51 protein-coding genes, 3 tRNA genes and 1 rRNA gene are annotated in these 49,345 nt (G+C 72.0%); 10 read left to right on the forward strand and 45 right to left on the reverse strand.

The features are described 5' to 3' along the window. Positions 1 to 92 precede the first annotated feature (92 nt). Positions 93 to 944, forward strand: coding sequence for a murein hydrolase activator EnvC (locus DEI95_RS15165; RefSeq protein WP_258365871.1), 852 nt, complete (start codon positions 93 to 95; stop codon positions 942 to 944). On the opposite strand, the gene DEI95_RS15170 is transcribed toward DEI95_RS15165, so the two are convergent. The 9 genes from DEI95_RS15170 to rplS form a co-directional block, all read right to left on the reverse strand. Then, positions 881 to 1,858, reverse strand: a complete 978-nt coding sequence (locus DEI95_RS15170; RefSeq protein ID WP_111060771.1) for a tyrosine recombinase XerC — start codon at positions 1,856 to 1,858, stop codon at positions 881 to 883. The genes DEI95_RS15165 and DEI95_RS15170 overlap by 64 nt on opposite strands. 164 nt (positions 1,859 to 2,022) lie before the next feature. Further along, on the reverse strand, positions 2,023 to 3,303 hold the full coding sequence (gene dprA / locus DEI95_RS15175; protein WP_146232845.1) for a DNA-processing protein DprA: 1,281 nt from the start codon (positions 3,301 to 3,303) through the stop codon (positions 2,023 to 2,025). Continuing rightward, positions 3,300 to 4,823 carry a YifB family Mg chelatase-like AAA ATPase gene (locus DEI95_RS15180; protein WP_110826153.1) on the reverse strand — a complete coding sequence of 508 codons (1,524 nt, stop codon included), beginning with the start codon at positions 4,821 to 4,823 and terminating at the stop codon, positions 3,300 to 3,302. The genes dprA and DEI95_RS15180 overlap by 4 nt, the downstream gene beginning before the upstream one ends. Continuing rightward, positions 4,820 to 5,206, reverse strand: coding sequence for a YraN family protein (locus DEI95_RS15185; RefSeq protein WP_110826152.1), 387 nt, complete (start codon positions 5,204 to 5,206; stop codon positions 4,820 to 4,822). The genes DEI95_RS15180 and DEI95_RS15185 overlap by 4 nt, the downstream gene beginning before the upstream one ends. Positions 5,207 to 5,393: 187 nt before the next feature. Then, positions 5,394 to 5,744, reverse strand: coding sequence for an Lsr2 family protein (locus DEI95_RS15190; RefSeq protein ID WP_110826151.1), 351 nt, complete (start codon positions 5,742 to 5,744; stop codon positions 5,394 to 5,396). A 79-nt stretch (positions 5,745 to 5,823) separates the two neighbouring features. After that, complete coding sequence (locus DEI95_RS15195; RefSeq protein WP_110826150.1) at positions 5,824 to 6,147, reverse strand: DUF2469 family protein; 324 nt, start codon at positions 6,145 to 6,147, stop codon at positions 5,824 to 5,826. Positions 6,148 to 6,154: 7 nt separating this feature from the next. Next, entirely contained in the window at positions 6,155 to 6,853 is a 699-nt protein-coding gene (locus tag DEI95_RS15200; RefSeq protein WP_110826149.1) for a ribonuclease HII, read from the reverse strand. Further along, on the reverse strand, positions 6,850 to 7,599 hold the full coding sequence (lepB, locus tag DEI95_RS15205; RefSeq protein ID WP_110826148.1) for a signal peptidase I: 750 nt from the start codon (positions 7,597 to 7,599) through the stop codon (positions 6,850 to 6,852). The genes DEI95_RS15200 and lepB overlap by 4 nt, the downstream gene beginning before the upstream one ends. A gap of 156 nt (positions 7,600 to 7,755) precedes the next feature. Further along, positions 7,756 to 8,109: a 50S ribosomal protein L19 gene (gene rplS / locus DEI95_RS15210; RefSeq protein WP_110826147.1), complete on the reverse strand. Its 354-nt coding sequence runs from the start codon at positions 8,107 to 8,109 to the stop codon at positions 7,756 to 7,758. A 166-nt stretch (positions 8,110 to 8,275) separates the two neighbouring features. Between rplS and map the strand changes: the two genes are divergently transcribed. Continuing rightward, positions 8,276 to 9,058, forward strand: coding sequence for a type I methionyl aminopeptidase (map, locus tag DEI95_RS15215; protein WP_110826146.1), 783 nt, complete (start codon positions 8,276 to 8,278; stop codon positions 9,056 to 9,058). A gap of 84 nt (positions 9,059 to 9,142) precedes the next feature. Here the strand turns inward: map and trmD are convergent, their stop codons facing one another. The 5 genes from trmD to DEI95_RS15240 form a co-directional block, all read right to left on the reverse strand. Beyond that, positions 9,143 to 9,829, reverse strand: coding sequence for a tRNA (guanosine(37)-N1)-methyltransferase TrmD (gene trmD / locus DEI95_RS15220; protein ID WP_110826145.1), 687 nt, complete (start codon positions 9,827 to 9,829; stop codon positions 9,143 to 9,145). Positions 9,830 to 9,831: 2 nt separating this feature from the next. Further along, positions 9,832 to 10,410, reverse strand: coding sequence for a ribosome maturation factor RimM (gene rimM, locus DEI95_RS15225; protein ID WP_181419522.1), 579 nt, complete (start codon positions 10,408 to 10,410; stop codon positions 9,832 to 9,834). Between the two features lie 19 nt (positions 10,411 to 10,429). After that, a complete protein-coding gene (locus DEI95_RS15230; RefSeq protein ID WP_110826143.1) occupies positions 10,430 to 10,666 on the reverse strand; it encodes an RNA-binding protein in 237 nt (78 codons plus the stop codon). 3 nt (positions 10,667 to 10,669) lie between these two features. Then, entirely contained in the window at positions 10,670 to 11,080 is a 411-nt protein-coding gene (gene rpsP, locus DEI95_RS15235) for a 30S ribosomal protein S16 (protein WP_110826142.1), read from the reverse strand. A 197-nt stretch (positions 11,081 to 11,277) separates the two neighbouring features. Beyond that, complete coding sequence (locus tag DEI95_RS15240) at positions 11,278 to 13,422, reverse strand: FAD-dependent oxidoreductase (protein ID WP_258365870.1); 2,145 nt, start codon at positions 13,420 to 13,422, stop codon at positions 11,278 to 11,280. Between the two features lie 93 nt (positions 13,423 to 13,515). Here DEI95_RS15240 and DEI95_RS15245 point away from each other — a divergent pair, with 93 nt between their 5' ends. Next, positions 13,516 to 14,646 (forward strand): glutamate--cysteine ligase, encoded by a 1,131-nt coding sequence (locus DEI95_RS15245; RefSeq protein ID WP_110826141.1) that lies wholly within the window; start codon positions 13,516 to 13,518, stop codon positions 14,644 to 14,646. Positions 14,647 to 14,737: 91 nt separating this feature from the next. Here DEI95_RS15245 and ffh read toward each other — a convergent pair whose 3' ends face one another. The 3 genes from ffh to DEI95_RS15260 form a co-directional block, all read right to left on the reverse strand. Next, positions 14,738 to 16,285 (reverse strand): signal recognition particle protein, encoded by a 1,548-nt coding sequence (gene ffh, locus DEI95_RS15250; protein ID WP_110826140.1) that lies wholly within the window; start codon positions 16,283 to 16,285, stop codon positions 14,738 to 14,740. 71 nt (positions 16,286 to 16,356) lie between these two features. Continuing rightward, a complete protein-coding gene (locus tag DEI95_RS15255; protein WP_146234153.1) occupies positions 16,357 to 17,337 on the reverse strand; it encodes a hypothetical protein in 981 nt (326 codons plus the stop codon). Then, entirely contained in the window at positions 17,334 to 17,705 is a 372-nt protein-coding gene (locus DEI95_RS15260) for a PadR family transcriptional regulator (RefSeq protein WP_220036664.1), read from the reverse strand. Before DEI95_RS15260 ends, DEI95_RS15255 begins: the two co-directional genes overlap by 4 nt. Before the next feature lie 84 nt (positions 17,706 to 17,789). On the opposite strand from DEI95_RS15260, the gene DEI95_RS15265 reads away from it, so the two are divergent. Continuing rightward, positions 17,790 to 18,584 carry a nucleotidyltransferase domain-containing protein gene (locus tag DEI95_RS15265; RefSeq protein WP_111060773.1) on the forward strand — a complete coding sequence of 265 codons (795 nt, stop codon included), beginning with the start codon at positions 17,790 to 17,792 and terminating at the stop codon, positions 18,582 to 18,584. Positions 18,585 to 18,833: 249 nt separating this feature from the next. Here DEI95_RS15265 and DEI95_RS16790 read toward each other — a convergent pair whose 3' ends face one another. Genes DEI95_RS16790 through ftsY form a run of 3 tightly spaced genes read right to left on the reverse strand, consistent with a single transcriptional unit; the run spans position 18,834 to position 21,247 of the window. After that, complete coding sequence (locus DEI95_RS16790) at positions 18,834 to 19,001, reverse strand: hypothetical protein (protein WP_181419521.1); 168 nt, start codon at positions 18,999 to 19,001, stop codon at positions 18,834 to 18,836. A 21-nt stretch (positions 19,002 to 19,022) separates the two neighbouring features. Next, on the reverse strand, positions 19,023 to 20,381 hold the full coding sequence (locus DEI95_RS15270) for a hypothetical protein (protein WP_110826138.1): 1,359 nt from the start codon (positions 20,379 to 20,381) through the stop codon (positions 19,023 to 19,025). After that, positions 20,378 to 21,247, reverse strand: coding sequence for a signal recognition particle-docking protein FtsY (gene ftsY / locus DEI95_RS15275; RefSeq protein ID WP_110826137.1), 870 nt, complete (start codon positions 21,245 to 21,247; stop codon positions 20,378 to 20,380). The genes DEI95_RS15270 and ftsY overlap by 4 nt, the downstream gene beginning before the upstream one ends. Before the next feature lie 228 nt (positions 21,248 to 21,475). Here ftsY and DEI95_RS15280 point away from each other — a divergent pair, with 228 nt between their 5' ends. Continuing rightward, complete coding sequence (locus DEI95_RS15280) at positions 21,476 to 22,504, forward strand: TerC family protein (protein ID WP_110826136.1); 1,029 nt, start codon at positions 21,476 to 21,478, stop codon at positions 22,502 to 22,504. Between the two features lie 115 nt (positions 22,505 to 22,619). On the opposite strand, the gene DEI95_RS15285 is transcribed toward DEI95_RS15280, so the two are convergent. The 7 genes from DEI95_RS15285 to DEI95_RS15315 form a co-directional block, all read right to left on the reverse strand. Continuing rightward, positions 22,620 to 26,360 carry a chromosome segregation SMC family protein gene (locus DEI95_RS15285; protein ID WP_111060774.1) on the reverse strand — a complete coding sequence of 1,247 codons (3,741 nt, stop codon included), beginning with the start codon at positions 26,358 to 26,360 and terminating at the stop codon, positions 22,620 to 22,622. A 31-nt stretch (positions 26,361 to 26,391) separates the two neighbouring features. Further along, positions 26,392 to 27,357, reverse strand: coding sequence for a bifunctional DNA-formamidopyrimidine glycosylase/DNA-(apurinic or apyrimidinic site) lyase (mutM, locus tag DEI95_RS15290; RefSeq protein WP_111060775.1), 966 nt, complete (start codon positions 27,355 to 27,357; stop codon positions 26,392 to 26,394). 4 nt (positions 27,358 to 27,361) lie between these two features. Then, on the reverse strand, positions 27,362 to 28,093 hold the full coding sequence (gene rnc / locus DEI95_RS15295) for a ribonuclease III (protein WP_111060776.1): 732 nt from the start codon (positions 28,091 to 28,093) through the stop codon (positions 27,362 to 27,364). A gap of 13 nt (positions 28,094 to 28,106) precedes the next feature. Continuing rightward, a complete protein-coding gene (gene rpmF / locus DEI95_RS15300) occupies positions 28,107 to 28,310 on the reverse strand; it encodes a 50S ribosomal protein L32 (protein ID WP_022905230.1) in 204 nt (67 codons plus the stop codon). Positions 28,311 to 28,357: 47 nt separating this feature from the next. After that, positions 28,358 to 28,936 carry a DUF177 domain-containing protein gene (locus DEI95_RS15305; RefSeq protein WP_258367624.1) on the reverse strand — a complete coding sequence of 193 codons (579 nt, stop codon included), beginning with the start codon at positions 28,934 to 28,936 and terminating at the stop codon, positions 28,358 to 28,360. An 80-nt stretch (positions 28,937 to 29,016) separates the two neighbouring features. Then, a complete protein-coding gene (gene coaD / locus DEI95_RS15310; RefSeq protein WP_111060778.1) occupies positions 29,017 to 29,505 on the reverse strand; it encodes a pantetheine-phosphate adenylyltransferase in 489 nt (162 codons plus the stop codon). A 27-nt stretch (positions 29,506 to 29,532) separates the two neighbouring features. After that, entirely contained in the window at positions 29,533 to 31,761 is a 2,229-nt protein-coding gene (locus tag DEI95_RS15315; protein ID WP_111060788.1) for an ATP-dependent DNA helicase RecG, read from the reverse strand. 212 nt (positions 31,762 to 31,973) lie between these two features. On the opposite strand from DEI95_RS15315, the gene DEI95_RS15320 reads away from it, so the two are divergent. Continuing rightward, positions 31,974 to 32,537, forward strand: a complete 564-nt coding sequence (locus tag DEI95_RS15320; RefSeq protein ID WP_110826160.1) for an RsmD family RNA methyltransferase — start codon at positions 31,974 to 31,976, stop codon at positions 32,535 to 32,537. 173 nt (positions 32,538 to 32,710) lie between these two features. Here the strand turns inward: DEI95_RS15320 and thiL are convergent, their stop codons facing one another. Further along, positions 32,711 to 33,694, reverse strand: coding sequence for a thiamine-phosphate kinase (thiL, locus tag DEI95_RS15330; RefSeq protein ID WP_111060789.1), 984 nt, complete (start codon positions 33,692 to 33,694; stop codon positions 32,711 to 32,713). Positions 33,695 to 33,838: 144 nt separating this feature from the next. Here thiL and DEI95_RS15335 point away from each other — a divergent pair, with 144 nt between their 5' ends. Next, positions 33,839 to 34,321 (forward strand): DUF3515 family protein, encoded by a 483-nt coding sequence (locus DEI95_RS15335; RefSeq protein WP_110890943.1) that lies wholly within the window; start codon positions 33,839 to 33,841, stop codon positions 34,319 to 34,321. A 12-nt stretch (positions 34,322 to 34,333) separates the two neighbouring features. Here the strand turns inward: DEI95_RS15335 and DEI95_RS15340 are convergent, their stop codons facing one another. The 6 genes from DEI95_RS15340 to leuC form a co-directional block, all read right to left on the reverse strand. After that, positions 34,334 to 35,479, reverse strand: coding sequence for a D-alanine--D-alanine ligase family protein (locus tag DEI95_RS15340; protein WP_111060779.1), 1,146 nt, complete (start codon positions 35,477 to 35,479; stop codon positions 34,334 to 34,336). A 31-nt stretch (positions 35,480 to 35,510) separates the two neighbouring features. Next, complete coding sequence (locus DEI95_RS15345) at positions 35,511 to 36,524, reverse strand: NAD(P)H-dependent glycerol-3-phosphate dehydrogenase (RefSeq protein ID WP_110890960.1); 1,014 nt, start codon at positions 36,522 to 36,524, stop codon at positions 35,511 to 35,513. A 106-nt stretch (positions 36,525 to 36,630) separates the two neighbouring features. Then, positions 36,631 to 37,461, reverse strand: coding sequence for a 1-acyl-sn-glycerol-3-phosphate acyltransferase (locus DEI95_RS15350; RefSeq protein ID WP_258367625.1), 831 nt, complete (start codon positions 37,459 to 37,461; stop codon positions 36,631 to 36,633). A gap of 46 nt (positions 37,462 to 37,507) precedes the next feature. Next, positions 37,508 to 38,875 carry a UDP-N-acetylglucosamine 1-carboxyvinyltransferase gene (murA, locus tag DEI95_RS15355; RefSeq protein WP_110826129.1) on the reverse strand — a complete coding sequence of 456 codons (1,368 nt, stop codon included), beginning with the start codon at positions 38,873 to 38,875 and terminating at the stop codon, positions 37,508 to 37,510. Beyond that, positions 38,875 to 39,471, reverse strand: a complete 597-nt coding sequence (gene leuD, locus DEI95_RS15360) for a 3-isopropylmalate dehydratase small subunit (RefSeq protein ID WP_110826128.1) — start codon at positions 39,469 to 39,471, stop codon at positions 38,875 to 38,877. The genes murA and leuD overlap by 1 nt, the downstream gene beginning before the upstream one ends. After that, positions 39,471 to 40,922, reverse strand: coding sequence for a 3-isopropylmalate dehydratase large subunit (gene leuC / locus DEI95_RS15365; RefSeq protein WP_110826127.1), 1,452 nt, complete (start codon positions 40,920 to 40,922; stop codon positions 39,471 to 39,473). Before leuC ends, leuD begins: the two co-directional genes overlap by 1 nt. Before the next feature lie 145 nt (positions 40,923 to 41,067). Between leuC and DEI95_RS15370 the strand changes: the two genes are divergently transcribed. Further along, positions 41,068 to 42,135 carry an FUSC family protein gene (locus DEI95_RS15370; protein ID WP_111060780.1) on the forward strand — a complete coding sequence of 356 codons (1,068 nt, stop codon included), beginning with the start codon at positions 41,068 to 41,070 and terminating at the stop codon, positions 42,133 to 42,135. A gap of 92 nt (positions 42,136 to 42,227) precedes the next feature. Next, positions 42,228 to 42,665, forward strand: coding sequence for a GNAT family N-acetyltransferase (locus DEI95_RS15375; protein ID WP_111060781.1), 438 nt, complete (start codon positions 42,228 to 42,230; stop codon positions 42,663 to 42,665). Between the two features lie 44 nt (positions 42,666 to 42,709). On the opposite strand, the gene DEI95_RS15380 is transcribed toward DEI95_RS15375, so the two are convergent. The 5 genes from DEI95_RS15380 to DEI95_RS15400 form a co-directional block, all read right to left on the reverse strand. Then, entirely contained in the window at positions 42,710 to 43,312 is a 603-nt protein-coding gene (locus tag DEI95_RS15380) for a histidine phosphatase family protein (protein ID WP_111060782.1), read from the reverse strand. Continuing rightward, positions 43,309 to 43,683, reverse strand: coding sequence for a fluoride efflux transporter CrcB (gene crcB / locus DEI95_RS15385; protein WP_111060783.1), 375 nt, complete (start codon positions 43,681 to 43,683; stop codon positions 43,309 to 43,311). Before crcB ends, DEI95_RS15380 begins: the two co-directional genes overlap by 4 nt. Continuing rightward, complete coding sequence (locus DEI95_RS15390; protein WP_111060784.1) at positions 43,680 to 44,144, reverse strand: CrcB family protein; 465 nt, start codon at positions 44,142 to 44,144, stop codon at positions 43,680 to 43,682. Before DEI95_RS15390 ends, crcB begins: the two co-directional genes overlap by 4 nt. 91 nt (positions 44,145 to 44,235) lie before the next feature. Next, positions 44,236 to 44,311 (reverse strand) — tRNA-Glu (locus tag DEI95_RS15395). A gap of 33 nt (positions 44,312 to 44,344) precedes the next feature. Continuing rightward, positions 44,345 to 44,420: transfer RNA gene (locus tag DEI95_RS15400), tRNA-Glu, on the reverse strand. Positions 44,421 to 44,523: 103 nt separating this feature from the next. Here DEI95_RS15400 and DEI95_RS15405 point away from each other — a divergent pair. Continuing rightward, entirely contained in the window at positions 44,524 to 45,399 is an 876-nt protein-coding gene (locus DEI95_RS15405) for a DUF72 domain-containing protein (protein WP_111060785.1), read from the forward strand. On the opposite strand, the gene DEI95_RS15410 is transcribed toward DEI95_RS15405, so the two are convergent. From DEI95_RS15410 to rrf, 6 genes are all read right to left on the reverse strand, one after another. Beyond that, positions 45,336 to 45,968: an MBL fold metallo-hydrolase gene (locus DEI95_RS15410; protein WP_111060786.1), complete on the reverse strand. Its 633-nt coding sequence runs from the start codon at positions 45,966 to 45,968 to the stop codon at positions 45,336 to 45,338. The genes DEI95_RS15405 and DEI95_RS15410 overlap by 64 nt on opposite strands. Positions 45,969 to 46,077: 109 nt before the next feature. Then, on the reverse strand, positions 46,078 to 46,368 hold the full coding sequence (locus tag DEI95_RS15415; RefSeq protein ID WP_110826119.1) for a zinc ribbon domain-containing protein: 291 nt from the start codon (positions 46,366 to 46,368) through the stop codon (positions 46,078 to 46,080). Positions 46,369 to 46,549: 181 nt separating this feature from the next. Further along, a tRNA-Gln gene (locus tag DEI95_RS15420) sits at positions 46,550 to 46,624 on the reverse strand. A 44-nt stretch (positions 46,625 to 46,668) separates the two neighbouring features. Next, on the reverse strand, positions 46,669 to 47,592 hold the full coding sequence (locus DEI95_RS15425; protein ID WP_375342357.1) for an NAD(P)/FAD-dependent oxidoreductase: 924 nt from the start codon (positions 47,590 to 47,592) through the stop codon (positions 46,669 to 46,671). 5 nt (positions 47,593 to 47,597) lie between these two features. Continuing rightward, positions 47,598 to 49,085 (reverse strand): glutamate--tRNA ligase, encoded by a 1,488-nt coding sequence (gene gltX / locus DEI95_RS15430; protein WP_110890953.1) that lies wholly within the window; start codon positions 49,083 to 49,085, stop codon positions 47,598 to 47,600. A gap of 154 nt (positions 49,086 to 49,239) precedes the next feature. Next, positions 49,240 to 49,345, reverse strand: a 5S ribosomal RNA gene (rrf, locus tag DEI95_RS15435); the annotation flags it as partial.

The following is a 49,345-nucleotide window of genomic DNA, read 5'->3' on the forward strand; positions in this document are numbered from 1 at the left end:
GTCCGTGGCGGGGTGCGTGGCGGTGTCCGTGGCGGGCTGAGTGGCGGGCTGGGTGGCCACGGGTCCCGGCGTCCGCGGCGACTGCGACCGCGATGAGGACTCGGAGGGCGCTGCCGGGCGTCCTGCGGGTGGGGCTGGCTGCATCCGTGGCCGTGGCCGTGGTCGGCCTGGTCGGACCGGTGGGTCGGGTCGGTGTGGCCGACCTCGCCGCCCCGGGTCGTGCCGCCGGGATGGTCGACCGGCCCGGGGAGCGGGGGTGGGCGGCGGCATTCCACGGCGTCGGCGCGGGCGGCCAGATCGGCGCGGGTGGCTCGGGTGGCGCGGTCGGCGCGGTCGGCGCGGTCGGCGCGGTCGGCCAGGACGGCCAGATGAGCCGGACCGGCCTCGTCGAGCCAGCACCTGCCTCCGCCCCGTCCGGCGCGGCCCGGTCCACGGTGGGACGGCCCCGGTGGTCCTGGCCGACGGCACGTCACGTCGTCCAGCGGCCGTGGGAACCCCCGGCGACCGAGTACGGGCCCGGGCACCGTGGTCTGGACGTCGCCGCGGACCCTGGCACCACCGTGACGGCCCCCGACGCGGGGACCGTCACGTTCGCCGGCCCGGTCGGAGGTCGACCGGTCGTGACCATCGACCACGGAGACGGGCTCGTGAGCACCCTCGACCCCGTGCGACCGGTCGTCCGGAAGGGCGACCGTGTCGACCGTGGGGCGCCGGTCGGGGTCGTCGCGTCCGGGCACTGCCCTGCCGTGACGCCGTGCCTGCACCTCGGCGCTCGGGACGACGGCAGCTACGTCGATCCGCTCCCGTTGCTGCCGGCACCGGCCTGGCCGGTCCTGCTGCCGGAGAACGCGCTGGCCGCCGGCGTCGGAGCGGGCACCGGTCAGGCGCGGGGGTGCGCCGTCCGGTACACCTCGCGCAACCGAGCGGACGAGACGTGCGTGTAGATCTGCGTGGTGCCGAGGCTGGCGTGCCCGAGCATCTCCTGCACGGCACGGAGGTCCGCTCCCCCGTCCAACAGGTGCGTCGCCGCCGTGTGCCGGAAGGTGTGCGGGCCACTCGGCCCGTCCCCCGGTAGCGCTTCGAGCAGTCTCGCCACGATGCGGTAGGCGCTCCTGGTGCCGAGTCGCGCTCCGCGGTCGCCGAGGAACAGGGCGGTGCCCGCCGCGGACGTCCGAGCGGGCGGTGCGCCGGTCGACGGAGTACCGGCGGCGGCGAGCGCCGGTCGGCCGCGCTCGAGCCAGTCCTCGAGGGCGTCCCGTGCCGGCACCCCGAACGGCACGACGCGTTCCTTCCCGCCCTTGCCGAGCACCCGGACCGTCAGGCGCTCCCGGTCGAGGTCCGTCAGGTCCAGTCCGACGAGTTCGCTCACCCGGATGCCGGCGGCGTAGAGCAGCTCGACCACGGCGAGGTCGCGCAGGGCGGCGGGGTCGTCACCGACCGCGCGGGCGCTCAATCCGTCGAGCATCTCCCGCACCTGGTCCTGTGCGACCACGCGCGGCAGGTGCGCGGCACCCTTCGGCGCGCGGAGCCGCACGCCGGGGTCGACCGGCAGCACGCCGGACTCGCTCGCCCACCGGGTGAAGGCGCGCACCGACGCGCTCCGACGGGCGATCGTCGAGCGGGCGAGACCGCGCTCGTTCGCCGTCCACAACCAGTCGCGCAGGAGCTCGAGCGTGATGCCGTCGGTCCGGTCGATCCCCCGCCCGGACGCGAACGCCGTGAGGTCGTCGAGGTCCGCGCGGTACGCCCGCACGGTCTGCTCACTGAGGCCGCGCCCGTGTCGGCCGTGCTCCAGGAACGCCGACACGGCCCGGTCGAGCCAGTCACTCCCGCGGTGGTGTCCCTCGTCGTCGTGCACCTCGTCAGGGTACGGCCGGCATCGAGCACGCTCCCGTCACCCCGCCGGGTGCGCGGCCCGTCCCCCACCCGAGACTGCGGAGGACGACGGCGGTCCCGGTCCCGCTCCGGACGTCGCGCTGGTCGTCCTCCCGCTCCGCCGCCGGCTCCCCCCGTCGTCTGGTGTCACGCGGCCGTCCACCCGCCAGGCCCCCGCGTCACCAGCCCTTGCAGCTCGGCGAGCGCGAGAGCGTCGGTCGCGTCCGCCGGTGACAGCCCGGACCGGACGGCGACCTCGTCGAGCGGGATCGGTCTCCGGCGGCTCAGGGCATCGACGGCACGGAGCACCTCGGGATCGACGCGCGCGGCGGCGATCGGCACCGCAGGGTCCGTCGTCGGGTCCCCGGACCGGGTGCGGAGGGCCGCGTCGACGGGATCCGCCGGGTGCACGACGATCTCGGCACGGCGATCGGCGATCAGCCGGTGGCAGCCGGCCGACGCCGAGGACGAGTACGGCCCCGGCACGGCGAAGACCGGTCGCCCGAGTTGCCCGGCATGGTGGGCCGTGTTGAGTGCGCCCGACCGCGCACCCGCCTCCACGATGACCGACACCGACCCCAGGGCAGCGATGAGCCGGTTGCGGGCGAGGAACCGCCACCGAGACGGTCTGGTGCCGGGCGGGCACTCCGCGAGCAGGGCTCCGTGGTCGGCGACGCTCCGGAGCATGGTGCTGTTCCCCGCCGGGTAGAGCTGGTCGACACCGCCGGCGAGCACCGCGACCGTGGGTGTACCTGCTGCGAGGGCCACCCGGTGCGCGACCGCGTCGATGCCGTACGCGCCCCCGGAGACGACGAGGCACCCGGCGTCCGCCGCGGCCGAGGTGATCTCCGCCGCGGCCTCCGCTCCGAGGACCGTGTTCGCCCGGGCCCCCACGACCGAGATGCCCGGGAGGTCACCGACCGGACGCGTTCCTCGACGCCACAGCACGAGGGGAGCATGGACACCGAGGTCGTCGATCCCGGCCGGCCAGTCCTCGTCACCCGGGACGAGGAGCGTGCACCCCACGGCGGAGGCTGCTCCCAGGACGGCGTCGACGTCGAGGCGGAGCAGCCGTGGGCGCCACCGTTCGAGTGCCGGCACGAGCGGGTCCGAGGCCGCCCGGGCGAGCTCGTCGCGCACGTCGTCCTCCGCCGAGTCGCGTCCGGTGTCGACGAGCATCTCCCCGAGTGCCACCGGCCCGTCGTCGAGCGCCTGCAGGACGGCACGGATCGAGCGGCCCGCGCCCAGCCGTCCCACCAGCTCGCCGGCCGTGCCGTCCCCCGGCTCGACGACCGTCGACCAGGCGACCCGGGCGAGGAGTTCGTCGGTGCCCAGCTCGCCGGGTCGTACGACGGCGGCACGGAGTCGTGACAGCGCGGCGGCACGGTCGACGCTCCTGCGCCGGGCAGTCCTGCCCCCGGTGCTCACAGCGCCGTCCGCAGCGCGAGCGCGCGCTCGACGTGTCGTCGGTCGGGTCGGTCGTCGCCGTCGAGGTCCGCGATCGTCCACGCCAGTCGCATCACCCGGTCCCATCCGCGCATCGTCAGGGTGCCGAGGTCGAGTGCTCGGTCGAGGACGTCGGAGGCACCCGGTGCGGCGCGGCCGTCACCGCGCAGCCACGTGCCGGTGACGTCGGCGTTCGTGGTCCATCCGGTCCCCCGGAGCCGAGTCCGCATGCGCTCCCGGGCATCGCCGATCACCCGCCTCGCCGCATCGGTGGTCGGGGCCGTCCCGTCACTCGCGCGGAGCGTCCCGGTCGTCACCCTGGCGACCGCGACCCGGATGTCGATGCGGTCGAGCAGCGGCCCGGACAGGCGACCGAGGTACCGCCGGACCGCGCTCGGCGGACACGTGCAGGCCGGGCCACCGACACCCCCGGCGTTCCCGCACGGACAGGGGTTGGCGGCGAGCACGAGCTGACACCGGGCGGGGAACTCGGCTGATCCGCCGGCGCGGTGCACCGTGATGCACCCTGCTTCGAGGGGTTGCCGGAGCGCGTCCAGGACCGCTCGGGGGAACTCGGTCGCTTCGTCGAGGAACAGCACACCGCCTGTCGCCCGTGACACCGCTCCCGGCCGGAGCTGCCCCGTCCCGCCGCCGATCAGGGCGGCCGCCGACGCCGAGTGGTGCGGCGCTTCCCACGGCGGTCGCCGTGTCCAGGAGCGCACGCCGTGCCCTGCGACCGACCGGACCGCGGCGACCTCGAGTGCCGCGTCGCCATCGAGGTCCGGCAGCAGCGCGGGCAGGCGTTCGGCGAGCATGGTCTTGCCCGAACCCGGCGGCCCGAGCAGGAGGACGTGGTGGCCGCCCGCGGCGGCGGTGACGACCGCGCGGACACCGATGGCGTTGCCGACCACGTCGGCGAGCTCGAGCGGCGGTGGTGTGTCGTCGACCGGCACCGGGAGGAGCACCGGGTCGGCGAACCCGGCCGGGAGATCGGCACCGGCGTCGATCGCGGCGGACCGGAGCGAGTCCACCCCGGTGAGCGTCACCCCGGGGACGGCCTGCGCCTCTGCGAGGTTCCCGATCGGCAGGACGACGCGGTCCATCCCGGCCTCGCGGGCCGCCAGCACGACCGGGATGATGCCCAACACGGGGCGGACGCGTCCGTCGAGACCGAGCTCTCCGACGTAGACGGTCCGTCGGTCGGCCCCGGGAGCCGTCCCCGCGGCGGCGAGGACCGCCATCGCGATGGCCAGGTCGAACCCGGAGCCGCGCTTGGGGACGCTGGCCGGGGTGAGGTTGACCGTGATGCGACGTGACGGCAGCGGGCAGTCGGCGACGGTCGCTGCCGAGCGGACGCGTTCCCGGGCTTCCCCGAGCGACGTGTCCGGCAACCCGATGATGCTGAAGGTCGGCAGCTGACTGGTGAGGTGCGCTTCGACCTCGACGAGGGTCCCCCGCACCCCCACGAGCGCCACGGCCGACGTCCGTCCGATGTCACTCATCCGATCGCCTCGACGTGCTCGATCGCCACGTGGTCCGCCACGATCGTGACGGCGATGCAGTCGAGCCGGATCGCGCGCGCCGTCTCGTCGCGGTTCGCGTGGAACCAGGCCGGGACGAGTCGACGCATGCGGGCGAGCTTCTGCGGCGTCACGGCTTCGAGCGGATGACCGGCGGCCTGGCCGGTCCGGGTCTTCACCTCGACGAAGACGATGGTCTCGCCGGTCCGCGCGACGATGTCGATCTCGCCGCGTGCGCATCGCCAGTTCCGGTCGATGATCCGGAACCCGTGCCGCTCGAGCCATTCCACGGCGTGGCGTTCTCCGGTCATCCCCGTTGCTCTCCGCGAGTCGGTTGGAACTCGTGGCGCTGCTCGATTCGTCATGGAGTCAGGATGATGAACGCCGCGACCGAATGGAGAAGGCTCGTGGTGTCCTGTGGATGGACGCGCGGAAAGACCGTCCTGTGGAGGAACGGTTGGCCCGATGTCCCGCACAACGACAAAGGCCGGACTATTCCTCACGGAATGTCCGGCCCTTGCTGTGATCGGCGACGGACGCCGATCGGGATGATCAGTGTGCGGCTGCGTACGCTTCCTGCACCTGCGTCGAGATACGACCACGAGAAGAGACCTCGTAGCCGTTCTCCTTCGCCCATTCGCGGATCTTGCCGAGTTCCTCGGAGTTGCCGCGCTTCGGCGCCGACGAGGGCTTGCCCGTCGACCCGGTGCGACGACCGGCGGTCTTGCGCGCTGCTGCGATGTAGTCCGAGATCGCGTCCCGGAACTTGTCGACGTTGTCGTTGGACAGGTCGATCTCGTAGGACGAACCGTCGAACGCGAACTCGACCGTGCGGCCATCGCCAGCGGCGATCGGCGAATCGTCGAGATCGTCGACGAGCTGGACAGTGACCTTCTGCGCCATTTCTCACTCCTTCAGGATCGTGAATACGGTCCAGCGTATCGCAGGAGTTTCCGGAATGACCGAATGCGTCGGCGATCCCCTACTCGTCGAGAGCGAGTTCCTTGGGGAGTTCGAGTTCCCGCGCGGTGAGTTCTTCGACGTTCACGTCCTTGAACGTGAGAACGCGAACGGACTTCACGAATCGGTCGGACCGGTAGACGTCCCAGACCCACACGTCGTTCATCGTCAATTCGAAGTAGAAGTCGTGCTCGGTGTCCCGACGGACCAGCTCGACCTCGTTCGCCAGGTAGAAGCGGCGCTCGGTCTCGACCACGTACCGGAACTGCCCGACGACGTCGCGGTACTCGCGGTACAGGGCAAGTTCGACCTCGCGGTCGTAGTCGTCGAATTCTTCGTCATCCATCGCGCGCTCAGTCTACGGCGACGCGGTCGAGTTCCTCGAACCCGTCGAGCGCGACCGCGGAGGCGGCGTGCAACCAGGTCTTCCGGTGCAGCGCATGCGGCCCGACCGTTCGGATGGCGTCGTAGTGCGCGGTCGAGCCGTACCCCTTGTTGGACGCCCACGCGTAGTGCGGCGCATCGTCGTGCGCAGCGATCATCAGCTCGTCACGAGCGACCTTGGCGACGACGGACGCCGCGGCCACGGAGGCGCAGTCACGGTCCGCCTTCACCCGCACCTGGACGTCGAGTGGCCGGTGCTCGGACGGCAGGGCCCGCGAGAGCCAGTCGAACGACCCGTCGAGCACCACCACCGCTCCCTCGAGCGAGACCCCGTCGTCGACGAGGGTCGTGATCGCCCGCGCCCCGGCCAGCCCCAGTGCGGCGACGATGCCCTGCTCGTCGACGACCTCGGCGGACGCCATCCCGACGGCGGTGCGCGCCCACCGGGTGACCGTCGGCACGAGCTCGGTCCGCCGCGCCTGGGACAGGAGCTTCGAGTCGGCCAGCCCCTGCGGCACGCGACGGACGTCGACCGTCACCGCCGCGACACCGACGCCGACCGGCCCGGCGATGGCACCACGGCCGACCTCGTCGACACCGATCACGGTGACCCGGCCGGCGGCGAAGAGCGACTTCTCCAGCCGCAGGGACGGACGGACCGGGGTCACTCGTCCCGCTCCTCCACGCCGGCGAAGACCTCGGGATGGTCGTCGAGCCAGGTCCACCGGCTCATCGGCCAGGAGATGACGAACGCCCGGCCCGTGACGTCGGAGAGGGGGACGAACCCCTTCGACGGGGTGTCCCCGTTGTACCGGGAGTCCTTCGAGTCGTTCCGGTTGTCGCCCATCACCCAGATGGTGCCCTTCGGCACGGTGACGGAGAAGTCGGTCGACGAGGCACGGGTGTCGCCGGCCGGGAGCTTGAGGTACGGCTCCGTGATCGGGACCCCGTTGACCGTCATCTGACCGAGGTCGTTGCAGCACGCGACGGTGTCGCCCGGCAGCCCGATGACCCGCTTGATGAGGTGGTCGTCGCTGTCCCCGGTCCCGAGCCCGACCTGCGTGAGCAGCCAGTCGGCCGCTTGACCGACGGGCGACGTCGGGGTCACGTTCGGCAGCTGCTCGCCGTCGAGCCACCCGCCCGGGTCCTTGAAGACGACGACGTCCCCGCGCTTGAGGGCGACGGTGTCCGGCACGAGTTCGTTGACGATCACGCGGTCGTTGATCTGCAGCGTGTTCTGCATCGAGGCAGAGGGGATGTAGAAGGAGCGGATCAGGAAGGTCTTCACCAGGAAGGACACCAGGAGTGCCGCGATGAAGATGATGACGAGGTCCCGCAGGAAGGTCAGCACCCCGTTCCGCGGCTTCCTCGTGTTCCGCGGGCGACGGGCCTCGCCCTCAGTCGTGTCCGTCATTTCCACTCTCGTCGACCTGTTCCCCGGGGGCCCGGGACGCATGCCCCCGGAGCGCGAGCGGCTCCGGGAACGGGCGAGCCCCCCGCCGATGCACAACCGTACATGGACGAGGGGCTCGCAGCGGGCCCGGCGTTCCGGGCGTCGCTGTGAAGGCGATCAGTTGTCGCGCTTCTCCTTGATCTTGCGGCGGGCCGCCTTGCCGCGGAGTTCGCGGAGGTAGTAGAGCTTCGCGCGACGGACGTCACCGCGGGTGACGATCTCGACGTGGTCGATGATCGGGGAGTGCACCGGGAACATGCGCTCGACGCCGACCTGGAAGCTCACCTTGCGGACCGTGAAGGTCTCGCCGATGCCGTGGCCCTGGCGGCCGATGACGACGCCCTGGAAGACCTGAATACGCGAACGCGTGCCTTCGACGATGTTGACGTGGACCTTGACGGTGTCGCCGGGGCGGAAGTCCGGGTGGTCGGTGCGCAGGGCACCGGCGGTCACGTGGTCGAGCAGCTGCATGATGGTGTCACTTCCTGCGGACGCACACGGGTCGCCGCGGATCGAATTCGGAAAGTACGAGATGCGTGCCCGGTGTCGGCGACTCCCCCGTGGCAGAGTCCAGCCAGGGCACGATCGATCATCATGCCACAACAACCCCACCGCAGCCAACCGGCAGGATGGTCCCATGATCGAACTCCGCACCCCCGCCGAACTCGACGGACTGCGTGTCGCCGGCCGCTTCGTCGCCGACGTCCTCGACACCCTGCTGGAGACGGTCGACGTCGGGGTGAACCTGCTCGACCTCGACCGCGTGGCCGCGCGGATGATCGCGGACCGTGGCGCCGAGAGCTGCTACGTGGACTACCACCCGTCCTTCGGGAAGTCGCCGTTCGGCAAGAACCTCTGCACGTCGGTGAACGACGCGGCCCTGCACGGGCTGCCGTACGACCGTGTGCTGCAGGACGGCGACCTGGTCAGCCTCGACTTCGCCGCGAGCGTCGGCGGGTGGGTCGCGGACTCCGCCGTCACCGTGCAGGTGGGCACGCCCCGGGACGAGGACCAGCGTCTCATCACCACGGTCGAACGGTGCCTCGCCGCCGGCATCGCGCAGGCGACCCCGGGCAACAAGCTCGGCGACGTCTCCGCCGCGATCGGCTCGGTCGCCAGGGGCGCCGGGTACGACGTGAACCTGCAGTTCGGCGGGCACGGCGTCGGCCGCACCATGCACGGCGACCCGCACGTCCCGAACGACGGCCGCCCGGGACGCGGACTGAAGCTCCGACCGGGCCTCGTCGTCGCGATCGAGCCCTGGCTCATGCAGGGCACGGACGAGCTCGTCCAGGACGAGGACGGCTGGACGCTCCGCAGTGTCGACGGGTCACGGGCCGCGCACGTCGAGCACACGGTCGCCGTCACGGAACAGGGCCCGGAGGTCCTCACCCTCCGGCGCGCGCAGCGCGGCGCCTGAGGCGGCAGCACCGACGAACGGACGGGAGGCCCGACACCAGCTGGTGTCGGGCCTCCCGTCCGTCGAGGGGTCGCGTCGACCCGCTCAGTCCGGCAGCAGGTCCGGACGGACGCGCCGCGTCCGCTCCACCTGCTGCTCGTGGCGCCAGGAGGCGACGCGCGCGTGGTGCCCGCTGAGCAGCACGTCCGGCACGTCGAGGCCGCGCCACGACGCCGGCTTCGTGTAGGAGGGGTACTCGAGCAGGCCGTCCTCGTGGGACTCCTCGACGAGTGACTCGGGGTTGCCGACGACACCCGGGACCAGCCGTCCGACGGCCTCGATCACGGCCATCGCCGCGACCTCGCCGCCGTTCAACACGTAGTCACCGAGGGAGAGCTCGACGACCGTGCTGCGCGCCGCGGCCCATTCGAACACGCGGGCGTCGATCCCCTCGTACCGACCGCAGGCGAACACGAGGTGCTCGTGCTCGGCGAGGGACCGGGCGATGGTCTGCCGGAAGGGCGTCCCCGCGGGCGTCGGCACGACGAGCGTCGACGAGCCGTCAGGGCGGAGCAGGGCGTCGAGGGCCTGGGCCCACGGTTCCGGCTTCATCACCATGCCGGCGCCGCCGCCGTACGGGGTGTCGTCGACCGTGCGGTGCCGGTCGGTCGTCCACGAGCGGAGGTCGTGCACGTGCAGGTCGAGCAGGCCGCCCTGCCGGGCCTTGCCGAGCAGGGAGACGTCGAGCACCCCGAAGAACTCCGGGAAGATCGTGACGATGTCGATCCGCACGGTCAGTCCTCGGTGTCGGCGGCCGGGGACGTCGCCGGTGGGGTCACCGTCTCGGGACGGCTGGTGTCCTCCGGGTCCTCGAACAGACCGGTCGGCGGGGTGACCGTGACGGTGCCGGCGTCGAGGTCGACCGCGGGCACGATCGCCGCGACGAACGGCACGAGGACCTCGCCGCGATCGGGCGTGTCGACCGCGAGCAGGTCCTGTGCCGGCAGGTGGTCGACCCGTGCGACGGTGCCGACCTCGACGCCGTCGCGGAGGACCTTCAGGCCGACCAGCTGGTGGTCGTACCAGGCGTCGTCCTCACCGGTGTCCTCGTCGGTGTCCTGCTCGACCCAGAGGATCGCCCGCGCGAGGGTCTCGGCGGCGCTCCGGTCGGCGACACCCGCGAAGAACGCGACGGGGTGGCCGTTGTACCAGCGGAGTTCGTCGAGCGCGATGGTCTTGCCCGACCACGGGGAGTCGTCGGGGACCTGGAGCGTGAAGACCGCTCCCGGCGTGAACCGACGATCCGGGTCGTCGGTGTAGAGCTCGAGCTTGATGCCGCCCTTGAGCCCGTGCGCCTTCGTGATGCGACCCACCCGGAGCTGGGTCGTCTCCCTAGGAATCGCTGTCCACCACGTCGACCCGCACGCGCTTGCCGTCGGCCAGGGCCGTGACGAGCGTGCGGAGCGCCTTCGCGGTGCGTCCGGCGCGACCGATCACGCGGCCGAGGTCCTCGGGGTGCACACGCACCTCGAGGACCTCGCCCCGCGCGGAGGTGGAGCTGGCGACGCGCACGTCGTCAGGGTGATCGACGATCCCCTTGACGAGGTGCGTCAGCGCGGATTCGAGCAAGGACTACGCCTCGGTCGTCTCGTCGGAGGACTCGTCCGCTGCCGGAGCGGCCGGGGCCGTCTTCTCCGACTTGGGCTTGAGGACGGCCTTCTTCGAGCTGTCGACCGTGAAGGCCGGCTTCGGCTCGCGGACCTTGACCTTGGACTCGGTGTCCTTCTCGCCCTTGAACTTGGCCCAGTCACCGGTCAGCTTGAGGAGCGCGGCGACCTGCTCGGTCGGCTGCGCGCCGACGCCGAGCCAGTACTGCGCACGCTCGGACTGGACCTCGATGAACGAGGGCTCCTCGGTGGGGTGGTACTTGCCGATCTCCTCGATCACACGACCGTCGCGCTTGGTGCGCGAGTCGGCGACGACGATGCGGTAGTACGGCGCTCGGATCTTGCCGAGGCGCTTGAGACGGATCTTGACAGCCACAATGACTCCTGTTGCGTACGTGTTGTGGTTGAACCGGAACCGCGGGCGTGGGGGCACACACGGTGGAAGCTCTGAGAGACTCGCGATCCGCTGGATAGAGGGTCGAGCGGACACGATTCGACCGTTCATTCTTGCAGATTCCCGAGCGGGAAGCGAGCCACGACGCGCGGCGCGCCCCGGGCACTCGATCCGGGCGGTCACGGCGCCAACGCGCGGACCGCCTCCAGGGCCTCACTCGTGGCGCGCACGGCGTCGACCGCGCGGGCGTCCCGGGCACCGCCCACCACCGCGAACGGCACGTCGGCGGACCGGAGGCCCGCGACCAGGTCGTCCCGCGCCTCCTGGCCGGCACAGAGCACAACGACGTCCGCCGGGACGGCGACCTCCGTGCCGGACCCGTCGCGGATCCAGAGCGCGCCCGGTTCGATGCGGAGGTACTCCTGCACGTCACCGAGCATCCGGACGCCTGCGTCACGGAGCCGACCGAGCGCCACCCACCGCGAGGTGAGGCCCACGCCCTGGCCGAACTTCCCGTTCCGGCGGAGCACCGTGACCAGGTGGCCCGGGCGGACCGTCCGGTGCACGGTCGGCTGGCGCTGTGGCAGGTCACCGACCAGTTCCGTCGAGACCGGAACGTCCCAGCGGGCGGCGAACTCGACGGCGCGGACCGCCTCGTCGGGTGACTCGGTGAGGAAGGCGGCGGTGTCGACGCCGATCCCGCCGCCGCCGATGACCGCAACGCTGCCCTCGGGCACGCCCTCGCGGAGCGCCTGCTCGTAGGTGAGCACGTGCGGCAGGTCGGCGCCGGGCAGGGCAACCTCCCGGGGCACGACACCGGAGGCGAGCACCACCGCGTCGCTGCCCGTCAGGTCGTCGACGGTCGCCGCCCGCCCGAGGTGCACGGTGGCGCCGCGCTCCGCGAGTTCCGCGCGTGCGGCCTGCACCGGACCGGCGTAGTCCTCCTTGCCGGGGATCACCGCGGCGAGTCCGAACTGTCCGCCCAGGACGTCCGACGCCTCCCACAGCCGGACGTCGTGACCACGGCGGGCGGCGTCGACCGCTGCGGCGAGTCCCGCCGGTCCCCCGCCCACGACGTCCACGCGCTTCGGCTCCGAGCTGGGTCGGAGGGGGAACTGCAGCTCCCGGGCTGCGCGTGGGTTGACGAGGCACGACACCGGTGCGCCGACCACGGACCGGTCGAGGCACGCCTGGTTGCAGCCGATGCAGGTGTTCACGAGGTCGGGCCGGCCGGCCAGGGACCGTTCCACGAGCTGCGCGTCGGCCAGGAACGGTCGGGCGAGCGCCACCGCGTCGATCCGTCGGTCGGCCAGCACGGCCTCGGCGTCACGGAGGTCCGTCATCCGGTTCGAGGCGATGACCCGGACGTGCGGGTGGTCGGAGGCGCGGACGACGTCGGCGATCCGGGCGGCCTGCTCGATCCACGCGCCGTGCGGCACCGCGGCCTGGATCGTCGGCGTCCGGGACTCGTGCCACCCGATGCCGACCGAGATCGCGTCGAGCCCGAGCGGCAGCAGTTCGAGCACGAGCGCGTCGACGTCGGCATCGGACGACGAGCCGGGCATGAGGTCTGCTCCGGACAGGCGGATCGTGACGGCCAGGTCCGGGACCGCGGTGCGGACCGCACGCACGACCTCCACCGCGAACCGACGGCGCTTCTCGGGGGTCCCACCCCACTCGTCGTCGCGCAGGTTCGTCAGCGGCGACTGGAACTGGTTGACCAGGTACCCCTCGGACGCCATGATCTCGACGCCGTCGAAGCCGATCGCCGCGGCGGTCCGCGCCGCGGCGGCGAAGTCCTCGACGGTGCGCCGGACCTCGTCCGCGGTCAGCTCCTCGGGCACCACCCCGCGCGCGGCAGCCCAGGGCAGCGCGGACGGAGCGACCGCGCGCTGGGGTCGGCCGTGTCGGTCCTGCAGCCCGCCGACCAGGGCGTACCGACCGGCGTGGAAGAGCTGCGCGAGGACCGTCCCGCCCGCGTCGTGCACCGCGTCGACCGCCGTGCGGAAGCGCTCGTCGGCCCCGCCGACGCCGAAGACCGCGAAGTCCGGACCGCCCCGCGCCTCGTCGCTCACGGCGATCCCGCCGGTGATGATGCAGGCCGCTCCCCCGGCCGCTCGTTCCCGGTAGAACGCCGCCATCGCGACCCCACCGTCGTCGAGCACCTCGAGCCCGGTGTGCATCGACCCCATCACCACCCGGTTCGGCAGGTGCAGTGGGCCCAGTGTCCAGGGCGAGCCGACCGTGCGGAGGTCGGCGGGCACGGTGGCGGCGGGCACGGTGGTGACGGGCACGGTGGCGGCGGGCGGAACGACAGCGGTCACGCAAGGAAGACTAGGCGACCCGTGCGGGTGCTCGTCAGGGCGGACACGCCGCGCTCCCCGCCGATCCGTCAGGTGGACGGGCAGGATGGCCCCATGGACATCCGGTTCACCGAATCAGCCCCGTCGACGATCGGCGTCGAGTGGGAGCTGCCCCTCGTCGACCGCGCGACGGGTGACCTCGCCCCCCGGGCACCGGCTGTGCTCGCAGCCGTGCGGGAGCGCCTGGGCGATGCGGACCGGGTGACGGAGGAGCTCCTGACGAACACGGTCGAGGTCGTCACCGGCGTCCACCGTTCGGTCGGCGGGGCGACGCGGGAACTCTCCGGCATCATCGGCGAGGTCATCGACGCCGCGACTCCCCTCGACGCCGACGTGATGTGTTCCGGCACACACCCGTTCGCCCAGTGGGACCAGCAGGAGATCACCCCGGACAGCGAGCACTACGCGGAACTCATCGACCGGACCCGCTGGTGGGGACGGCAGATGCTCATCTGGGGCGTCCACGTGCACGTCGGCATCGACGACCGGGACAAGGCCGTCCCGATCATGAACGCGATGCTCGGCTACGTCCCGCACCTGCAGGCGTTCACCGCGTCGAGTCCGTTCTGGGGCGGCACCGACACCGGCTACGCGTCGAACCGGGCCCTGATGTTCCAGCAGCTCCCGACCGGCGGACTCCCGCCCCAGCTCGGGGCATGGGCGAACTTCGAGGAGGTCGTCGGGGACCTCGTGCACACCGGCGTGATCGACGGCGTGAAGGACCTGCGCTGGGACATCCGACCGTCGCCGGGCTGGGGCACGCTGGAGAACCGCGTGTCCGACGGGATCTCCACGCTCGACGAGGTCGGCGCCGTCACCGCACTCGTGCAGTGCCTGGTGACCGAGAGCTCCGACCGGCTCGACGCCGGCGAGACCCTCCAGGCGATGCAGCCCTGGTTCGTCCGCGAGAACAAGTGGCGCGCTGCCCGGTACGGCATGGAGGCCGAGATCATCACGAACGTCGCCGGCGACGAACGGCTCGTGACCGACGAGGTGCACGACCTCGTCACCCGGCTGGACCCGGTCGCCGAGCGGCTCGGTTGCCAGCAGGAGCTGCACCACCTCGACACGATGATCGAGCGCGGCGCGTCCTACCAGCGCCAACTCGCGGTGGCGCAGGAGAACAGCGGGGACCTGCGCGCCGTGGTCTGGCATCTCGTCGCGGAGCTGCGCGACTCGCTCTGACACCCGCCGGACGCACGACGGGAGGCCCGTCACCAGCCGGTGACGGGCCTCCCGTCGTGATGGTGGTCGCGTGCGCGACCCCTGGTCGTGGTCAGCGACCGAGGAACTTCTGGAGCGAGGCGAGCTCCTCCTCGCTGGGTGCCTTGCCGCCCTTGCCCATGCCGAGCCCGAGCCCGGCGCCGGACGGTGCCTGCTGCGGGGCGGCCGGGGCGCCCGCCGCGAGCGCCGCGCGCTTCGCCGGGTTGCCGACCTTCTTCTTCTTGGTCTGCGGCTGCTGCTTCTTGCCGCCGTGCATGCCCGGGATCGGTCCCATGCCCGGCATCTGCGGCACACCGCCGCGCGCCACGGTCTTCATCATCTTCGCGGCCTGCTCGAACCGGTTGACGAGGGCGTTCACCTCGGTCACGGTCGAGCCGGCACCGCGCGCGATGCGGAGGCGACGGGAACCGTTGAGGAGCTTCGGCAGTTCGCGTTCCTGCGGCGTCATCGACTGGATGATCGCCTCGGTGCGGATGATCTCCCGCTCGTCGAAGTTGTCGAGCGCCTCGCGCATGCCCTTCGCACCCGGGAGCATGCCGAGCATGCCCTTGATCGAGCCGGCCTTGCGCAGCTGCTGCATCTGCTGCAGGAAGTCGTTCAGCGTGAAGTTGTCGGACGCGATCTTGTCCGCGACCTTGCGCGCCTCTTCCTCGTCGAACGCACCCTGCGCCTGCTCGATGAGGGACAGGATGTCGCCGAGGTCGAGGATGCGGCTCGCCATGCGGTCCGGGTGGAACGGCTCGAAGTCGTCGAGCCCCTCACCCGTCGAGGCGAACATGATCGGTCGGCCCGTGACCGACGCGACCGACAGCGCCGCACCACCGCGGGCATCGCCGTCGAGCTTCGACAGCACGACGCCGGTGAAGTCGACGCCCTCCTGGAAGGCACGGGCGGTGTTCACCGCGTCCTGACCGATCATCGCGTCGATGACGAACAGGACCTCGTCCGGGTCGACCGCCTTGCGGATGTTCGCCGCCTGCTTCATGAGCTCGGCGTCGACACCGAGTCGACCGGCGGTGTCGACGATGACGGTGTCGTACTGCTGGTCGACGGCGGCCTTGATCGCGTTCTTGGCGACCTTGACCGGGTCACCGACGCCGTTGCCGGGCTCGGGGGCGAAGACGTGCACGCCGGCCTGCTCACCGACGACCTGCAGCTGCTGCACGGCGTTCGGACGCTGGAGGTCCGCCGCGACGAGCATCGGAGTGTGGCCGTCCTTCTTGAGCCACTTGCCGAGCTTGCCCGCGAGGGTCGTCTTGCCCGCACCCTGCAGACCCGCGAGCATGATGACCGTCGGGGGTCGCTTGGCGAACTCGAGGCGGCGCTGCTGCCCGCCGAGGATGCCCACGAGCTCCTCGTTGACGATCTGGACGACCTGCTGCGCCGGGTTGAGGGCCTTGTTGACCTCGTCCGAGAGCGCACGTTCACGCACGGCGGCGGTGAACGACTTCACCACCTCGAGCGCGACGTCCGCGTCGAGCAGGGCCCGCCGGATCTCGCGGACGGTGCCGTCCACGTCGGACGGGGTCAGCCGTCCCTTGCTCCGCAGGTTGCGGAAGGTCTCGGTGAGCCGATCGGAGAGTGAACCGAATTGCGCCATGATCCGACCATCCTACCGTCCGCGGTCGTCGGCCCGGGAGGCGCTGCGCGGGCCCGCACCGCCGGCGCCGTTCACGCCCGCTCGCGTCGGAACCGCTCGGGGACCCGGCGGGCGACCACCAGGGCGACGAGCGCCATCGCGGTCGACCCGACCGCCATGAGGAGCGAGGCGACGTCCTCGGAGGCGAAGTACCGGAGCGTGATGGTCCCTGCGAGCGCCCACGGCATCCAGGCCACGGCGAGCGCTGCCGCGATGTCCGTCCGGCGACGACGGACCAGTCCGACCACCGTCACGAGGACCAGGACCCCGGTGCCGCCGAGGAGCGCCGGCGTCACCGCGGCGCCCCACCACGCGCCGTCCGTGAAGAGCGTCGACTCGAACGGGTGACCGGTCGGCAGCTGCAGGCCGGCGAAGAGCGCCAGCCCGACGGTGACGACCGCGAACGCGACGCCGAGCGCTCGACGGTCCCGTGGATCGCCGACGTTCGCGACCACGACGAGCGCCGCCACCGTCACGAGCGTGGTCGTCCCCGGTCCGTTCCAGTTCTCGGTCGCTTGCACGGTGATCCGTGCGACGACGACGCCGAGCACGGCGATCACCGCGGACACGTGAGCGAGGATCCGCTGCCGGACGAGGGCGGCGAGCGCTCCCATCAGCACCGGGACCGCGAAGAGCACCCCGGGGTTGCGGAACGGGCCGAACCACGGCAACTCAGGCCAGGCCGTCCCCGCCGGTGGCCCCCACGGCACCCAGGACACCGCGAGCAGGTAGACCAGGGCGAAGCCGGCCGCGGAGCCGGTGCCGATCGACGCGGCGAGCGCCCGGACGTCGGCCGGCACGACGGCGTTGACGCGTTCGCGGAGGCCCTGCCACCGCAGGTCCGCGAGCTCGCCGTGCGCCGGTCGGTCGCGGCCCTCCCCCTCGGCGACGTCGAGCAGGGTGCCGAGCATCGCCGACCCGTGCGTCCGCCGCCACCGGGACGGGTACCACCCGAGCACCCGTCCGTATTCGCGTTCCAGGCTCGCGCCCTGTCCCAGCCTCGTGTTCGTCACGACACTCCCCCCAGTCGGATGTGGATGCTGCGTGTGGCCGGAGCCGGCCGCCACGCGGTGAGCCGCGCGCGTGCAGCGGCGGCGTTGGCCTCGATGCGGCGGACCTCGGCGTCGAGTGCGTCGGCGCCGGTGTCGGTGAGTTCGAAGTAGCGACGGAGTCGTCCGTCGACGACCTCTTCGCCCGCCTCGGCGACCAGGCCCTGGTCGAGGAGCCGGTCGAGCACGGCGTAGAGCGTGCCGACCTTGAGTCGCACCCGCCCCTCGGACAACTCGGCGGCGTCACCGATGAGCCCGTACCCGTGCTTGGGCCCTCCGGCGAGGGAGGTCAGCACGAGCAGGGTCGGTTCGCGCATCTCAGCAGTGCTCATGTGGCGAGGATACTCTTTTGATCAGAGCATCACAAGACGTCGGAGCGGTGATCGTGTCCCGCGATGGGGCGCTAGCGTCGGGCCATGCGGAACGTACCCCCCACACTCGACCCAGAGGTCGTCGCAGAGATCGACCGCCGGCTCGTGGGCGTCGAGCAGGACCACGGCGTCCGCGTGCCGTGGGCGATCGAGAGCGGCAGTCGGGCCTGGGGGTTCCCGTCGCCCGACAGCGACTACGACTGCCGGTTCCTCTTCGTGCGACGCTCCGACGACTACCTCGCACTGTGGCCGGGACGGGACGTGATCGAGACCCCACTCGATGCCGTCTTCGACGTCAACGGGTGGGACCTGGCGAAGACCGTCCGTCTCCTGGTGAACGGCAACGCGACCGTGACGGAGTGGCTGCGATCCCCGATCGTCTACAGCGGAGACGAGGGCTTCCGCGACCGCCTCCTGACCCTGGCCGCGGCCGTCGCGGACCGCGGACGCATCGGCCGACACTACCTGCACGTCGCGCACCGACAGCAGGAGCGGGACCTCACGCTGAAGCGGTTCTTCTACGTCCTCCGCCCAGCATCGACACTCCGGTGGCTCCACGACCACCCGGAGAGCGCGACCCCGCCGATGGACCTGTCGACCCTGCTGGCCGACTCGACCGTCCCGTCGCACGTCCGTGACGCCACGGCGGACCTCATCGAGCTGAAGGCGAGGACCCGCGAGATGGGCACGGCCACCGCTCCGGACGTCCTCCAGCGCTTCGTCGCCGACGAACTCGACCGTGCCGCCGGCTTCGACGACGTCCCACCGAGCAGCACCGCGACGGAGGCCCGCCAGATCGCCGAGGACTACTTCCGAGCGGAGCTGCGCCGCTGGTCGTGAGACCGCACCGGAGCACCAGAGCCGGCCGGTACCATCCCCGGCCCGGTACTCAGTCCGATGGCGCACCTGCTCGAGGCGCCGGCAGGGCGCCAGTCGGTACGACTCCCGGACCGGCGGGCACCACCGGCAGCGGCCGGCCGGGAGGCCTCCCACCGGTCCGGGCCGTCCGTCACCTCGACAGCGCGACCGGAACGACGACTGGCGCGTCCCCGCCGAACGGGACGCGCCAGTGGCCGTGGTGTCGCGACGTCAGACGCGCGAGCCGCCTCCGCGCACGCGCCGGAGGATCCACCCCACGACGGCGAGCACGATGAGCACCAGCCCGATGAAGAGCAGGGCCTTGAGCGCGGCGCTGACGATGCCGGTGATCAGCAGGACGACGCCGACGATGATCGCGATGATGAGCAGTGCGGGCATGAGATGTCCTCTTCCGGTCGGTCAGGTACCAGCCGGACGGTACACGTCAGCGGGCTGCTGCGCGCGCCGGTCGACGTCGACGTCCACACCCTGAGCGACGTCACTGTCCACGGCACGACTGCGGAGGAAGACGACCGCCAGGATCGGCAGCAGGATGATCTGTCCCCAGATGCCGATCGACTGCGCCTCGTCCGCCCAGCTCCGCGCCGTCATGCCGACCGCCTTCAGCGCGAAGCTGTGGAACCAGCCGACGAAGAGCAGCAGGTTCGCCGTCATGTACGCGACGACCCACCACAGGCGGATGCGCACGACCGCGAAGAACGGGGTGAGCCACAGGACGTACTGCAGCGAATCGACCTTGTTCGCGACCAGGTAGGCGCAGAGCAGGGCCGCACTCGTCTCGATCCACGGCATCCGACCGCGGCGGAGCCCGATGAGGAGCCCGACGACCAGGACGGCCAGCACGGCGACCGCGGTCGCTCCGGTGGAGAGCAGGTTCAGCTTGTGCTGCACGCCCGGGTCGGGGTTCGCCGACCACGGCTGCAGGCCCCAGTACCAGACCGACATCGTGCTCGGGTCGATGGCCCGGGTGCCCTGGAACCGGATGACGGAGAACCACGACGTGGCGTTGACGACCACGAACGGCAGGTTGGCCGCGAGCACCACGCCGACGGCACCCGCCACGGCAGCGGCCGCGCGACGGAACCGGTCCGGCCACGCCACACCGGCGTCGACCAGGAAGGCGAGGACGAACGGTGCGACGAACGCGAGCGGGTAGAGCTTGAAGGCCCCGCCGAGGCCGAACAGCGCCCCGACGACGACCGCTCGCCAGACGGGTGCGCGTCCGGCCGGCCACCGCACCGCGGCGAACAGGCCGGCAGCGGTGCAGAGCACGGTGAGCAGATCCCAGTTGTAGAGCGCGTAGAGGAACAGCGGCGGAGTCGCGGCGAAGACCCAAGCGCGGCGTCCGGCGACGCGGGCCAGGAACACGGTGACCAGGACCACCACGGGCACGAAGGTGATCGCCGTGACGACGAGGAACCCGCGCAGCGAGTCGACGGGCAGTGCCGACAGCCAGGCCCAGAGGCCGGTCAGCGTCGGGTACTCGAGGGTGCCGGGCGGCAGACCGCGGTCGGTGAGCTCCCCGACGTAGGGGAACACGTGCGACCCGAGGTCGCGGATCCCCCACAGGCTGAGGGTGTCGCCGAGGCACGCGTGCCCCGTCACGTACGCCAGGTCCAACCCGTCCGCCGCGCACTGCAGCTTGTGGAACAGGCTCCCGAACGTGAGCGCGACGGCGACGCAGCACATCACCACGAGCTCGAGGACGGAGACGCCGCCGGGAGCGCGGTCGGTCAGCCGGCGGAGGACGGGACTCACCCGACCAGGTTCTGCACGAAGACGTGCGGCGTGAAGCCGGTCAGGTCGTTGATGCCCTCGCCCTGGCCGATGAGCTTGATCGGGATGCCCGTCTTCTCCTGCACGCTGAGCACGAACCCTGCCTTGGCCGACCCGTCGAGCTTCGTGATGACGAGTCCCGTGACCCCGGCGCCCTCGATGAAGGCCTGCGCCTGCGCGAGCCCGTTCTGCCCGGTCGTCGCGTCGAGCACGAGCAGGACCTCGGCGATCTCGGTCTGCTTCTCGACGACGCGCTTGATCTTGCCGAGCTCGTCCATCAGCCCGGCCTTCGTGTGCAGCCGGCCGGCGGTGTCGATGACGACGATCTCCGTGCCCTCGCGGATCGCACGCTCGACGGTCTGGTACGCCACCGACGCCGGGTCCTGCCCGGGCTGTGCGGGGCGGACGACGTCGACGCCGGCACGCTGCGCCCACGTCGCGACCTGCTCGACGGCCGCGGCGCGGAACGTGTCCGCCGCGCCGACCAGGACCGTGCGGTCGTAGGTGCGGAGGAACTTCGCGAACTTCCCGATGGTGGTGGTCTTGCCGACGCCGTTGACGCCGACGACGAGGACCACGGCGGGACGGTTGCTCAGCTTGAGCGTCGTGTCCAGCTTCGACAGCCGCTCCTCGAGCACCTCGCGCAGCATGCGGTTGAGGTCGGCGGGGTCCGTCGTGTCGTACCGGGCGACGCGCGCACGGAGGTCCTCGATGATCTCCTCGGAGATGTCGGGGCCGAAGTCCGCGCCGATCAGCGCCGTCTCCAGGTCCTCCCACGTCGTCTCGTCGATGGTCTTCCGCTGGAACAGACCACGGAGCCGGGAGGACAGGGACCAACTACTCGCCATGTTCCCAGCTTACGGGTGCCCACTCGGTGCCGGCCTTCGGTAGGGTCGGAGTCGCGAAGGGGAGTATTCCCTCTCGGCGACCCCGTCAGTACGGCCCGGAACGACCCGGACCCGGGGCGTCGGTCGCGGCCCCACCGGATCACCGGACGGGACCGCGGCGGAAGAGACCTTCAGGCTCCGGCGTACCCACTTTCTCTGTGTGGCACGCCCCTGACCTGGAGGCTCTCCATGGACGTCCCCCTGTACGTGTGGCTCTTCACGATCGCAGGCATCCTCGGCCTGCTCGTGTTCGACTTCTTCTCGCACGTGCGCACGCCGCACGTGCCGCACATCCGCGAATCGGCCTTCTGGTCCATCGTCTACATCGCGCTCGCGATCCTGTTCGGTGTCGGCGTGTGGGTGTTCGGCGGCGGACAGGCCGGCGGTGAGTACTTCGCCGGCTGGTTGACCGAGAAGGCGTTGTCGGTCGACAACCTCTTCGTCTTCCTCATCATCATGACGACCTTCGCGGTGCCGAAGGAGTTCCAGCAGAAGGTCCTGCTCGTCGGTGTCGCGATCGCCCTCGTGGCGCGCGGTGTCTTCATCGCCCTCGGCGTCACGATCATCGAGAACTTCTCGTGGGTCTTCTACCTGTTCGGTCTCCTCCTGTTCTGGCTCGCGTGGTCGCAGGCCAAGGGCGGCGACGAACACGGTGCCGAGGAGGGCGACTCGAAGCTCATCCGTCTGCTCCGCCGCGTGATCCCGACCTCCGAGCACTACGACGGTGACCGCCTCACCACCAAGGTCGACGGCAAGCGCCTCTTCACCCCGATGCTGCTCGTCATGGTCTCGATCGGCCTGACGGACGTGCTCTTCGCGCTCGACTCGATCCCCGCGATCTTCGGGCTGACGCAGGACGCGTTCATCGTGTTCACCGCGAACGCGTTCTCGCTCCTCGGTCTCCGCCAGCTCTACTTCCTCATCGCCGGCCTGCTCGAGCGGCTCATCTACCTCGGTCAGGGCCTGGCCGTCATCCTCGCCTTCATCGGCGTGAAGCTCGTCTTCCACGCCCTGCACGTCAACGAGGTGCCGTTCATCAACGGCGGTCAGCACGTCGAGTGGGCGCCCGAGATCCCGATCTGGTTCTCGCTGGGCTTCATCCTCCTGACGATCACCGTCGCGACGGTCGCGAGCCTCGTCGTGTCGAAGAAGCGCCAGCAGCGCGGCCTCACCCCGACCGGCGAGCCGGCGGACGCCGTCGAGGCCGACGCGAAGTAGTCGCCACCTGCACGCCTGACAGGAGGCTCCCCACCGGTCACGGCCGACCCGTCGCTGGCGCGTCGGTCCGGAACCGGCCGGTGGGGAGCCTCCCGTCCGTCTCCGACCGCGTCGGCTACGCGACCGCTGCGGCGGGCTCGGGCTTCTGCACCCGCTGGCCGACGACGGCGGACACGCCGTCCTGCCGCATCGAGACCCCGTACAGCGCGTCGGCGATCTCCATGGTCCGCTTCTGGTGCGTGATGACGATGAGCTGCGACGACTCCTGCAGCCGCCCGAACACGGTGAGCAGGCGGCCGAGGTTCGCGTCGTCGAGCGCCGCCTCGACCTCGTCCATGATGTAGAACGGGCTCGGCCGGGCCGTGAAGATCGCCACGAGCAGCGCCACGGCAGCCAGGGACCGCTCCCCGCCGGACAGCAGCGTCAGCCGGTCGATCTTCTTGCCCGCGGGCTTGACCTGCACGTCGATGCCGGTGGTGAGCAGGTCGTCCGGGTTCGTCAACGTGATCGATCCCGAACCGCCGGGGAACAGGATCGGGAACACGACGTCGAACGCCTCGCGGGTGTCCTCGAACGCGGACGCGAAGATGGTCTGCATCTTCCCGTCGAGCTCCTCGATGATCGTCAGGAGGTCGGCGCGGGTCTTCTGCAGGTCGTCGAGCTGGTCGGACAGGAACGCGTGCCGCTGCTCGAGCGCCTGGAACTCCTCGAGCGCGAGCGGGTTCACCTTGCCGAGCCGCCCGAGGTCACGCTCCGCCGCGGCGAGTCGACGCTCCTGCTCGGCGCGGACGTACGGCGTGGTCGGGACGTCCGCGGGGTCGACATCGGGTGCCTCGTACTCGGGCAGGGCAGGCCCGCCGGGCAGGGTCGAGCCGGCGGCGAGCACGGTCTCGTCGGTGTCGTCGGTCTCGTCGACGTCGACACCGACCGGGTCGAGGTCGTCAGCGGCCGTGTCCTCGGCCTCCGTCGACACGTCCTCGGCAGCGGCCGCTCGTGCCGCCTCGCGGTGCCGTCGTGCGAGCACCCGCGGGTCGATGAGCACGTCGACCGGCACGGGGACGTCCGGCCCGTACTCGGCGACGAGCACGGTCTCGCCGAGCCCGAGTTCGCTCTGCGCACGGTCGAGGACCCCGGAGAGGTGCAGCCGCTTCTCGTAGATCTCCATCTCGAGCGAGTGCACCCCGTCCGTGATGGTCTGCAGACGGTCCCGCAGCTCGCGCTCCTCGTTCCGGATGCCCTGCAGCTCGGTGTTGCGCTTCGTGCGCTCGGACTCCTCGGTCGCGAGCTGCACCCGGGCCTCGGCCAGCGAACGGTCGACGGCGGCGAGGACCACCGGCAGGTCGGCCAGGACACCCTCGGCCGAGGCGATCTGCCCCCGTCGGATGACCGCGAGACGCGCAGCCTCCTCGGCCGCCGCCCGCTCCGCGCCGAGTTGCCGCTCGAGCTGGTCCGCCCGACGCCGCTCGGCCCGGGCACGCTCGCGGGCGGTCTCGACCTGCAGTCGGTGTTCGATCTCCGCCGCCCGGGCGGCGTCGACGGCGTCCTGCGCCGCCGGCCGGGCGGACGCGTCGACGACCGGGCGCGGGCGCACCGCGAAGGCCCGGAGCTCCGCCTCGGCCGCGGCGAGTGCCGCTTCGGAGGCTGCGGTCGCACCCTCCGTCTCGGCGAGGGCTGCGCGCAGCCGCTCGACCTCGGCAGCGGTGTTCTCCGCCCGGGCCCGGGCGGAGGCACTGGTCCGGTCGTACTCCGCGGTCGCGCGGGCGTGGGCGCGCGCGGCCTGGTCCGCCTCGTCCGCCGCCCGCCGTGCGGCCTCGACCGCGGTCCGCGCAGCCTGGAGGCCCGCGGCCGCCTCCTCCGCCTCGCTCACCACGGTCTCCCGGCGGGTGGCCGCTGCGTCGCGGTCCGCGGTCAACTCGATGCGGGACGTCGAGCGCTGCCCGCCGCCGGTCACCCGCGCCGCGCGCACGAGGTCGCCGGACCGCGTGACCACCGTGGCGTCCGGGGCGGCCGCGAGCACCGCCTCCAGGTCGACCTCGTCCCGGTCGGCGACCAGCGTCTCCGCCAGGACCGCGGTGAGCGCGGGCGGGCCGGTCACGACGTCGAGCGCGGCTCGGACGCCGGGCGGCAGCGCGGCGGGCAGCCGTGACGCGCTGCCGGCCACGTCGGCGACGACCACGTCGATGCGACCGAGGTCCGCGGCCCGGGCGTGGTCGACGGCGTCGAGCGCAGCCCGCCGGTCCTCGGCGAGCACGGCGTCCGCGAGCCCGTCGAGTGCGGTGGCGACGGCCGCCTCGTACCCGGGCGTGACCGTGAGACGGTCGGCGAGCCGGCCGGCGATCCCCTCGCGACCGGCGTCGATGAGCGCTTGCGAACCGTCACGGACGTCGATCGAGAGCGCGAGCGCGGCGATCCGGGCGTCGAGGGCGTCCCGTTCGCGCTCGAGCGCGTGCAGCCGGTCCCGGTGCGTGTCCCGGTCCGCCTGGGCTCGGTCGAGCTGGTCGCGGGCCGCCGCCAGCGTCGCAGTGAGTGTCTCGTCGTCGGTGTCCAGCGCCGGGTCGCGACCGAGGTCCTCCAGGGTGGCGGCGGCCTGCTCGGCACGGACGACCGCCTCGGAGAGCGCCCGCTCCCGCCGCTCCCGGTCGGCGACGGCCGACGACCGCCGCGAGCGCGCCACCTCGACGGCCCCGGCGAGCCGCTGGCCGTCCAGGTCGTGCTGCGCGACGAGGGCAGCCTGCGCGGCGATCTGCTCGTCGAGCGCGTCGAGCGCGGCGCGAGCGGCCTGCACCCGCTCACCGACGGCGGTCGTCCCACCCTGCATCTCCTGCGCACGAAGGTCGAGCCGGTCGGCTTCGGCGCGGACGCCGGCGACCCGCTCGGGCGTGACGGTCGGGCCCTGCTGCGGCGCCTCGGCCTGCTGCGCGAGGAACATCAGCCGCTGGTTCGCGAGCATCGACAGGCTGCGCAGTCGCTCCTGCACGCTCTCCAACCGGTGGACCACGGTCCGGGCGCGGTCGACGTCGTCGCCGACCATGCTCTGCTCGACCTGCTGCTGCCGCTGCCGGATCTGCTCGAGCCGCTCCTGCAGGACGATGCGCTCGGACTTCCGACCGGTCTCGACCTCGACGTGGTCGCGCAGTTCGCGCCGCAACCGCACGACGTCGTCGGCGAGCAGTCGGGCCTTGGCGTCCCGGGCGATGGCCGCGACCGACTGCGCCTTGCGGGCCACCTCGGCCTGGCGTCCGAGCGGTTTCAGCTGCCGGCGGATCTCCCCCGCCAGGTCCGACAACCGTGTCAGGTTCGTCTGCATCGCGTCGAGCTTGCGGAGCGTCTTCTCCTTCCGGCGGCGGTGCTTGAGGATGCCGGCAGCCTCCTCGATGAAGCCGCGCCGGTCCTCCGGGGTGGCGTGCAGCACCTTGTCGAGCTGGCCCTGCCCGACGATGACGTGCATCTCCCGGCCCAGCCCGGTGTCGCTCAGCAGCTCCTGGACGTCGAGCAACCGACAGTTCTCGCCGTTGATGGCGTACTCGCTGCCACCGTTCCGGAACAGCGTCCGCGAGATCGTCACCTCGGCGTACTCGATCGGCAGCAGACCGTCGGCGTTGTCGATCGTCAAGGTCACCTGGGCGCGACCGAGCGGACCGCGGGTGGCGGTGCCGGCGAAGATGACGTCTTCCATCTTGCCGCCGCGGAGGGTCTTCGCCCCCTGCTCCCCCATCACCCAGGCAAGGGCGTCGACGACGTTCGACTTGCCGGAGCCGTTCGGGCCGACGATGCACGTGACGCCCGGCTCGAACGCGAACGTCGTGGGCTGCGCGAAGGACTTGAACCCCTTGAGGGTCAGGCTCTTCAGGTACATGCGGTCTCCGGGCTGGTCGGTTCGCGTCAGGCTAACGCCTGCGCTGCCGCGGAGCGGGCTGGCACACGGGGCAGCGGTGGCTCGACCGGTTCATGAAGGCCTCACGCACGATCGCGGTGCCGCACCGCGGGCAGGGCTCTCCCTGCTGGCCGTACACCGCGAGGCGTTGCGAGAAGTACCCGGACTGCCCGTTCACGTTGACGTACTGCGCGTCGAAGCTCGTCCCGCCGTCCTCGAGTGCGCGGCGGAGCACCGCCCGGACCTCGTCGAGGAGCAGGTGGAGCGTCGCCCGGGGCAACCGGTCCGCCGGTCGGTCGAAGTGCAGCCGCGCTGCCCACAGCGACTCGTCGGCGTAGATGTTCCCGATCCCGCTGATGACGCCCTGGTCGAGCAGGACCCGCTTGATCCCGCTCGACCGCTTCCGCGCCGCGGCGGTGAAGCGGTCGTCGTCGAACGCGGGGTCGAGCGGGTCGCGGGCGATGTGCGAGACCTGGAACGGGATCCGCCGACGCCAGTCCGCCTCCGGGTCGGTCGCGTCGATGTGCCCGGCGTGCCCGGCAGGCGCTCCGTCGATCGTGGGGAGCATCCGGTCGATCGCCATCGACCCGAATGTGCGCTGGTCGACGAACTCGAGCTGCACCGGTGCCTCCGGGGCCCCGTCCCGGTCCGTCCCGGGAGGCTGCACGTCGAGGACGATCCGCCGGTGCCGTGCGGCGGGTCGGTCGCGGCCGAGCAGGATCTGGCCGCTCATGCCGAGGTGCGCGACCAGTGCTTCGGGTCGGTCCCCGTCGTGGTCCAGCGGGAACCACATGAACTTCCCGCGACGGACGGCCGCGGCGATCGTCCGCCCGGTCAGGCGGTGCGCGAAGTCCTCGGCAGGCCCGTCGTGGCGGGTGAGCGCGCGCTCGTCGTGCACCTGCACGGCGAGCACCCTGGCGCCGGTGACGGCGGGTTCGAGGCCGGCGCGGACGACCTCGACCTCGGGGAGTTCGGGCACCCGGTCAGCCCTCGACGGGACGTCCGGACAGTCGCGTCCAGGCGTCGAGCGCGGCGGACATCTCCGCCGTCTTCTTGCTCGTGCCGGTGCCGGTGGCGACGTCCTCGCCCTGCAGCACGACCGTCGCGTGGAAGGTCTTGTCGTGGTCCGGGCCCGCTTCGGTGATGCGGTAGGCGGGGTTGCCGAGCGAGCGCGCGGAGGCGAGCTCCTGCAGGCTCGTCTTCGGGTCCATCGCGGCGCCGAACCGCGCGGGGTCGACCAGCAGCGGCGCGACGAGCCGCAGCACCAGGTCGGTGGCGGCGTCGGCGCCGGCGGACAGGTACGTCGCCCCGATCACGGCTTCCACCGTGTCGGCGAGGATCGACGACTTGTCGCGACCACCGGTCTGCTCCTCGCCCTTGCCGAGCCGGAGGTACGCGCCGAGCCCGATGTGGCGGGCGATCTCGGCGAGGGCGACCGTGGAGACGAGGCTCGCGCGCCGCTTGGCGAGCTCGCCCTCGTCGAGTTCCGGGTAGTCACGGAACAGCTTGACGGTCACGGCCTGCCCGAGGATGGAGTCGCCGAGGAACTCGAGCCGCTCGTTGTGCCCGATCCCGCCGTGCTCGTACGCGTACGACCGGTGGGTGAGGGCGAGCTGCAGGAGTTCCAGGTCCACCGGCACGTCGAGGAGCTCGCGTAGACGAACGACGTCCGACCCCACGGGGCGGGACCCCGCGGCGCCGGACGTCGCAGTCATGAGGGGAGTCCGATCAGACGTCGGCGACCTTGCGGCCCTTGTACTCCATGTACAGGGGCGTGCCGGCCGAGTCCTCGACGACCTTCGCGCGGTGCGGGAGGCTGTAGGTGACCTTGCCGTTCTCGATCGTCTTCACGAGCTGGACCGGTGCGGCCTTCCACTGCGATCGACGGGCGTGCGTGTTCGCACGGGACTGCTTGCGCTTGGGGACGGCCATGGTGGTTCTCTTTCGCTTGGTCGGTGGTCAGTCGTGGGCGGTGGCGGTCACTCGGCCTGGTCGGCCGGCGTCCGCTCCTCGTCCGCGGTGGTCTGGTCGGGCGTGCTGTCGTCGAACTGGATCCCGCTGAGCGCAGCCCAGCGAGGATCGGTGGCCGACGTGGTCGGCCGCTCGCCGATGTCCGCCAGGCGCTCACCCGTCTCCGGGTCGAGTCCTGGGCAGTCCGGCCGGCAGACCGGCTGGAACGGCAGTGACAGCACCACCGCGTCTCGGACGACCGGTTCACAATCCACGTGGTCATCGTGAACCTGGTAGTCGAATTCCTCCGAGGCATCATACGCGAACAGTTCCGCGAATTCGACCTCGACGAGCTCGCTGACGTCGATGAGGCAGCGCGAGCACTCCCCCGTCGCCTCGGCCCGGGCGGTGCCGGACGCGAGCACACCCTCGTGGAGGCCCTCGAGCTTCACGTCGAGGTGCATCTGGTCGCCCTCGCACACGGCGATGAGACCGGCGCCGAGGGTGCTCGGGACGGTGATGTCGAGCGACACCTCGCGCATGTCGCCCGGCCGGTGCGCGAGGTCACGCACACGCAGGGCGTAGGGGCTGTTCACGGAGGAAGACACGATCAACCAGCCTACCCCGCTCAGGCCGACGAGTCGAGCACCCGGAGCGTGTCGAGGGCGGCCGTCCGTCGGTCCGGCCGTCAGGCCCGCCCGGCGAGCGCGCGGGCCACCGCGTCGGGCACGTACGGCGTCACGTCGCCACCGAGGGACGACACCTGCCGGATGAGCGAGCTCGAGACGTGCGCCCGGGCGGCGTCCGGCAGCAGGAAGACCGTCTCCACCCCGGCGAGGTGCCGGTTCATGATCGCCATCGGGGTCTCGTAGGCCACGTCCTCGCCGGACCGCACGCCCTTCACCAGGATCTTCGACCCCACCTGCCGGCAGTAGTCGACCAGGAGCCCGGCCGTCCACTCCCCGACCACGACCCGGCCCGGGATCCCGAGCTCCGTGATGGACTCCCGGATGAGCCGGACCCGGTCCCCGGCGTCGAACAGTGCCGCCTTCTTGTCGGGGTTGTGCACGACGAGCACGTGCACCTCGTCGAACAGGTCCACGGCACGGGCGATCACGTCGAGGTGTCCCAGCGTCACGGGGTCGAACGAGCCGGGCACCACGGCGATCTTCGTCATGGGGGCGACGATACCGGCCGACGCCGCTCAGTTCTTCCTGAGGAAGGCCGCGTCGGACTCGTCGAGGCGGCGTGCGAGGGCGTCCCGGAGCGCGGGACTGCCGCTCAGGTCCGGGTCGTCCTCAAGGAGACGTTCGGCCTCCTCCCGCGCGTCCACGATGAGGTCGGCGTGCTGCACCACGCGCAGGAGCGTCAACGACGACCGCCCACCCGACTGCCGTTCGCCGAGCACGTCGCCCTCCCGGCGCAGTTCGAGGTCGACCCGTGCCAGCTCGAACCCGTCGTCGGACGCGGCCACCGCGTCCACGCGCTCCCGCGACACCGTGTCCACCTCGGCGGCGGTGACGAGCAGGCAGACGCCCGCGTACTGCCCGCGACCGATGCGCCCGCGCAACTGGTGCAGCTGCGAGACACCGAACCGGTCGGCGTCGAGCACCGCCATCATCGAGGCGTTCGGGACGTCGACACCGACCTCGATCACCGTCGTCGCGACGAGCACGTCGACCGCGCCGTCGGCGAAGGACGTCATCACGCGGTCCTTCTCCTCCGCCGACATCCGGCCGTGCAGGACCTCGATGCGCCGCCCCGCGAGCACGGGCATGGCGCGCATCCGTTCCGCGGTCGCGAGGACCGTCGCGGGCTTCCTGGTCGGCGTGCCGTCGGCGTCGGCGCCGCCCGGCGTGCCGTCGGCCGCGGCTCCGACGCCGGCGGGAGCGGGCGTCCCGTCGTCCTCGCCGTGCGCGTCGTCGATCGCCGGACAGACGACGAACGCCTGGCGCCCGTCCGCCAGCTCCTCGGCCATCCGCGTCCAGATGCGGGACTCCCACCCGGGGTGCTCGGCGAGCCCGACGGTGAACGTCTCGACCCCGGCCCGGCCGGACGGCATGCCCTCGATCGTCGAGACGTCGAGGTCGCCGAACACGGTCATCGCCACGGTCCGCGGGATGGGCGTCGCGGTGAGGACGAGCACGTGCGGTGGCGTCGAGCCCTTCGTCCGCAGGGCCTCACGCTGCTCCACCCCGAAGCGGTGCTGCTCGTCGACGACCACCAGGCCGAGTTCGGCGAAGTCCACCCGGTCGCCGAGCAGCGCGTGGGTGCCGACCACGAGGCGGGACCCACCGGACGCCGCGGCGAGCAGCGCCCGCCGGCGCTCGTCGGTGGACTGCGACCCGGTCAGGATCACCGGACGGAGCTCCGCGGCCAGGTCCGGCCCGAGGAACTTCACGATCGACCGGAGGTGCTGCGCGGCCAGGACCTCCGTCGGGGCGATCAGCGCGGACTGTCCGCCGGACTCCGCCACGGTGAGCATCGCCCGGATCGCGACGAGGGTCTTGCCCGAACCGACCTCGCCCTGCACGAGCCGGTGCATCGGCCAGGTCCCGGCCATGTCCTGCGCGATCTCGGCCCCGACCGACCGCTGGTCGTCGGTCAGGGTGAACGGCAGGCTCGCGTCGAAGCGCTCGAGGACGCCGCCGGGCGACGCGGTCCGGGCGACGGACGCCGTGGCCCGCGCCGCGATCCGGCGCTGCACCAGCGCGGTCTGCAGCACGAACGCCTCGCGGTAGCGCAGGGCGTCCTGCGCCCGTTTGAAGTCGGACACCTTCTCCGGCCGGTGCAGCAGTTCGAGTGCCCGACGGAACGGCACGAGGTCGAGCCGGGTCCGGACGGAGGCCGGGATCGGGTCGGCGACGTCCGGCAGCGTGTCGAGGACGACCCCCATGGCCTTCGCGATCTGCCAGGACGACAGGGAGGCCGTGGCCGGGTAGATGGGGATCGGCTGGCGCGACCAGCGGATCGCCTCCTCCGACCCCGGGTCCGCCGTGGCGCGGGGGTCGTCCCGGTCGAAGAGCTCGTAGTCCGGGTGCGCCAGCTGCCGGGCGCCGCGGTAGTCGCCGACCTTGCCGGCGAAGACCCCGCGGGCGCCGGGCACGAGGTCCTTCGTCCGCCACCCCTGGTTGAAGAACGTCAGGGTCAGCAGGCCGGTCCCGTCCCCGATCTTGGCCTCGAGGATGGAGCCCCGTCGCGCCCGCATGGTGCGCTCCCGGACCTCGACCACCTCGGCGACGATCGTGACCGACTCGCCGATCGCGAGCGAGTCCAGCGCCGTGAGTGCGCCGCGCTCCGCGTAGCGACGCGGAGCGTGCTCGAGGAACTCCCCGACGGTGCGGTGCCCGAACGCCTTCTCGATCGCCTTCGCCGTCCGCCCACCGAGGACGTTCGCCAGCCGCACGTCGAGCGGCGCCGGGCCCCACTGCACGGGTCCCCCCACGGCAGCGGACGGCGCGTCGCCGACCGACGCAGCGCCCGCACGGGCGGCGTCGGCGCCCGCGGCTGGGCTCGTCGGAGCGGCATCGGTGCTGGAGGTGGCCACGCCCCAACGGTACCCGCGACGTCCGACCCGCCACGAGCCTCCCCGGCTGGGCTGTGGAGGACGCCGGGGTCGCCGCCGCGGCCCGCTACGGTGGCAGCATGACGCGCATCATCGCCGGCGCCGCCGGGTCCACGACGCTCCGGGTGCCGAAGTCCGGCACCCGACCGACGAGCGACCGTGTGCGCGAGGCGCTGTTCTCCTCCCTCGAGTCGCGCGGGCTCATCGACGACACCTCGGTCGCGGACCTGTATGCCGGAACCGGTGCGCTCGGCCTCGAAGCCGCGTCCCGGGGTGCGGTCGAGGTGTCCCTGGTGGACCGCGCCGCGTCCGCGGCGGCCGCCTGCCGCGAGAACGCGCGCGCGGTGCAGAAGCGCGCGCCTGGTGTCCGCATCGACGTCCACGCGCAGCCCGCACTGGGGTACCTGCGGGGGACGGCGAAGACGTTCGACCTCGTCTTCATCGACCCGCCGTACGAGGTCGCCGAGTCCGAGGTCACCGACGTGCTCGAGGCCCTCGTGTCACGCGTGACGCCCGGTGCGGTCGTCGTCGTCGAACGCGGCACCCGCTCCCCCGAGCCCACGTGGCCGGCCGGGCTCACCCGGTTCAGCAAACGCTCGTGGGGTGACACCGTGGCGTGGGAGGCCGTGGCCGACGCGGACTGAGGCTACCGCCGCTCCATGGTCCGGCACCGGTCCGCGCCGGTCCGGTCGCGGGTCCGGCTCCGGTCGCGGGTCCGGCTCCGGTCGCGGGTCCGGCTCCGGTCGCGGGTCCGGCTCCGGTCGCGGGTCCGGCTCCGGTCGCGGGTCCGGCTGCGGTCGCGGGTCCGCTTGTGCGTTCAGCCCGCGACGCCGTCCCAGTCCGCGTACGGGTCCCACCCCGTCGTCGGGACGGGCGTCCCGCCACGGACCAGGTCCACAGACCGCTCCGCATGGTCCGCTCCCGCGTGGGACGTGCGCTCGCGCACCACGCCGATCCGGCGGAAGCCGCCCGGCAGGCGCGTCCCGACCGGGAAGGTCGCCAGCAGCCCGTGGTCCTCGCCGCCGTGCAGCGCGACCTCGTCCACCACCCCGTCGGGCGCCGACGCCTCGGCCGGGTCGAGTTCCAGGGTCACGCCACTCGCCCGTGCGAGGCGCCCTGCGTCGATCGCGAGCCCGTCGGACAGGTCGAGCATCGCCGTCGCACCGGCTGCGGCAGCCAGCGGACCGTCGGCGATCGGGGGGACCGGGCGGCGCTGCCGGGCGACGTCGGGATCCGTGTCGGCCCCGCTCGCGCGGACCCGCTCGACGTCGGGCTCTCCCGCGGCGTCGACGCCGTCCCGGAACAGCCGGGCCAGGCCGCGGGCGGCGGCGCCGAGCTCCCCGGAGACAGCGAGGACGTCACCGACCCGGGCACCGGACCGGACGACGGGGTCCCGCCCTCCGAGGTCCCCGAACGCGGTGACGGTCAGCGAGAACGTCGCCGACGTGGACAGGTCGCCGCCGACCACCCCGCACCCCGGAGCGAGGGCGTCGACGGCGAGTCGGAACCCGTCCGCGACGCCCTCCAGCACCGCGACCTGGGTGTCCGGCGGAGCCGCGATCGCGACGACGAGACCGGAGGGCACGGCGCCCATCGCGGCGACGTCGGAGAGGTTCGTGGCGGCGGCCTTCCAGCCGACGTCCTCGGGCGAGGACCACGCCCACCGGAAGTCCGGGCCGTGCACCATCATGTCCGTGGTCACGACGAAGCGGCCGTCGGGGGCGGCGACGACGGCGCAGTCGTCCCCGGGCCCGAGGACCGGGGACCCGGCGGGGAGGCGTCGCGTGACCCGCTCGAGCACCGCGAGTTCGCCGAGCGCTCCGACGGTCGTGCGCTGTGCTCCGGCGGTCGCCCGCCCGTCGGCGCCGTCGGAACCGTCGGTGCGGTGCTCGTGCTGGTGCTCGTCGTGCGTCGCGTCCACACGAGAACGGTAGCCTGGACGCCGATGGACACCGCGCGCCGAGGACCCCGCATCATCGCCACCGTGCTCGCCGCGGCGGCGGTCGTGGCCGGGCTGTCCGGCTGCACGAACGCGGTCCGCATGGAGCCCGCTCCCGCAGCGGACGCGGCCGCGTGTGCCGATGCCCAGGTCCGCCTGCCCGCGGTCGTCAACGACACCCTGGCGCTCCGCAACACCTCCGCACAGGCCACGGCGGCGTGGGGGTCCCCCTCCGCCGTGCTCTACCACTGCGGTGTCGCCGTGCCGACCGTCTCCGACCTGCCGTGCTTCTCGCAGGGCTCCGTGGACTGGATCCGCGACGACCGGGGGAAGGAGGTCGTCTACACGACGTTCGGCCGGTCCCCCGCGGTCCAGGTCGTCATCGACACCTCCCGCGCGACGAGCGACGCCCTGCAGGACCTCGGTGACGCCGTGTCACGGCTGCCGGAGGACGGCCACCGCTGCCTCGACCCGCAGGACGTCGACTGACCCGGACGGTCCTCAGCGGACCGCGGCGCGTCCCAGCTCGATGAGCTCCGCGACGAGTTCCGGGTAGGGCAGCCCCGACGCCGCCCAGCAGCGCGGGTACATCGAGAACGGGGTGAACCCCGGCATGGTGTTGACCTCGTTCACGACGAAGCCGTCGTCCGTCAGGAAGCAGTCCACACGGGCCAGCCCGGCGCCGCCGATCGCCTCGAAGGCACGCGCTCCGACGGAACGGATCTCGTCGGTCTCCGCCTCGGTGAGCGGGGCCGGGCACAGCAGCTGCTCGTCACCGCCCAGGTACTTGGCGGCGAAGTCGTAGAAGCCGTCCTCGGCGACGACGATCTCCCCGGGCAGGCTCGTCCGCGGCACGCCGTCACGACCCTCGAGCACGGCGACCTCGACCTCGCGGCCGACGACCCGCGGCTCGACGATGACCTTGCTGTCGTGCTCGAAGGCGAGGTCCATCGCCGCACCGAGCTGAGCGGGGTCGTCGACGCGTGAGACGCCCATGCTCGACCCGGCGCGTGCGGGCTTCACGAACAGCGGGAAGCCGTGCGCGGCGACGGTCTCGGCGACGTCGACCGGATCGGCCTGCCACTGCCGACGGAGCACCGTCGTCCACGGGGCGACCCGGAGCCCGGCGTGCTCGAGGACCGCCTTCGCGACGTGCTTGTCCATGGCCAGGGCGCTCGCCAGGACGCCGTCGCCGACGTAGGGCAGGCCGGCGGTCTCGAGCAGGCCCTGGACGGTGCCGTCCTCGCCGAAGGGTCCGTGCAGGATCGGGAAGACGACGTCGACGTCCCCGAGCGACTCGACCGAGCCGTCCGGCAGTTCGACGGAGAACCCGCGGGAGTCGCCGGAGAGCGGGAAACGGACGCGGGTGCCGTTGTCCGGCACGGTCGGGAGCTCCTGACCCCGGAGTGCCCAGACCGACGGGTCGTCCGCCTGGAGCGTGAACGCCCCGTCCTTCGTGATGCCGATCGGCAGCAGGTCGTACCGGTCGCGGTCGACGACGTCCATGATGCCGCCGGCGGTCACGCAGCTGATCTCGTGCTCGCTCGACCGGCCACCGAAGAGCACGGCGACGGTGGTCCGCGCGTCGGTGCCGCTCGGCGTGCGCTCGGCGTCGGTCGGTTCGGATGCGGGCGCGGTGCTGCTCATGGACGCTCCAAGCGGTGGGTACCGGGACCGGTCACTCGCCCTGGGGCTCGTCGGTCTCCGTGAGGTGCGGCGCGATGTTGCGCGGATCGAGCCTACCGGCGAGGACCTCGCCCACCTGTCCGACGATGGGCATGTCGACGCCGTTCGCCCGGGCCAGCTCGAGGATGGGCGCGACCGAGGCCAGGCCCTCCGCGGTCTGGTTCATCTGCCGCACGACCTCGTCGAACCGGTACCCCTGCCCGAGCAGGCGCCCGGCGGTGTTGTTGCGCGACAGCGGTGACTGGCAGGTGGCGATGAGGTCGCCGAGGCCCGCGAGACCGGACAGCGTCGACGGCTGCGCGCCGAGCGACACCGCGAACTCGGTCATCTCGGCGAGGCCGCGGGTGATGATCGACGCCTTGGTGTTCTCGCCGTACCCGACACCGTCGACGATGCCGATCGCCACCGCGATGAGGTTCTTGAGGACCCCGCCGAACTCGGTGCCGATCACGTCGGTGTTGATGAAGGAGCGGAAGTACGGGTTCGTCGCCACGGCTGCCACGGCGGTCGCGGTGTCCGCACTGGACGACGACACGACGGCCGCGGTGGGCTGCCGGCGGGCGATCTCGAGCGCCAGGTTCGGTCCGCTCGCGACGGCGATGCGGTCCTGGTCGATGCCGAGGCCGTCGAGGAGCACCTCGCTCATCCGCAGGCCGGTCGCTTTCTCCACGCCCTTCATGAGGCTCACGACGGGCACATCCGCGGGCAGGAGTTCGCGGATGGCGGCGAGGTTCGAGCGCAGCGTCTGCGACGGCACCGACACGTAGACCTGCTCGGCACCGGCCAGCACCGCTGCCAGCGACGTCGACGCGGTGAGGGTCCGCGGCAGGTTGATGCCGGGCAGGTACTCCGAGTTCCGCTTCGTCTCGGTGATCTCCCGCGCGACCTCGGGACGCCGGGCCCAGAGCACGGTCTCGGCCCCGCCCTCGGCGAGCACCTTGGCGAACGTGGTCCCCCAGCTGCCGGCACCGATCACGGCGACCCGTGGCTTGTCGGTCGACTGCATGACGACGCGGATCGCGGCGGTGTCCACGGCGCCGCGGGCTGCGACGGAGGGGTCCGGGTGGTCGTCGTGCGGGCGGAGGCCGGGCGCGCTGGTCCGGTCGGCTGCGTCACTCAAACTTGCCGGTCTCCTTCTGCTTGTTCGCGGTCGGGTCCCAGCGCTCGGCGGGCGCCTGCTCACCGCGGAGGCCCTCGAGCAGCGCGGTGATGCGCTCCATGAGCAGCGCGGTCACCTCGGTGAGGGCTTGCTGGTCGACCGGCTTCCCACGCCACCGCGACAGGTCGAGCGGCTCGCCGTAGACGATGTCGACCTTCGCCGGCGGGAACAGGCGGAGCTTCTTGCCGTACCGCGCCATGATCCGCTGCGTGCCCCAGTGGGCCATCGGGATGAGCGGGACGTCGTTCTCGAGGGCGATCCGCGCCGCCCCGGTCTTGCCGCGCATCGGCCACAGGTCCGGGTCACGGGTGAGCGTGCCCTCGGGGTAGACGATGACCGCGCCGCCGTTCGACACGAGTCCCTTGCCGCCCTTCAGCGGGTCGTTCAGGCGGGTCCGGCCGTTGCGCTCGACGGGGATCTGCCCCATGCCGCTCATGAGCTTGCCGAACACCGGCACGCGGAACAGCGAGGCCTTCGCGAGGAACCGCGGCGACCGACGGTGCAGCCACACGGTCGTGCCGACGACGAGCGGGTCGATGTTCGTGTAGTGGTTCGGGGCGAGGACGAACGCCCCCTCCTCCGGCAACCGGTTCGGGCCGTGCCAGCGGTAGCCGGAGGCGAACCGGATGGTCGGGATCACGACGGACCCGGTGATCCGGAAGGCCCGGTTCAGCTCGCCGCGTCGCCACCGCCGACCGGGGACCGGGAGGCCCGTGCGGACCTCTCCGGGGTGTCCCACCTGCGGGAGTTCCAGCGCGTCGGGCCCGGTCGTCGGTCGTGCCACGGCGGCACCGTCACCGGTGCCGCCGTGGTCGTGCTGCTCCGCCACGTCAGCCGGCGAAGTCGAAGTCCGCGCCGAGCTTGCGGAGCTTCGGGATGAAGTGCTCGTACCCGCGGCTGATGATGCCGACGTTCGTGATGTGCGATTCGCCCTCCGCGGTCAGCGCCGCGATGAGGTGGCTGAAGCCGCCGCGGAGGTCCGGGACGCGGACGTTCGCACCGTGCAGCTTCGTCGGGCCGGTGATGACAGCGGCCTGCTCGAAGGGACGACGGGCGACGCGACGGTCGTGGCCGGGCAGGCCCTCCTTGTGCACGACGATGTCGGCACCCATCTCGTTGAGCGCGTCGGTGAAGCCGAAGCGGTTCTCGTAGACGGTCTCGTGCACGACGCTCTGGCCCTCGGCCTGCGTGAGCGCGACGACGAGGGGCTGCTGCCAGTCGGTCATGAAACCGGGGTGCACGTCGGTCTCGATGACGACGGGCTTGAGGACGTCGAGCTCGCGGTAGAACCGGATGCCGTCCTCCTGGATGTCGAATCCGCCGCCGACCTTCCGGAAGACGTTGAGGAACGTCATGAGCTCCTGCTGCTTGGCGCCCTCGACGAAGATGTCGCCGTTGGTCGCCAGCGCGGCGGAGGCCCAGCTCGCGGCCTCGTTGCGGTCGTTGATCGCACGGTGCGTGTACCCGCGGAGCGACTTGACGCCCTCGATGAAGATCGTGCGGCTCGGTTCGACCGTGACGATCGCGCCCATCTTCTGCAGGATCGCGATGAGGTCCATGATCTCGGGCTCGATCGCGGCGTTCCGCAGCTCGGTGGTGCCCTCGGCGAGGACGGACGAGAGCAGGACCTGCTCGGTCGCGCCGACGCTCGGGTAGGGGAGCTCGATGTTCGCGCCCTTGAGGCCGTTCGGGGCCGTGATGTGGATGCCCGAGACCTGCTTGTCGACGACGGCTCCCATGGCACGCAGCGCGTCGAGGTGGAAGTCGATCGGGCGGTCACCGATGCGGCAGCCGCCGAGGTCGGGGATGAACGCCTCGCCGAGCTTGTGCAGCAGCGGACCGCAGAACAGGATCGGGATCCGGCTCGAGCCGGCGTGTGCGTCGATCTCGGCGAAGTGCGCCGACTCGACGCGCGAGGGGTCGAGGATGAGCTCGCCACGGGCGGGGTCCGTCACGCGGACACCGTGCACCTCGAGCAGGCCGCGCACGACCTTGACGTCGGAGATGTCCGGGACGTCCTTGAGGATCGACGGGGTGTCGCCGAGGAGCGCAGCGACCATGGCCTTGGTCGCCAGGTTCTTCGCACCGCGGACCTCGATGCGTCCCACGAGCGGCTTGCCGCCCCGGATGACGATCTCGTCCGACTTCAACCCGACGCGCGCCCCTGCAGCTGCTGCGTCCTGTACGAGAGAGTTCACTACTTCACCGGCAATGTCTTCGGCCGCCAACGGGAGCGGCGGGATTCGAACTCCGTGATCGAGGTCTCGTCACGGAGGGTGAGCCCGATGTCGTCGAGCCCTTCCATCAACCGCCAACGAGTGTAAGCGTCGATCTCGAAAGCCACGTCCATGTCGCCGATCGACACGCGCTGTGTCGCCAGGTCGACGGTCGCCTCGATCCCGGGCTGGGCCTCGATCGCCGCCCACATCCGCTCGATCTCGGGCTCGGACACCATCGCGGTGACCAGGCCCTGCTTGCCGGCGTTGCCCTTGAAGATGTCCGCGAAACGGGGTGAGACGACCACGCGGAACCCGAAGTCGCGCAGCGCCCACACCGCGTGCTCGCGGGAGGACCCGGTGCCGAAGTCCGGGCCGGCGACCAGGACCTTCGCGCCCTGGTAGGCGGGCTGGTTGAGCACGAAGTCGGGGTCCTGGCGCCAACCGGAGAACAGCGCGTCCTCGAACCCGGTCTTCGTGACCCGCTTGAGGTAGACCGCGGGGATGATCTGGTCGGTGTCGACGTTCGACCGCTTCAGCGGTGCCGCGATCCCGGTGACGGTGCCGATCTTCTCCATCAGTTGTTCCCTCCAGCCGTCGCCGGCACGGCCAGGCGGGCGTCGTCCTCTTCCAGGTCCCACGGGCTCGACAGCGTTCCGCGGACAGCGGTCGCCGCGGCCACGAGCGGCGAGACCAGGTGGGTCCGGCCGCCCTTGCCCTGCCGCCCCTCGAAGTTGCGGTTCGAGGTCGAGGCGCAGCGTTCCCCCGGCGCGAGCTGGTCCGGGTTCATGCCGAGGCACATCGAGCAGCCGGCGAAGCGCCACTCCGCACCGAACTCGGTGAACACCCGGTCCAGGCCCTCGGCCTCGGCCTCCAGGCGCACCCGGGCGGACCCCGGCACGACCATCACCCGCACGCCCGGCGCCTTCTGACGCCCGCGGATGACCGACGCGAAGGCGCGCAGGTCCTCGATGCGGGAGTTGGTGCACGAGCCCATGAACACGGCGTCGACGGCGATGTCCTTCATCGGCGTCCCGGCGGCGATGTCCATGTACTCGAGGGCTCGGGAGGCCGCGGCCTGGTCGTTCGGGTCGGTGAAGTCGGACGGCGACGGGACCGAGTCGGACAGCGAGACGCCCTGACCGGGGTTCGTCCCCCAGGTGACGAAGGGCTCGAGGGCGTCCGCGTCGATGAAGACCTCGGCGTCGAACACGGCGTCGTCGTCGGTCGCGAGGGTGTCCCAGTACGCGACGGCCTCGTCCCAGTCGGCGCCCGTCGGGGCGTGGTCGCGGCCCTGGACGTAGTCGTACGTGGTCTGGTCGGGGGCGACCATGCCCGCACGGGCACCGGCCTCGATCGACATGTTGCAGATCGTCATGCGGCCCTCCATGGAGAGCGCCCGGATCGCGGAGCCGCGGTACTCGAGCACGTAGCCCTGTCCGCCGCCGGTGCCGATCTGCGCGATGACCGCCAGGATGATGTCCTTGGCCGTGACGCCCGGGCGCAGCGTGCCCTCGACGGTCACCGCCATCGTCTTGAAGGGCTTGAGCGGCAGCGTCTGCGTGGCGAGGACGTGCTCGACCTCGCTCGTGCCGATGCCGAACGCCATGGCGCCGAAGGCCCCGTGCGTCGAGGTGTGCGAGTCCCCGCAGACGACCGTGATGCCGGGCATGGTCAGTCCGAGCTGCGGACCGACCACGTGCACGATCCCCTGCTCCTTGTCGCCCAGCGAGTGCAGGCGGACGCCGAACTCCTCGCAGTTGCGGCGGAGCGTCTCGATCTGCGTGCGGCTGGTCGGGTCCGCGATCGGCCGGTCGATGGCGAGCGTCGGGGTGTTGTGGTCCTCGGTGGCGATGGTGAGGTCCAGGCGTCGCACCGGACGACCGGCCTGCCGCAGGCCGTCGAAGGCCTGCGGGCTCGTCACCTCGTGCACCAGGTGGAGGTCGATGTAGAGGAGGTCCGGGTTGCCGTCCTCACCCTTGACGACGACGTGGTCGTCCCACACCTTCTCGGCGAGCGTCCTGCCCATGCCCGTGCCTCCTCATCCGCGTTCCGACCCCGCTGTCACGGCGTCGTCCGAGCATGGTAGCAGCTTGGTATACCAATCGCGACGACGCCCGGGAGGCCCGCCCCGCGGTCCCCGACACCCGTCGCGGTGAGAGGATGGCGGGGACATGACGACGCCCGCGCACTCGACCCGCACCACCAACCTCGAGGGCGCGGCCCGCGCCGCGATCGCCGGTGGGGTGCCGCTGGCACTCCTCATCGCGCTCGGCCTGCCGCAGTACGCCGCCTTCGCGGTGTTCGCCGGGTTCACGGCGATCTTCGGCGCGACCGAGCCCTACCGACAGCGCGCCGTGACGACCGGGGTCGCCGGCGCGATGCAGGTCGTGTGCATGGCGGCGGGCATCGCCGTCGCCCTCCTCGGCGCGCCGCTCTGGCTGCAGGGAGTCGGGCTCGTCGTCGTCATCGTCGGCGCGGTCGGCACACTGACGGCACTCCGGGCGATCCCGGCACAGCCGATCTTCCCGGTGTTCGCCTTCGTGGTGTCCGCGCTCGTGCCCGTGCGTCCGTCCGACCTGCCCCTCGTGGCGACGGTCATCCTCTGCGCGGTGGCCTGGGCGTGGCTCGTCGCGATGTCCGGCGCCGCGTTCCGGCTGGTCCTGCACCCGCACGCGCCGCACCGCTTCCGCCCGCTCGCGGACCGCAAGCACCGTTCCCTCGCGGTCCTCCGGACCTCGGCCCTCTGGGAGACGGTCGCGCTCAACGTCGTCGGCGCACTCGCTGCCGGTGCCCTCGCCGAGGCGCTGCCCGGCCTCGGGCACCCGTACTGGGCGGTCATCGCCGTCGTGTCGACGCTGCCCGCGCTCCGGCAGCGGCACACCGTCTCGCGCGCGGTCCAGCGCGTCGTGGGCACGGTCGGCGGCACGGTGATCGCGGTCGGGATCCTGCTGCTCGAGCCCTCGGCCTGGTGGATCGTCGTGATCGCGGTCGTCGGACAGTTCGGGGCCGAGGTCTTCGTCGCCCGGAACTACGCCGTCTGCCTGCTGTTCCTCACCCCGCTCGCCCTCGCGGTCTCGTGGCTCAGCGTGCCCGAAGCGCCGACGCTCCTCGCACTCGACCGGATCGGCCAGACCCTCCTCGGCGCGCTGGTGAGCCTCGTGCTCCTCGCCGTCGGGCGCGCGGTCGAGCGGCGGCGCGGTCGTCCGCTCGGCGCGACCAGCAGCATCCGGACCATCTGACGGACCGCGGTCGTCCCGACGGTCCCGTACCGGGCCTCCCGGGCGGCGCAGGGCAGGTCCGGCACGCCCGGCGCGTGCGGCACGATGGGCGCATGGACGACATCGCCACGCCCGGGACCTACACGCTGCTGCCCACCGCACCGCCGCTCGAGGACTACCTGCGCCTCCGACGCGACTCCGGCTTGACACCGGTGACGGCCGAACAGGGCGCGCCGGCGATCGACGGCGCGTGGTCGGCGTGTCACGTCGTCGACGAGAACGGGAGACCGGTCGCGATGGGCCGGGTCATCGGCGACGGCGGGTGGTACTTCCACGTCGTCGACATCGCCACCGACCCCGGGCACCAGCGTCGTGGGCTCGGACGGACCGTCGTCGAGTGGCTCGTCGCGGACGTGCGCGAGCGGGCCCCGGAGGGCGCCTACGTCTCGCTCATCGGGGACCCGCCCGGGCAGCGCCTCTACCGGTCACTCGGGTTCGAGGACGTGGCGCCGAGCCTCGGCATGGCGGTCGTCCTCGGCACGGACGGCTGAGCGCGGACCGCTGTCCGCGGTCGGCTGCTCGCCGTCCGCCGTGCTCAGCGCGGCTCGATGTTCCAGGCGTCGATGACGGGGCGGCCGTGCTCGTAGCCGAGGGTGCTGACCGTCGCCGTCCCGAGCTTGAGCACGGCACCGTCCTGCGGGGCGAGCCGGATCCAGGCCGCACCGAGGGCGCGGAGGACGTGGCCGTGGGCGACGACGATCGCGTCGTGTCCCTCGGCCAGGACGGGCCGCGCCCGGTTGATGACCCGTTCCACGCGGACCCGGACCTCGGCGGCGTTCTCGCCGGGGGTGTGACCGGCCGGGACCCCGTCGGTCCACAGGTCCCACGGACCGTGCCGCTGCACCTTGATCTGCGGCGTCGTGAGGCCCTCGTAGGCGCCGTAGTCCCACTCGTACAGGTCCTCGTCGAGGTCCGGGTCGACGCCGATGATGCGGGCGGTCTCGCGCGCACGTGTCAGCGGGCTGGACAGTGCCAACGCGAACTCGCGGTCGGCGAGGTACCGGGCGGCACGCTCCGCCTGGGCCTCCCCGTTCGCCGTGAGGGGGATGTCCGTGCGGCCGGTGTGCTGCCCGCTCTTCGACCACTCCGTCTCTCCGTGACGGACGAGGACGAGTTCGCCGGGGCGTTCCGAGGTCATGAGTTCCTTCCGAGCCAGAGGCCGAGCGCAGCAGCGCCGACCGAGACGACGAGCATGCCGAGGCCGTTGAGGACGGCGAGCCGGGTCTTGCCGGATCGGAGGAGCTGCACGGTCTCGACGCTCGCCGTCGAGAACGTCGTGTACCCACCCATCATGCCCGTCCCGAGCACGGTGACCATCGGGACGGCGATCGTCCCGGCTCCACCGAGCCCCGTGACGAGTCCGAGGACGAACGACCCGGTGACGTTGACGAGCATCGTGCCGAGCGGGAACCGCCGCACCCGCGCCTTCACCAGTCCGTCCAGGACGAACCGCAGTGCGGCTCCGACACCGCCGCCCGCCGCGACGAGCAGGAGTCCCACGGCCGTCACCGCGCCGGCCCCGTCCCCGGCCCCGCCGACGCCGTGGCACGCCGCCGGAGCCCGGCGGCGAGGGCGGTCCCGGCGACCACCGCGGCGAGGCCGAGCAGCACGGTCAGCAGCGCGGAGCCGGCGCCGGCTCCCCAGCGCCCGACGTCGATGAGCCGAGCGGTGTCGTCCGCCAGCGTGCTGTAGGTCGTGAAGCCGCCGAGCACCCCGGTCCCCACGAACAGCCGGACGGTCCGCCGACGTCCGACGTCGGGGCCGGACAGTGCGAGGTGCTCGAGCAGCAGACCGAGACCGAACGCCCCGGCGACGTTGATCGCGAGGATCGTCCAGCTGATGCCGTCGACGGGCGGCAGCACGGCGGCGAGCACGGCCCGGACCGCGGTGCCGAGTGCTCCACCGAGGGCGACCAACGCGATGAGTCCGGCGCGCAGGTGCGGCGGCCGTCCCGCCGGTCGTCCGTCCATCCGTCGTCTCCTGCCCACTCGCACCCCGGCTGCACCCGCTGCCGGGCGGGACGACGAAGGCCCCCACCCGGACGGGTGGGGGCCTTCGTGCTGGTGACCCCAGCGGGATTCGAACCCGCGTTACCGCCGTGAGAGGGCAGCGTACTAGGCCGCTATACGATGGGGCCGCGGCGATGTGTCGGTTCGGAGTGTGTCACTCGTGGTGACCCCAGCGGGATTCGAACCCGCGTTACCGCCGTGAGAGGGCGGCGTACTAGGCCACTGTACGATGGGGCCGTTCCGACAACTCGACAAGTATGGCACAGGGTGTGAGCGAGCGCCAAAACGAGCCCGTCCGTCCCGGTGTGTCGCCGGCCCGACCGGGGCATACGGTGGGTCGATGACGGTGCGCATCGGCCTGTCCGGCTGGCAGTACGACTCGTGGCGCGGCGACTTCTACCCGGAGGGCCTGGCGAAACGACGCTGGCTCGAGCACGTCGGTGAGCGGTTCCCGGCCGTCGAGGTCAACGGCTCCTTCTACTCGTTGCAGCGTCCGTCCCGGTACCGCGCCTGGCGGGCGGCCGTCCCGGAGGGCTTCCGGTTCGCACTCAAGGGCGGCCGCTACCTCACACACATGCTGCGGCTCCGGAACGTGGACACCGCGCTGGCGAACTTCTTCGCCTCCGGTCCGCTCGAGCTCGGTCCGGCCCTCGGTCCGGTGCTCTGGCAGCTGCCCGAGCAGGTCGTGCCCACGCCGGAGGTCCTCGACGCGTTCCTGGCGGCCCTGCCCCGCTCGCACGGTGACGCCGCCACGCTCGCCACCGGGCACGACGCCAAGGTCGCCGAGCCCGCCACGACGACGGAGCACGCCAGGCTGCGGATCGACCACGCGCTCGAGGTCCGGTCGCCGGACGCCGTCACGCCCGAGCACCTCGCGGTGCTCCGCCGGCACCGGGTCGCGCTCGTGGACTCACACGCCGGGGACTTCCCCCGGTTCGTCCACGACACGGACGCGCCCCTGGCGTACCTCCGTCTGCACGGAGCGCCGCACACGTACCACGACGGCTACGCACCGGAGGCCCTGGCGGACTGGGCCAGCACCGTCCGCCGTCACGACGAGGCGGGCCGTGACGTGTGGGTCTTCTTCGACAACGACGCGGAACGGCACGCCCCCTGGGACGCACTCGGCCTCGCCCGGCTCGTCGGCCGCCCTCAGACCCGGAGCGACTCCCCCGGCGCCAGCGGGACGACCTCGCCCGCGGGTTCGACGACCTGACGGACCCGGTCGGTGTGCCCGGCGAGCCCGATGTCCGAGAGCGTGGCCTCGTGGATCGGGACGGCGCGTCGCGGTGCCACCGCTGCCAGGTGGTCCATGAGCTCACCGATCTTGAGCCACGGTGCGCCGACGGGCGTCGCGAAGAGCTCCACCGGCACGCCCGGGTCGATGTAGGCGTCGCCCGGGTGGAACAGCACCCCGTTGACGAACACCCCGGTGTTGTCGACCACCGGGACGGACGAGTGGATGAGCTGGTGTCGCGTCCCGTGGAAGGTGAGGGAGAACGGCCCGACGGTCCGGGCCTCCCCCGCGGTCACGACGTCCACGGCGACGACCGCGGCCAACGCCGTGGCGACACCGGCCGGGCCGAACACGGGGATGCCCGGGTTGCGCTCGAGGATGCCGGCCACCTGCTCGGCGGTGCCGTGGTCCGGGTGCTCGTGGGTGACGACGACGGCGACCACGCCCGGCACCTCGACGGGGCGGGTGAAGGCGCCGGGGTCGATGACCAGACGGGCGCCGTCCTCCTCGACGACGAGGCAGGCGTGCTCGAGCTTCGTGACCAACATGGCGACGAGCGTACGCCGCCCTGCACGCGCAGGGTCCGGCCTGTCGCCGGGCCGACGGACTCCCGGCTCCCCGCGTCACCGGTTGTTCCGCGGACGCCCGGCCTGGTCCCTACCGGGCGTCCGGCGGCAGGGTCTCCTGGGCGGCGTGTGCAGCCTGGGCGTGCTCGGCGTCTGCGATGAAGCGTTCCGCACCGTCGCGGGGCATGGCGGACTGTCCGCCGCAGTACGAGCACTGGAGCACGTAGCGGCCGTGTCCGAAGGGGAAGACCGGCACGAAGAAGAGCGTGAACCAGGTGCGGAGGCGGTGCAGGCGCTGTGCGGCGGTCGATCCGCAGAGGGCACAGGCGAAGAAGAGGACGCCGGCGAGGGCGCTCCTGGTGCGGCTGCCGAAGATGATCATGACGTCCCCTGTCGGTGGTCGGTCGCCGGACGCCTCCGACGACGTCGTCGGCGTCCGGGCGTGGCGCGTGCTGTTCCGCCCATGATGGGCCGGTCGTGGTGTGGACGGGCGCATCGAACACGCAGCCGAGCCCGGGAACGACGAAGGCCCCCGGTTTCCCGGGGGCCTTCGATCACGTTGCTGGCTGGGGTACCTGGACTCGAACCAAGAACGACGGTACCAGAAACCGCTGTGTTGCCAATTACACCATACCCCATCGGACCCTGCGGTCCTGCGCCCCGTTGTCCGGGGCACGATCAACTACTGTACAGCATCCCGGAGGTCTTCGAGACCACCCACCAGGTCGCGGTGCACCGCAGCGGCCGTCGACGCCCCGTGACCGGCCGCGACGATGAGCTGTTCCGGTCCCGGCGGCGTGATGTCTCCCACCGCGTACAGCCCGGGTGCGCCGGTCCGACCGAGCCGGTCCACCCGCACCAGGCCCTGCTCGTCCCGGTCGAGGTCGGCGTCGACCCAGTCGAGGTCCGCGTGCCACACCGGGCGGACGAAGGCGCCCGAGCGCGGTTCGACGTGCCCGTCCGCGAGCCGCACACCCGTCATCCCGTCGCGGTCGCCCTCGAGGTCGGCCAGCGGTCGGTCGTCGACACGGATGCCCGCGCGTTCGAGTCGCGTGCGACCCTCGCCGGTCACGGGCGCCACACCGTTCGTGTACACCACCAGGTCGTCCGTCCACGCGCCGACGAGCAGCGCGCGGTCGACGACGTCGTCCGTCTCACAGATGAAGGCCAGCGGTTGCCCGGCCTTGTCGTAGGCGTCGCACTCCACACAGCTGTGCACGTCGGTGCCGTAGAACGCGCGGAGTGACGGCAGCGCGGGGAACGCCTCACGGAGACCCGTGGCGAGGACGACCGCCCGCGCAGCGGCGTCCACGTCCGTCCCCCGCCAGCTGCCGTGCACCCGCCACACGTCACCGTCGCGCCCGAGCCGGTCGACGACGGCCTGCGTGACCGTGGCCTCCGGGTACCCGGCGACCTCCTCGCGACCGAGCCGCCGGAGCTCGAGGGGCGAGATGCCGTCCCGTGTGATGAACCCGTGCGATCGGAGGGTCGCCGCGTTCCGGGGCCGGTTCGCGTCGACGAGCAGGACGGTCCGCTTGGCCCGCACCAGGTTCAGCGCGGCGCTGAGCCCCGCGGGACCCGCGCCGACCACGACGACGTCGTACACGGCCGTCAGCGGGCCGCGAGGGAGCGCAGTCGCGCGAGCGTCGACGCCTTGCCGAGGATCTCCATCGACTCGAAGAGCGGCGGGCTGATCCGTCGCCCGGACACCGCGACGCGCAGCGGACCGAAGGCGACACGGGGCTTGAGCCCGAGTCCGTCGATCAACGCCCCACGCAGCGCCTGCTCGATCGCCGTGGTCTCCCAACTCTCGAGCGCGTCGAGCGCCTCGATGCCGGCCTGCAGGACGGGCACGGGGTCGCCCTTGAGCGAGGCGAGGGCGTCGTCCTCCACCACGAGGTCCGCGTCCGACGTGAACAGGAAGCCGAGCATCGCAGGCGCCTCGCTCAGCAGCTGCATGCGCTCCTGCACGAGCGGTGCCGCGAGGGCGAGGACACGCTCCTGCTCCGGTGTCGCCGGCTCGTCGAGGTACGCGGTCAGGTACGGCTTGAGACGCTCGCGGAAGTCCGCCGCGTCGAGCAGACGGATGTGGTCGCCGTTGATCGACTCGGCCTTCTTGTGGTCGAACCGTGCCGGGTTCGGGTTCACGTCGGTGACCTCGAACGCGGCGGTCATCTCGTCGACGGAGAACACGTCACGGTCGGGACCGATCGACCAGCCGAGCAGCGCGAGGTAGTTGACGAGCCCCTCCGGCACCATCCCGTTCGACCGGTGGTGGAACAGGTTCGACTCCGGGTCCCGCTTCGAGAGCTTCTTGTTGCCCTCACCCATGACGTAGGGCAGGTGCCCGAACTGCGGGATGAAGTCGGCCATCCCGATCTCGTGGAGCGCCTCGTAGAGTGCGATCTGCCGCGGCGTCGAGGACAGCAGGTCCTCCCCGCGGAGGACGTGGGTGATCCCCATCAGCGCGTCGTCGAGCGGGTTCGTGAACGTGTACAGCGGCTTGCCGTTCGGCCGGACCACGACGAAGTCCGGGAACGAGCCCTGCGGGAAGGTGATGTCGCCACGCACCAGGTCCTGGAAGCCCAGGTCACGGTCGGGCACACGCAGACGCAGCGCCGGCTCCCGGCCCTCGTCGCGGAAGGCCTGACGCTCGGCGTCGCTGAGGTCGCGCTCGTGGTTGTCGTAGCCCTGCTTCGGGTCCCGCCCGTTCGCCCGGTTCCGCGCTTCCATCTCCTCGGGCGTCACGAAGGACTCGTACACGTGGCCGGCGTCCTTGAGCCGCGCGATCGCGTCGACGTAGACGTCCGTGCGCTCCGACTGCCGGTACGGGCCGTGGGGGCCACCGACCTCGACGCCCTCGTCCCAGTCGAGCCGCAACCAGCGGAGCGCCTCGATGATCTGACCGTACGACTCCTCGCTGTCCCGAGCGGCGTCGGTGTCCTCGATGCGGAACACGAGCTTGCCGCCCGTGTGCCGCGCGTACGCCCAGTTGAACAGGGCGGTACGGACGAGGCCGACGTGCGGCGTTCCGGTGGGCGACGGGCAGAACCGGACGCGGACGTCGGAACCGGTGGCTGAGGAGAATGGCGCTGTCATGACGCCGTCGATCCTACCGTGGCGCTCCCCTGCCGATCGGTGTCGGGGGCGACGCCCCTGCGTCGAGGATGCGGCTGGGGACGCGAAAGAGCCCCTGACCGGGGTGAGCATTACTACTCACCCGGTCAGGGGCTCGATCGTTCTGTGAAAAGAAGTCCGGCGGCGTCCTACTCTCCCACAAGGTCCCCCTTGCAGTACCATCGGCGCTGAGAGGCTTAGCTTCCGGGTTCGGAATGTGACCGGGCGTTTCCCTCTCGCTA

Source organism: Curtobacterium sp. MCBD17_008 (assembly GCF_003234475.1).
Taxonomy (GTDB): Bacteria; Actinomycetota; Actinomycetes; order Actinomycetales; family Microbacteriaceae; genus Curtobacterium.

Excerpts from the sequence above, each read along its gene's own strand:
- DEI95_RS15165 (WP_258365871.1), top strand. The coding sequence starts at position 93 with ATGAGGACTCGGAGGGCGCTGCCGGGCGTCCTGCGGGTGGGGCTGGCT.
- DEI95_RS15180 (WP_110826153.1), bottom strand. The coding sequence starts at position 4,823 with ATGAGTGACATCGGACGGACGTCGGCCGTGGCGCTCGTGGGGGTGCGG.
- DEI95_RS15185 (WP_110826152.1), bottom strand. The coding sequence starts at position 5,206 with ATGACGAATCGAGCAGCGCCACGAGTTCCAACCGACTCGCGGAGAGCA.
- DEI95_RS15190 (WP_110826151.1), bottom strand. The coding sequence starts at position 5,744 with ATGGCGCAGAAGGTCACTGTCCAGCTCGTCGACGATCTCGACGATTCG.
- DEI95_RS15195 (WP_110826150.1), bottom strand. The coding sequence starts at position 6,147 with ATGGATGACGAAGAATTCGACGACTACGACCGCGAGGTCGAACTTGCC.
- lepB (WP_110826148.1), bottom strand. The coding sequence starts at position 7,599 with ATGACGGACACGACTGAGGGCGAGGCCCGTCGCCCGCGGAACACGAGG.
- rplS (WP_110826147.1), bottom strand. The coding sequence starts at position 8,109 with ATGCAGCTGCTCGACCACGTGACCGCCGGTGCCCTGCGCACCGACCAC.
- map (WP_110826146.1), top strand. The coding sequence starts at position 8,276 with ATGATCGAACTCCGCACCCCCGCCGAACTCGACGGACTGCGTGTCGCC.
- DEI95_RS15245 (WP_110826141.1), top strand. The coding sequence starts at position 13,516 with ATGGACATCCGGTTCACCGAATCAGCCCCGTCGACGATCGGCGTCGAG.
- ffh (WP_110826140.1), bottom strand. The coding sequence starts at position 16,285 with ATGGCGCAATTCGGTTCACTCTCCGATCGGCTCACCGAGACCTTCCGC.
- DEI95_RS15260 (WP_220036664.1), bottom strand. The coding sequence starts at position 17,705 with ATGAGCACTGCTGAGATGCGCGAACCGACCCTGCTCGTGCTGACCTCC.
- DEI95_RS15265 (WP_111060773.1), top strand. The coding sequence starts at position 17,790 with ATGCGGAACGTACCCCCCACACTCGACCCAGAGGTCGTCGCAGAGATC.
- DEI95_RS16790 (WP_181419521.1), bottom strand. The coding sequence starts at position 19,001 with ATGCCCGCACTGCTCATCATCGCGATCATCGTCGGCGTCGTCCTGCTG.
- ftsY (WP_110826137.1), bottom strand. The coding sequence starts at position 21,247 with ATGGCGAGTAGTTGGTCCCTGTCCTCCCGGCTCCGTGGTCTGTTCCAG.
- DEI95_RS15280 (WP_110826136.1), top strand. The coding sequence starts at position 21,476 with ATGGACGTCCCCCTGTACGTGTGGCTCTTCACGATCGCAGGCATCCTC.
- DEI95_RS15285 (WP_111060774.1), bottom strand. The coding sequence starts at position 26,360 with ATGTACCTGAAGAGCCTGACCCTCAAGGGGTTCAAGTCCTTCGCGCAG.
- rnc (WP_111060776.1), bottom strand. The coding sequence starts at position 28,093 with ATGACTGCGACGTCCGGCGCCGCGGGGTCCCGCCCCGTGGGGTCGGAC.
- rpmF (WP_022905230.1), bottom strand. The coding sequence starts at position 28,310 with ATGGCCGTCCCCAAGCGCAAGCAGTCCCGTGCGAACACGCACGCCCGT.
- coaD (WP_111060778.1), bottom strand. The coding sequence starts at position 29,505 with ATGACGAAGATCGCCGTGGTGCCCGGCTCGTTCGACCCCGTGACGCTG.
- DEI95_RS15320 (WP_110826160.1), top strand. The coding sequence starts at position 31,974 with ATGACGCGCATCATCGCCGGCGCCGCCGGGTCCACGACGCTCCGGGTG.
- DEI95_RS15335 (WP_110890943.1), top strand. The coding sequence starts at position 33,839 with ATGGACACCGCGCGCCGAGGACCCCGCATCATCGCCACCGTGCTCGCC.
- DEI95_RS15340 (WP_111060779.1), bottom strand. The coding sequence starts at position 35,479 with ATGAGCAGCACCGCGCCCGCATCCGAACCGACCGACGCCGAGCGCACG.
- DEI95_RS15345 (WP_110890960.1), bottom strand. The coding sequence starts at position 36,524 with ATGCAGTCGACCGACAAGCCACGGGTCGCCGTGATCGGTGCCGGCAGC.
- leuD (WP_110826128.1), bottom strand. The coding sequence starts at position 39,471 with ATGGAGAAGATCGGCACCGTCACCGGGATCGCGGCACCGCTGAAGCGG.
- leuC (WP_110826127.1), bottom strand. The coding sequence starts at position 40,922 with ATGGGCAGGACGCTCGCCGAGAAGGTGTGGGACGACCACGTCGTCGTC.
- DEI95_RS15370 (WP_111060780.1), top strand. The coding sequence starts at position 41,068 with ATGACGACGCCCGCGCACTCGACCCGCACCACCAACCTCGAGGGCGCG.
- DEI95_RS15375 (WP_111060781.1), top strand. The coding sequence starts at position 42,228 with ATGGACGACATCGCCACGCCCGGGACCTACACGCTGCTGCCCACCGCA.
- DEI95_RS15380 (WP_111060782.1), bottom strand. The coding sequence starts at position 43,312 with ATGACCTCGGAACGCCCCGGCGAACTCGTCCTCGTCCGTCACGGAGAG.
- DEI95_RS15390 (WP_111060784.1), bottom strand. The coding sequence starts at position 44,144 with ATGGACGGACGACCGGCGGGACGGCCGCCGCACCTGCGCGCCGGACTC.
- DEI95_RS15405 (WP_111060785.1), top strand. The coding sequence starts at position 44,524 with ATGACGGTGCGCATCGGCCTGTCCGGCTGGCAGTACGACTCGTGGCGC.
- DEI95_RS15410 (WP_111060786.1), bottom strand. The coding sequence starts at position 45,968 with ATGTTGGTCACGAAGCTCGAGCACGCCTGCCTCGTCGTCGAGGAGGAC.
- DEI95_RS15415 (WP_110826119.1), bottom strand. The coding sequence starts at position 46,368 with ATGATCATCTTCGGCAGCCGCACCAGGAGCGCCCTCGCCGGCGTCCTC.
- gltX (WP_110890953.1), bottom strand. The coding sequence starts at position 49,085 with ATGACAGCGCCATTCTCCTCAGCCACCGGTTCCGACGTCCGCGTCCGG.